General features: G+C 64.4%; 51 protein-coding genes and 1 tRNA gene (2 of these 52 cut by a window edge). 35 read left to right on the top strand and 17 right to left on the bottom strand.

Annotation, left to right across the window (positions count from 1 at the left end):
- From BSY18_RS04260 to BSY18_RS04235, 6 genes are all read left to right on the top strand, one after another.
- Positions 1 to 338 carry the 3' end of a dihydrodipicolinate synthase family protein gene (locus tag BSY18_RS04260; RefSeq protein WP_054133242.1) on the top strand. It extends 583 nt beyond the left edge of the window, so the window shows 338 of its 921 coding nt (coding positions 584–921); its start codon lies beyond the left edge, outside the window; the stop codon is at positions 336 to 338.
- Between the two features lie 5 nt (positions 339 to 343).
- The gene (locus BSY18_RS04255; RefSeq protein ID WP_069049762.1) at positions 344 to 1,519 is read left to right on the top strand and encodes an NAD(P)/FAD-dependent oxidoreductase; all 1,176 of its coding nucleotides are present in this window, start codon (positions 344 to 346) and stop codon (positions 1,517 to 1,519) included.
- On the top strand, positions 1,516 to 1,800 hold the full coding sequence (locus BSY18_RS04250) for a (2Fe-2S)-binding protein (protein ID WP_054133085.1): 285 nt from the start codon (positions 1,516 to 1,518) through the stop codon (positions 1,798 to 1,800). Before BSY18_RS04255 ends, BSY18_RS04250 begins: the two co-directional genes overlap by 4 nt.
- Positions 1,793 to 3,154: an FAD/NAD(P)-dependent oxidoreductase gene (locus BSY18_RS04245; RefSeq protein WP_069049761.1), complete on the top strand. Its 1,362-nt coding sequence runs from the start codon at positions 1,793 to 1,795 to the stop codon at positions 3,152 to 3,154. The genes BSY18_RS04250 and BSY18_RS04245 overlap by 8 nt, the downstream gene beginning before the upstream one ends.
- Before the next feature lie 109 nt (positions 3,155 to 3,263).
- Entirely contained in the window at positions 3,264 to 3,752 is a 489-nt protein-coding gene (locus BSY18_RS04240; protein WP_069049760.1) for a VOC family protein, read from the top strand.
- 23 nt (positions 3,753 to 3,775) lie between these two features.
- A complete protein-coding gene (locus tag BSY18_RS04235) occupies positions 3,776 to 4,180 on the top strand; it encodes a RidA family protein (protein WP_069049759.1) in 405 nt (134 codons plus the stop codon).
- A 15-nt stretch (positions 4,181 to 4,195) separates the two neighbouring features.
- On the opposite strand, the gene BSY18_RS04230 is transcribed toward BSY18_RS04235, so the two are convergent.
- Together BSY18_RS04230 and BSY18_RS04225 are read right to left on the bottom strand one after the other, a co-directional pair.
- Positions 4,196 to 5,851 carry a DUF885 family protein gene (locus BSY18_RS04230; RefSeq protein ID WP_069049758.1) on the bottom strand — a complete coding sequence of 552 codons (1,656 nt, stop codon included), beginning with the start codon at positions 5,849 to 5,851 and terminating at the stop codon, positions 4,196 to 4,198.
- 38 nt (positions 5,852 to 5,889) lie between these two features.
- Positions 5,890 to 7,059, bottom strand: coding sequence for a pyridoxal phosphate-dependent aminotransferase (locus BSY18_RS04225; RefSeq protein ID WP_069051684.1), 1,170 nt, complete (start codon positions 7,057 to 7,059; stop codon positions 5,890 to 5,892).
- 140 nt (positions 7,060 to 7,199) lie between these two features.
- Between BSY18_RS04225 and BSY18_RS04220 the strand changes: the two genes are divergently transcribed.
- Genes BSY18_RS04220 through BSY18_RS04185 form a run of 8 tightly spaced genes read left to right on the top strand, consistent with a single transcriptional unit; the run spans position 7,200 to position 14,734 of the window.
- A complete protein-coding gene (locus BSY18_RS04220) occupies positions 7,200 to 9,500 on the top strand; it encodes a bifunctional salicylyl-CoA 5-hydroxylase/oxidoreductase (protein WP_069049757.1) in 2,301 nt (766 codons plus the stop codon).
- Between the two features lies 1 nt (position 9,501).
- Positions 9,502 to 10,263, top strand: a complete 762-nt coding sequence (locus BSY18_RS04215) for an SDR family NAD(P)-dependent oxidoreductase (RefSeq protein WP_054133092.1) — start codon at positions 9,502 to 9,504, stop codon at positions 10,261 to 10,263.
- Positions 10,260 to 10,757, top strand: coding sequence for a MarR family winged helix-turn-helix transcriptional regulator (locus BSY18_RS04210; protein ID WP_231683600.1), 498 nt, complete (start codon positions 10,260 to 10,262; stop codon positions 10,755 to 10,757). The genes BSY18_RS04215 and BSY18_RS04210 overlap by 4 nt, the downstream gene beginning before the upstream one ends.
- Positions 10,754 to 11,563, top strand: coding sequence for an enoyl-CoA hydratase family protein (locus BSY18_RS04205; protein WP_054133093.1), 810 nt, complete (start codon positions 10,754 to 10,756; stop codon positions 11,561 to 11,563). The genes BSY18_RS04210 and BSY18_RS04205 overlap by 4 nt, the downstream gene beginning before the upstream one ends.
- Entirely contained in the window at positions 11,563 to 12,729 is a 1,167-nt protein-coding gene (locus tag BSY18_RS04200; protein WP_069049756.1) for an acyl-CoA dehydrogenase family protein, read from the top strand. Before BSY18_RS04205 ends, BSY18_RS04200 begins: the two co-directional genes overlap by 1 nt.
- Positions 12,729 to 13,133, top strand: coding sequence for an acyl-CoA thioesterase (locus BSY18_RS04195; RefSeq protein WP_069049755.1), 405 nt, complete (start codon positions 12,729 to 12,731; stop codon positions 13,131 to 13,133). Before BSY18_RS04200 ends, BSY18_RS04195 begins: the two co-directional genes overlap by 1 nt.
- Complete coding sequence (locus tag BSY18_RS04190) at positions 13,130 to 13,540, top strand: RidA family protein (RefSeq protein WP_069049754.1); 411 nt, start codon at positions 13,130 to 13,132, stop codon at positions 13,538 to 13,540. The genes BSY18_RS04195 and BSY18_RS04190 overlap by 4 nt, the downstream gene beginning before the upstream one ends.
- A gap of 18 nt (positions 13,541 to 13,558) precedes the next feature.
- Positions 13,559 to 14,734 carry an acyl-CoA dehydrogenase gene (locus tag BSY18_RS04185; RefSeq protein ID WP_054133097.1) on the top strand — a complete coding sequence of 392 codons (1,176 nt, stop codon included), beginning with the start codon at positions 13,559 to 13,561 and terminating at the stop codon, positions 14,732 to 14,734.
- An 18-nt stretch (positions 14,735 to 14,752) separates the two neighbouring features.
- Here the strand turns inward: BSY18_RS04185 and BSY18_RS04180 are convergent, their stop codons facing one another.
- Positions 14,753 to 16,075, bottom strand: a complete 1,323-nt coding sequence (locus BSY18_RS04180) for a M24 family metallopeptidase (RefSeq protein WP_216094714.1) — start codon at positions 16,073 to 16,075, stop codon at positions 14,753 to 14,755.
- Between the two features lie 379 nt (positions 16,076 to 16,454).
- Between BSY18_RS04180 and BSY18_RS04175 the strand changes: the two genes are divergently transcribed.
- Positions 16,455 to 16,976 (top strand): MarR family winged helix-turn-helix transcriptional regulator, encoded by a 522-nt coding sequence (locus tag BSY18_RS04175; protein ID WP_069049753.1) that lies wholly within the window; start codon positions 16,455 to 16,457, stop codon positions 16,974 to 16,976.
- 9 nt (positions 16,977 to 16,985) lie between these two features.
- On the opposite strand, the gene BSY18_RS04170 is transcribed toward BSY18_RS04175, so the two are convergent.
- On the bottom strand, positions 16,986 to 18,389 hold the full coding sequence (locus tag BSY18_RS04170; protein WP_171900170.1) for an amidohydrolase family protein: 1,404 nt from the start codon (positions 18,387 to 18,389) through the stop codon (positions 16,986 to 16,988).
- A gap of 104 nt (positions 18,390 to 18,493) precedes the next feature.
- On the opposite strand from BSY18_RS04170, the gene BSY18_RS04165 reads away from it, so the two are divergent.
- The 4 genes from BSY18_RS04165 to BSY18_RS04150 all read left to right on the top strand — a co-directional run bounded on the left by BSY18_RS04165 (position 18,494) and on the right by BSY18_RS04150 (position 24,748).
- Positions 18,494 to 20,332 (top strand): tetratricopeptide repeat protein, encoded by a 1,839-nt coding sequence (locus BSY18_RS04165; RefSeq protein WP_069049751.1) that lies wholly within the window; start codon positions 18,494 to 18,496, stop codon positions 20,330 to 20,332.
- Positions 20,333 to 20,405: 73 nt separating this feature from the next.
- A complete protein-coding gene (locus BSY18_RS04160; RefSeq protein WP_069049750.1) occupies positions 20,406 to 21,185 on the top strand; it encodes a cyclase family protein in 780 nt (259 codons plus the stop codon).
- Between the two features lie 6 nt (positions 21,186 to 21,191).
- The gene (locus BSY18_RS04155; RefSeq protein WP_069049749.1) at positions 21,192 to 23,315 is read left to right on the top strand and encodes an indolepyruvate ferredoxin oxidoreductase subunit alpha; all 2,124 of its coding nucleotides are present in this window, start codon (positions 21,192 to 21,194) and stop codon (positions 23,313 to 23,315) included.
- The gene (locus BSY18_RS04150; RefSeq protein WP_069049748.1) at positions 23,315 to 24,748 is read left to right on the top strand and encodes an indolepyruvate oxidoreductase subunit beta family protein; all 1,434 of its coding nucleotides are present in this window, start codon (positions 23,315 to 23,317) and stop codon (positions 24,746 to 24,748) included. Before BSY18_RS04155 ends, BSY18_RS04150 begins: the two co-directional genes overlap by 1 nt.
- Before the next feature lie 3 nt (positions 24,749 to 24,751).
- Here the strand turns inward: BSY18_RS04150 and BSY18_RS04145 are convergent, their stop codons facing one another.
- Entirely contained in the window at positions 24,752 to 26,500 is a 1,749-nt protein-coding gene (locus tag BSY18_RS04145) for a DUF885 domain-containing protein (RefSeq protein WP_069049747.1), read from the bottom strand.
- Positions 26,501 to 26,589: 89 nt separating this feature from the next.
- Here BSY18_RS04145 and BSY18_RS04140 point away from each other — a divergent pair, with 89 nt between their 5' ends.
- The gene (locus BSY18_RS04140; RefSeq protein WP_054133105.1) at positions 26,590 to 27,069 is read left to right on the top strand and encodes a MarR family winged helix-turn-helix transcriptional regulator; all 480 of its coding nucleotides are present in this window, start codon (positions 26,590 to 26,592) and stop codon (positions 27,067 to 27,069) included.
- 11 nt (positions 27,070 to 27,080) lie between these two features.
- Here the strand turns inward: BSY18_RS04140 and BSY18_RS04135 are convergent, their stop codons facing one another.
- The 6 genes from BSY18_RS04135 to BSY18_RS04110 all read right to left on the bottom strand — a co-directional run bounded on the left by BSY18_RS04135 (position 27,081) and on the right by BSY18_RS04110 (position 36,685).
- Positions 27,081 to 28,382, bottom strand: a complete 1,302-nt coding sequence (locus tag BSY18_RS04135; RefSeq protein ID WP_069049746.1) for an NAD(P)/FAD-dependent oxidoreductase — start codon at positions 28,380 to 28,382, stop codon at positions 27,081 to 27,083.
- Between the two features lie 143 nt (positions 28,383 to 28,525).
- Complete coding sequence (locus BSY18_RS04130) at positions 28,526 to 29,425, bottom strand: bile acid:sodium symporter family protein (protein WP_069049745.1); 900 nt, start codon at positions 29,423 to 29,425, stop codon at positions 28,526 to 28,528.
- A 12-nt stretch (positions 29,426 to 29,437) separates the two neighbouring features.
- A complete protein-coding gene (locus tag BSY18_RS04125) occupies positions 29,438 to 29,917 on the bottom strand; it encodes a DUF3830 family protein (RefSeq protein WP_054133108.1) in 480 nt (159 codons plus the stop codon).
- An 8-nt stretch (positions 29,918 to 29,925) separates the two neighbouring features.
- Positions 29,926 to 31,575 carry a DUF885 family protein gene (locus tag BSY18_RS20920; protein WP_069049744.1) on the bottom strand — a complete coding sequence of 550 codons (1,650 nt, stop codon included), beginning with the start codon at positions 31,573 to 31,575 and terminating at the stop codon, positions 29,926 to 29,928.
- A 25-nt stretch (positions 31,576 to 31,600) separates the two neighbouring features.
- Positions 31,601 to 33,835, bottom strand: a complete 2,235-nt coding sequence (locus BSY18_RS04115) for a S9 family peptidase (protein WP_171900169.1) — start codon at positions 33,833 to 33,835, stop codon at positions 31,601 to 31,603.
- An 84-nt stretch (positions 33,836 to 33,919) separates the two neighbouring features.
- A complete protein-coding gene (locus tag BSY18_RS04110; protein ID WP_171900168.1) occupies positions 33,920 to 36,685 on the bottom strand; it encodes a TonB-dependent receptor plug domain-containing protein in 2,766 nt (921 codons plus the stop codon).
- 548 nt (positions 36,686 to 37,233) lie between these two features.
- On the opposite strand from BSY18_RS04110, the gene BSY18_RS04105 reads away from it, so the two are divergent.
- From BSY18_RS04105 to BSY18_RS04090, 4 genes are all read left to right on the top strand, one after another.
- Positions 37,234 to 38,967 carry a DUF885 family protein gene (locus BSY18_RS04105; protein ID WP_171900167.1) on the top strand — a complete coding sequence of 578 codons (1,734 nt, stop codon included), beginning with the start codon at positions 37,234 to 37,236 and terminating at the stop codon, positions 38,965 to 38,967.
- Between the two features lie 95 nt (positions 38,968 to 39,062).
- On the top strand, positions 39,063 to 39,599 hold the full coding sequence (locus tag BSY18_RS04100; RefSeq protein WP_171900166.1) for a 2Fe-2S iron-sulfur cluster-binding protein: 537 nt from the start codon (positions 39,063 to 39,065) through the stop codon (positions 39,597 to 39,599).
- Complete coding sequence (locus BSY18_RS04095; protein WP_069049739.1) at positions 39,596 to 40,567, top strand: FAD binding domain-containing protein; 972 nt, start codon at positions 39,596 to 39,598, stop codon at positions 40,565 to 40,567. Before BSY18_RS04100 ends, BSY18_RS04095 begins: the two co-directional genes overlap by 4 nt.
- A gap of 4 nt (positions 40,568 to 40,571) precedes the next feature.
- Positions 40,572 to 42,806 carry a xanthine dehydrogenase family protein molybdopterin-binding subunit gene (locus BSY18_RS04090; RefSeq protein ID WP_069049738.1) on the top strand — a complete coding sequence of 745 codons (2,235 nt, stop codon included), beginning with the start codon at positions 40,572 to 40,574 and terminating at the stop codon, positions 42,804 to 42,806.
- A gap of 55 nt (positions 42,807 to 42,861) precedes the next feature.
- On the opposite strand, the gene BSY18_RS04085 is transcribed toward BSY18_RS04090, so the two are convergent.
- The 3 genes from BSY18_RS04085 to BSY18_RS04075 form a co-directional block, all read right to left on the bottom strand.
- Entirely contained in the window at positions 42,862 to 43,497 is a 636-nt protein-coding gene (locus tag BSY18_RS04085; protein ID WP_083231297.1) for a hemerythrin domain-containing protein, read from the bottom strand.
- 164 nt (positions 43,498 to 43,661) lie between these two features.
- Positions 43,662 to 43,877, bottom strand: a complete 216-nt coding sequence (locus BSY18_RS04080; RefSeq protein ID WP_054133116.1) for a hypothetical protein — start codon at positions 43,875 to 43,877, stop codon at positions 43,662 to 43,664.
- A gap of 140 nt (positions 43,878 to 44,017) precedes the next feature.
- The gene (locus tag BSY18_RS04075) at positions 44,018 to 45,529 is read right to left on the bottom strand and encodes a porin (protein ID WP_069049737.1); all 1,512 of its coding nucleotides are present in this window, start codon (positions 45,527 to 45,529) and stop codon (positions 44,018 to 44,020) included.
- Between the two features lie 332 nt (positions 45,530 to 45,861).
- On the opposite strand from BSY18_RS04075, the gene BSY18_RS04070 reads away from it, so the two are divergent.
- The 4 genes from BSY18_RS04070 (at position 45,862) to BSY18_RS04055 (ending at position 50,711) form a co-directional block, all read left to right on the top strand.
- A complete protein-coding gene (locus tag BSY18_RS04070; protein WP_069049736.1) occupies positions 45,862 to 46,209 on the top strand; it encodes a hypothetical protein in 348 nt (115 codons plus the stop codon).
- 314 nt (positions 46,210 to 46,523) lie between these two features.
- Positions 46,524 to 48,710, top strand: coding sequence for an AAA family ATPase (locus BSY18_RS04065; protein ID WP_171900165.1), 2,187 nt, complete (start codon positions 46,524 to 46,526; stop codon positions 48,708 to 48,710).
- Entirely contained in the window at positions 48,707 to 49,105 is a 399-nt protein-coding gene (locus BSY18_RS21645; RefSeq protein ID WP_083231296.1) for an HNH endonuclease signature motif containing protein, read from the top strand. The genes BSY18_RS04065 and BSY18_RS21645 overlap by 4 nt, the downstream gene beginning before the upstream one ends.
- Positions 49,098 to 50,711 carry a terminase large subunit gene (locus BSY18_RS04055; protein ID WP_069049733.1) on the top strand — a complete coding sequence of 538 codons (1,614 nt, stop codon included), beginning with the start codon at positions 49,098 to 49,100 and terminating at the stop codon, positions 50,709 to 50,711. The genes BSY18_RS21645 and BSY18_RS04055 overlap by 8 nt, the downstream gene beginning before the upstream one ends.
- Before the next feature lie 7 nt (positions 50,712 to 50,718).
- Here BSY18_RS04055 and BSY18_RS20915 read toward each other — a convergent pair whose 3' ends face one another.
- Complete coding sequence (locus BSY18_RS20915) at positions 50,719 to 51,099, bottom strand: hypothetical protein (protein WP_150126199.1); 381 nt, start codon at positions 51,097 to 51,099, stop codon at positions 50,719 to 50,721.
- A 77-nt stretch (positions 51,100 to 51,176) separates the two neighbouring features.
- Between BSY18_RS20915 and BSY18_RS04050 the strand changes: the two genes are divergently transcribed.
- From BSY18_RS04050 to BSY18_RS04020, 7 genes are all read left to right on the top strand, one after another.
- Positions 51,177 to 51,806, top strand: coding sequence for a hypothetical protein (locus tag BSY18_RS04050; protein WP_069049732.1), 630 nt, complete (start codon positions 51,177 to 51,179; stop codon positions 51,804 to 51,806).
- Between the two features lie 196 nt (positions 51,807 to 52,002).
- Positions 52,003 to 53,244 carry a phage major capsid protein gene (locus BSY18_RS04045; RefSeq protein WP_069049731.1) on the top strand — a complete coding sequence of 414 codons (1,242 nt, stop codon included), beginning with the start codon at positions 52,003 to 52,005 and terminating at the stop codon, positions 53,242 to 53,244.
- A 3-nt stretch (positions 53,245 to 53,247) separates the two neighbouring features.
- On the top strand, positions 53,248 to 53,793 hold the full coding sequence (locus tag BSY18_RS04040) for an HK97 family phage prohead protease (RefSeq protein WP_069049730.1): 546 nt from the start codon (positions 53,248 to 53,250) through the stop codon (positions 53,791 to 53,793).
- On the top strand, positions 53,784 to 54,932 hold the full coding sequence (locus tag BSY18_RS04035; RefSeq protein ID WP_069049729.1) for a phage portal protein: 1,149 nt from the start codon (positions 53,784 to 53,786) through the stop codon (positions 54,930 to 54,932). The genes BSY18_RS04040 and BSY18_RS04035 overlap by 10 nt, the downstream gene beginning before the upstream one ends.
- Complete coding sequence (locus BSY18_RS04030; RefSeq protein WP_069049728.1) at positions 54,929 to 55,192, top strand: head-tail connector protein; 264 nt, start codon at positions 54,929 to 54,931, stop codon at positions 55,190 to 55,192. Before BSY18_RS04035 ends, BSY18_RS04030 begins: the two co-directional genes overlap by 4 nt.
- The gene (locus BSY18_RS04025; RefSeq protein WP_069049727.1) at positions 55,189 to 55,371 is read left to right on the top strand and encodes a hypothetical protein; all 183 of its coding nucleotides are present in this window, start codon (positions 55,189 to 55,191) and stop codon (positions 55,369 to 55,371) included. The genes BSY18_RS04030 and BSY18_RS04025 overlap by 4 nt, the downstream gene beginning before the upstream one ends.
- A complete protein-coding gene (locus BSY18_RS04020; RefSeq protein WP_069049726.1) occupies positions 55,368 to 56,444 on the top strand; it encodes a tyrosine-type recombinase/integrase in 1,077 nt (358 codons plus the stop codon). The genes BSY18_RS04025 and BSY18_RS04020 overlap by 4 nt, the downstream gene beginning before the upstream one ends.
- A 24-nt stretch (positions 56,445 to 56,468) precedes the next feature.
- Here BSY18_RS04020 and BSY18_RS04015 read toward each other — a convergent pair.
- Positions 56,469 to 56,545, bottom strand: a tRNA-Arg gene (locus BSY18_RS04015).
- 72 nt (positions 56,546 to 56,617) lie between these two features.
- A protein-coding gene (locus tag BSY18_RS04010; protein ID WP_069049725.1) for a DUF1178 family protein crosses the window boundary here: on the bottom strand, positions 56,618 to 56,793 show its 3' end. It continues 334 nt past the right edge of the window; the window shows 176 of its 510 coding nt (coding positions 335–510); its start codon lies off the right edge, out of view; its stop codon occupies positions 56,618 to 56,620.

Raw genomic sequence — 56,793 nt, 5'->3', positions numbered from 1 at the left:
TGGACGAGCATGGTCTGGCGCTGCTCGAATCGCGCGGCGGCGACGGCACGATGGGCGCCGGCGGCGTGCTGGGGCGGATCCATGCCGATTTCTACAATCATCTGTGGGCAGGCGATATTGCCGCTGCGCGCGAATGCGGCCGCAAGGACCGGCTGATCCTCGATGCGTGGTACACGCCCGAACTGGTCGGGCGGTTCGGGTCCGGGCCTGCCATCCTCAAGGCTGCGCTCAACGTCCAGGGTCTTCCCGGAGGCTATGTCCGCCCGCCGCTGCAGGATGTGTCGGCTCAGGATGTCGAACGAATCCGGGAGACATTGGCCACGCTCGGGCGCATCTAGGATCGATGGAGCGGGCGGACGTAGCAATCATCGGAGGCGGGCTGGTCGGCTGTGCAACGGCCTGGCAGCTCGCGCGCAAGGGCGCCTCGGTGGTGCTGGTCGAGGCCGGTGACATCAATGCGGGCGCATCCGGCCAGAACGCCGGGTCGCTGCATTTCCAGATTGAGCGCCGCTTTCTCGAAAACGGCGACGCCCTTGCCGAACAGGGCGCGCAGATCGTCGCGCTCAGCCGCCACGCGGTCATCGACTGGCGGACGATCGAGCAGGAGCTTGGTGCCGATCTGCATGTCGCGATGCACGGCGGGCTGATGGTCGCCGAAACTGCCGAACAGGTCGCGCTGCTCGAGACCAAGGCCGCGCGCGAAAGCCGTGAGGGTTTGGCGGTGCGCACGCTGGATGGCGACGAGGCGCGCGCGATCGCCCCCTATCTCTCGCCCGGCATTCTGGCGGCGAACTTCTCGGCCGATGAGGGGCATGCCGATCCGCGTGCGATCACGCCCGCGCTCGCCGAAGCGATCAAGCGCGAAGGGGCCACGGTTCGCACAGGTACCCGCGTCCAGACGATCGCGCGCGAGGGCGGAAGGTTCGCCATCCGAGGCGACGGGCTTGCCCTTTCCGCCGACCAGCTGCTGGTGGCGGCAGGCGCGTGGAGCGCGGATATCTGCGCGCTGATCAACATTCACATGCCGATCTATCCGGTGGCGCTGCTGATGAACGCTACCGAGCGCGTTCCACCGATGGTGCCGCATCTGGTGCAGCATGTCGGGCGGCGGCTGTCGCTCAAGCAGACGCACGCGGGCAATCTGCTGATCGGTGGCGGCTGGCCCTCGCGGCTCGCGCAGACCAGCAACGGCGGGTTCGACCTTTCGGCCAAGGCACAGATGATCCCGGAGTCGCTGACCGGCAATCTGCTGGCGGCGCGCGACGTGGTGCCCGGCGTCACCCGGCTCAACCTGATCCGCAGCTGGACCGGGGTCACCGCGATCACATCCGACCAGCTGCCGATCGTCGGCCCGGTGCCGCGCATGCCCGGGTTGTGGGTCGCGGCAGGGGGATCGGCGTTCACGCTCGGTCTCACCTTTGCGCGGCTGATGGCCGATGCGATGATGGGGGGAGACGCAGACGAGCTGTCGCTGCTTTCTCCGGCAAGGTTCGAGCATTTGAACGGATTCATGGGATGAGCGCCGAACGGATCACGCAGGATGTCGAGCGCGGCGAGCCGATCGCGATCCTGGTCGACGGCCAGCCGGTCGCGTGCTTTGCCGGCGAGACGGTGGCGACCGCAATGCTCGCGGGCGGGCTCGATGCCTTCCGCACCGACCAGCGTGGCCGCCCGCGCGGGCTGCTGTGCAACATGGGCAGCTGCTACGAATGCCTGGTGACCGATCTCGCCACCGGTCGCCGGGTGCGCGCCTGCCTTGCGCCTGCAGCAGACGGCATGGAGGTCTCCACCCGTGGCTGACCGGATCGAATGCGATGTCGCGATAATCGGCGGAGGACCTGCGGGCCAGGCCGCTGCGCTGGCGCTCGCCGGACGCGGCCTTTCGCTTGTCGTTATCGACGAACAACCCCGGCCGGGCGGGCAGATCCTGCGCCAGCCCCCTGCCCGCTTTGCAGTGCGCGGCTGGCTTCAAGAACGCAGCTACCGGCCGCTCAAGCAGCTGCTCGAACGGTTCCAGGCGCTGGATGGCGTCCAGTGGCTGGGCGGGCATTCGGTGATAGGGCTGCAGAGCGGATCGATCATCGCCCTCGGCCCCGATGGCGCCACAACCATCGCCGCACGGCACATCCTGATCGCAGCGGGATGCCACGACCTGGCCGTGCCGCTTCCCGGCTGGACGCTGCCCGGGGTCTATGCGGCGGGCGGCATCCAGGCGTTCATCAAGGGGCAGCAATTGCTGGTGGGCAAGCGCGTCGTGCTCGCCGGAACGCATCCGCTGCAGTTGATCATCGCCGCGCAGATCGTCGCTGCGGGAGGATCGGTCGCAGCTGTGCTGTTCGCACAACCGCGCAGCGCGATGATCGCGGCGCTCGCCCGCCATCCGGCAGCAGCCCTGCGCCGCGCCCCCGATCTGCTGGCGACCGCAGGCGCGGTGAAGACGCTGGCGCGGGCGGGAACGCCGGTCCGCTACGGAACCTCGCTCGAGGCGCTGACCGGCACCGATCGCGTCTCGGGGGCGCAGACCAGCGGCGGGGCGATCGAATGCGACGCGGTCGGGCTGTGCTATGGCTTCGTGCCGCAATCTGCGTTGCCGCGCATGGCGGGCGCGCAGATGGCAGCAGCGGGTCCAGCGGGAGGCTGGGCCTGCATCCACGACGATTTCATGCGCACAACGGTGCCGGGCCATTTTGCGGCGGGCGAGACCGCCGGCGTTGCAGGCGCCGCAGCCGCAGCCGCCGGAGGTGCGCTGGCCGGGATCGGCATCGCGCTCGATCTGGGGCTGATCTCGCGTGACGCTGCCGAAACCGCTGCACGCCAGCCGCGACGTGAACTCGCCCAGCACCGAGCCTTCGCGGCACTGCTCGATGATGTTGCCGATCCCACCGCATATCTTCCCGCATCGTCGGCCGACACGATCATCTGCCGCTGCGAGGATGTCGATCAGGCTTCAATCGCTGCCCAGATGGCTCACTGCCAATCCGCCAACGCGATCAAGCTTGCCACCCGCTGCGGCATGGGCGCGTGCCAGGGGCGCAATTGCGAGCCCAGCCTGCTCAGGATGATCGCCGCTGCCGGGGGACCCGCGCAGGCGGGCTTTACCGCACGTTTTCCAGCGCGCCCGGTGGCGATCGGCGACCTGTTGCCGCCGCAATGACCAGTACTTGCGATCATTGCGTTGCCGGCAACGACTTTTCCGTATTCATTGCGTTGCAGGCGCGCACCCTGCCCCGCAATATGGGCCTTCGCAACATGGGGACACGCGCATGACACCAGCACCCGAAAAGCCTGTATTCCTCTCGGTTGACCACATCTCGTGGACCGTCCCGGATCTGGAGGCGGCGCTGGCCTTCTATCGCGACGTCATCGGCGCGGAGGAGCTGTTCCGGATGGGCCCGCTTGATGCCGCCGATATGCCGGTCGATGACCAGGGCATCGACTGGATGGCGAGCCATGTCGGGGTGCCCGGCGCGCGGATGACGCTGGTGATGATGAAGCTCACCGACAACATGAACTTCCAGCTGGTCCAATATGACAAGCCCGACGATCGCCGCACCGACCTGCCGCGCAACTGCGATCGCGGCGGGCATCATCTCGGGCTCAAGGTCGATGATGTCGACAAGGCGCTCGCCTATCTGACCGCTTATGGCTGCACCCCGCTGGAGATCATCCACATCGATGCCGGGCCGCTGGCGGGCAAGAAGAATGTCTATGTGCTCGATCCGTTCGGGCACCAGCTCGAGATCGTCGACTGACACCCGCACCTAAGGAACAGCGCATGACCAACACCAAGATCAACCCCGCCGGAATGTACGACGCTGTCGGCTATGGCTTTTCGCACGCGTCGATCCATTCAGGAGGCCGCACGGTGCACCTTGCCGGACAGGTCGCCTGGGACAAGGACTGCAACGTGGTCGGCGGCGATGATCTTGCCGCGCAGACGCGTCAGGCGCTCGCAAACCTCAAGCAGGTGCTTGCCGAGGTCGACGCGACGCCAGCGCATATCGTCCGCCTGCGCACCTACATTGTCGGGCATAGCCCCGACAAGCTGGGCCCGGTTCTGGGCGAAGTGGGCGCATTCTATGACGGCGCCACCCCCGCGCCCAACACCGTCATCGGGGTTCAGGCCCTCGCCCTGCCGGACTTTCTGATCGAGATCGAGGCGACTGCGGTCATCGACTGACCGCAGTGCCAGGAGTCAGCGCAGACCCTTGATCTCGTCGTCGCGCCCGGTCATTTCCCAGCGGATCAGCGAGATCGGGATCGATCCTGCCGCGCGGAAGCGGTCGTGGAACGACTTGATGTCGAACGCCTCGCCTTCCTGCATCGCGACATCGGCGAGCAGCTTTTCGAGCTCGACCTTGCCCATATAGTAGCCAATGCCATAGCCCGGCTGGCGCAGGTACAATTCGATATCGAACTGCGCCACGGCATCGCCGGGCTTCATCCATTTGGGCGTGCGCGCGATCAGCGATTCATTGGCCTGCTGCCAGGTCCATTCATTGGCCTGCATCCGGATTTCGGGAATGATCCGCGCCGCACGCTTGGCGCCCAGGATATAATCGATTTCGCGCGTCTTGGGCCTGTCCTCGAGCATCCCGGCCTGCAGGATCATCTCTTCCATGTAGAACGCCCAGCCTTCATTGCGCAGGCCGTTGACGAAGAACAGCCGCGGCTTTCCACGCACCGGGCGCGTATCGCGCGCGGCCTGGAGCGAATCGAACATGTGCCCGGGAAGGTTGTGCGCGCGCAGCGGCAGCCCGTCGCGGAACTCGGCCTGGAAGAAGAAATGCAGGTTGAGCGGCGGGTCGAACAGCCCCGGCTTGGATGGATCCCGATCGAACGGGAACTGATAGGGCCCCTCTTCGGGATCATGCTCGACATAATCGGGGATGGTGACCCAGTCGCCGTCGCGCAGCAGCTTGAGCAGATGCTCGTCCTCGGCCTTGCGCTTGGCATCGAACGCAGCGCGCGTGGTGACAGGATCGGGCATCGGAATCGCCCGGTTGCGGTGCTCCTCGATCTTGAGGAAGGTGAGCTGCCGCTGATATTCGCGCTCGCCGATGGTCTCGACCTGCTCGGGCGTGTACGGCAGCAGCAGCACGTTCTTGAGATACCAGGCATAGTTGTCCTTGCCCACGCCACCATGCGCGGGAAGCCCGGCCTCGATCGATTCGAGCCACGCCTTGAAGTCTGCGGCGGCGGCCTGGGCGCGTTTTGCGGGCTCGACCAGTTCGGGCTGCAGCTTGGCAGCAGACGCCGCCAGCTCGCCGAAGACGTTCATCTCGACCCGCTTCTGCACGATCGCCAACCGCGCGAGATCGCCGCGCGCGTCGGTAAGACTGGCGCGTGCCTGGCGCAGCGCGCCGGGCACCGCATCGAGCTTGGCCGCCAGCGCCTTGGCCTTGTCGGCAGCGAGCGGAAGCTGGGGAATACCGAAAGCACCGTGCATCTTGGGACCGAAGCCCAGATTGGTGACGCTGTAGAAGCCAGGGTCGCGCTTCCACGGCTGCATCACGCGGTGCTGGAATTCCAGGCCCCGCATCTCGGCGAGAACCACCATGTAATCGACGCGTTCGCTGACCGGCCAGCGGCTGTCGTCGATCGCCTTCAACCGCGCCTGAAAGCTGCGCAGCCCTTCATATTGCCGCGCCATTGCAGCGGGCGAGTAATCGGGCAGGCCATCGACCATCTCGGGCGCGACAAATGCGCGGAACTCGTCATAAAGCGCCACCAGATCGGCATGGCTCGCGGACGCCGGCGCAGCTTGCGCTGCCGCAGGGAGCGCCCCTGCCGCCGCGACCATCGGGAGAGCCAGCAAGGCCGCCATCACACGCATCTTGAGTTTCATCATCTTTCTCCCTGTCGTGACGGCCTGATCGATCTTATCCGTTATAGCGCGTTGAAGAAACGGCTGAGCCGCTCCATCGCCTCGGTCACCCGCGCTTCGGATTCCGATCCGAAGCACACCCGCAAATGGCCCTCCCCGGCAGGACCGTAAAAGCTCCCCGCCTCGACGACGACATGCGCCTCTTTCAGGATCGCCATGGCAATGTCCTGCGAGCTGCGCCCGGTGCCGCTGATGTCGGGAAAGGCATAGATCGTGGCTTCGGGCGCGGCGCAGGTGACACCCGGCATCTGGTTGAGCGCCTGGACGACGATGTCGCGCTTGCGCCGATCGGCCTCGACCATCGCCAGCATCGCATCCTGCGGCCCTTCGACCGCGGCGCGTGCGCCTTCCTGCACGAACACGTTTACGTGGGTCACGTCGGTCATCGCAATGGTGAGGATCGCGGGCATGAGCTTTGCATCGGCGGTGACATAGCCGACGCGCCAGCCATCCATCGAATAGGCCTTGGTGAAAGCAAAGCAGGTGATCGTCCGCTCGCGCATGCCCGGCAGGCTGGCGATGCTGATGTGCTGCGCCTGATCGTAGGTGATGTATTCATAGACCTCGTCCGACAGCACCAGCAGGTCGCGCTCGGTCGCCAGATCGGCCACGTTCTGCAGCTCGTCGCGGGTATAGACCCTGCCCGTGGGATTGGCGGGGTTGATCAGCACAATCATCCGCGTGCGATCGGTGATCTTCTCGGCGATCTTTTCCTTCGAGATGGCAAAGTTGTTCGCCTTGTCGAGCCCGGCGATCACCACCTTGCCGCCGGCCAGCTCGGTCTTGCCGATGTGCTGCGGATAATACGGATCGAGCAGGATCACCTCGTCGCCCGGATCGATCGCCGCCATGAACGCTGCGAACGAGGCGTGGGTGAGGCCATTGGTGACCAGCACCTCGTCAACGCCATAATCCAGCTTGTTGAAATCGCGCAGTTTCTTGACCAGCGCCTGGCGGAACGACAGCGTCCCGCGGAAATCGCCATAATGCACGATGCCCGCATCGAGCGCGGCCTTGGTCGCCTGCTTGATGTGATCGGGGGTATCGGCGTGCGGCCGTCCGAACTCCAGATGGATCAGGTCCACCCCCTGCGCATCGAGCTTCGAGGCCTCGTCGTACATGCCGAAGCTCTTCTTGGATCCCGACGTCAGGCGTTGTGCTGGCCACTTCATAATCTGTTCTCCGGTGATTCCCATACACGTGAATAATTGTGTGATATACGATATTTCAAGCTTAAAATTTTAGGCTTGAAGCAATTTGCTGCCCGACATAGGATCATGCCCATCGAGTCTGGACTGGAAAGGGTAGCGCGATGAAGATCGGATGCGTCGGCGGAGGGCCTGCTGGGCTGTATTTCGCGATATCGATGAAACTGCACAATCCCGATCATGTCATCGATGTGTACGAGCGCAACCGTCCGCATGACACCTTTGGCTGGGGCGTCGTCTTTTCCGACCAGACGGTCGACAATTTGATGGCAAACGACCCGGTCAGCGGCGCGACCATCCGCGACGAGTTCACCCATTGGGACGACATCGACGTCCACATCCATGGCGAGTGTATCCGCTCCAGCGGCCATGGCTTTATCGGCATCGGCCGCAAACGCCTGCTCGCGATCCTCCAGCAGCGCGCGCGCGATCTGGGCATCGGCCTGCACTTCGAGCACGAGGCGAGCACCGACCCTGCAGACTGGGCCGAGTTCGACCTCGTCATTGCCGCCGACGGGGCCAACAGCCGCATCCGCACCGCGCATGTCGAGCACTTCGACGTCGACATCCAGGTCAAGAAGAACAAGTTCTTCTGGTTCGGCACCGCCAAGCAGTTCGACGCCTTCACCTTCGCTTTCGAGAAGACCGAGGCGGGCTGGGTCTGGGCGCATGCCTATCGCTTCGACGACCAGCTTTCGACCTTTATCGTCGAGATGGCGCCCGAGACCTGGACCGGTCTTGGCCTCGACACGATGGATCAGCCCGAGGCGATCGCGCTGTGCGAAAAGCTGTTCACCAAGCACCTGGACGGCAACGCGCTGATGTCCAACGCCACCCATCTGCCCGGACCGCAGGCGTGGCTCAACTTCCGCCGGATCATCACCGGCCAGTGGTCGTACGACAAGTTCGTGCTGCTGGGCGATGCGGCGCACACCGCGCATTTCTCGATCGGATCGGGCACCAAGCTGGCGCTCGAGGACGCGATCAAGCTTGCCGAAGTGCTCAACCGCCCCGGACTGTCGCGCGCCGATGCGCTGGCGGAGTATCAGGCCGAACGCAGCATCGAGGTGCTCAAGCTGCAGAACAGTGCGCGCAACTCGACCGAATGGTTCGAGACGCTCGACCGCTATCTGCCGTTCGCGCCGATCCAGTTCACCTATTCGCTGCTCACCCGCTCGCAGCGGGTCAGCCACGAAAATCTGCGGCTGCGCGATCAGGCTTGGCTGGAGGGCGTCGAGCGCTGGTTCCAGGCGCAGGCGCCGGGCGGCCGCGACACCGGCGCGCCGCCGATGTTCGCGCCGTTCCGCTTGCGCGAACTCGAGCTTGCCAACCGCATCGTGGTCTCGCCCATGGCGATGTACAGCGCCACCGACGGCACGCCGGGCGACTTCCATTTCGTGCATTATGGCACCCGTGCGCAGGGCGGCGCGGGGCTGGTCTATACCGAGATGACCTGCGTCTCGCCTGAGGGCCGCATCACGCCGGGCTGCCCCGGAATGTACACACCCGAGCATGTCGCCGGTTGGAAGCGGATCACCGACTTCGTCCACCACAACAGCAAGGCCAAGATGTGCCTGCAACTGGGCCATTCGGGCGCCAAGGGATCGACCAAGCTCGGCTGGGAGGGAATGGACGAGCCGCTCGACAGCGGCAACTGGCCGCTGATCGCCGCATCCGACGTTCCCTGGAGCGATGCCAACCAGACCCCTCGCCCGATGACGCGTGCCGACATGGACATGGTGCACGACCAGTTCGTCGCCGCCACCCGGATGGCGATCGACGCCGGGTTCGACATGGTCGAAATGCACGCCGCGCACGGCTATCTGCTCTCCAGCTTCATCACCCCGATGCAGAATCATCGCACCGACGACTATGGCGGCAGCCTCGAGAACCGGCTGCGCTTCCCGCTCGAGGTCTTCACCGCGATGCGCGCGGCATGGCCCTCGCACAAACCGATGTCGGTTCGCATCTCGGCAACCGACTGGATGGGCGACCAGGGCGTCACCCCCGAGGAAGCGGTGCGCATCGCGCAGGCGTTCCACGAGGCAGGCGCGGACCTGATCGACGTGTCGGCAGGCCAGACCTGGGCCGACTGCCAGCCGGTCTATGGCCGCATGTTCCAGACCCCGTTTGCCGACCAGGTGCGCAACGAGGCGCGCGTCTCGACCATGGCGGTGGGTAATATCTACGAGACCGACCACGTTAATTCGATCCTCGCGGCGGGCCGTGCAGACCTTGTCGCCTTGGGCCGTCCGCACATGATCGATCCGATGTGGACCTTGCGCGCGGCGGCGCAGCATGGCTATCGCGGTGTCGCCGTTCCGCCAGCTTATCTGAGCGGCATGGGGCAGCTCGCACGCAACATGCAGCGCGCGGCGGAGCAGGAAGCGGCACTGAGAGGCTGATATGCGGCTGGAGGGACTTCACGCGGTCGTCACCGGGGGCGGCTCGGGCATCGGCGCCGCCATCGCGCAGGCGCTGGCGCGCGAAGGTGCGCAGCTGACGCTGATCGGGCGGCGGCGCGAGGCGCTGGACGCCATTGCCGCCACCCTGCCCGGCGCCTGTATCGCGCAGGCCGACGTCACCGACCGGGCTGCGGTCGATGCGGCCTTCGCATCCGCCCGCGCCGCGCATGGCCCTATCGCCATCCTCGTCAACAACGCCGGCATCGCGCCCAGCGCACCTTTCGCCAAGGTCACGGCTGAAGCCTGGCGCCAGACGATGGCGGTCAATCTCGACGCCTTGTTCCACTGCTGTCAGGCGGCGCTCCCCGACCTGCTCGCAGCTCCATCGGGCCGGATTGTCACCGTCGCATCGACCGCCGGGGTCAAGGGCTATGGCTACACCGCGCCCTATGTCGCCTCCAAGCATGGCGCGATCGGCCTGATGCGCGCGCTTGCCACCGAATTTGCGCACACCGGCCTCACCGCCAACGCGGTGTGCCCGGGCTTTACCGATACCGACATCGTCGGCGATGCCATCGCCAACATCCAGGCCAAAACCGGCCGCACCGCGGATGAGGCGCGCGCACAGCTCACCCGGTTCAATCCGCAGGGCCGGTTGATCGACCCGGCCGAGGTCGCAGAGGCGGCATTGTGGCTGTGCCTGCCCGCCAGCCGATCGGTCACGGGCCAGGCAATCATGGTCGCCGGTGGAGAAGTGATGTGACAGGCGCGAGCGCAATCCGCGAAAAGCATGACGGCGAGATGGTCGATCGCAGCAATGTCCGGCTGTGGCTGCGGCTGCTGACCTGCACCACAGTGATCGAAAAGCGGCTCAAGCGACGCTTTGCCGACCAGTACGGCATCACCCTGCCCCGTTTTGACGTGATGGCGGCGCTCGATCGCAACCCCGCCGGGATGACGATGGGACAGCTGTCGCAGGAGCTTCTGGTCTCGAACGGCAATGTCACCGGCGTCGTCCAGACGCTGGCGCGCGACAACTACATCAGCATCGCCCCCTCGCCCACCGATGGCCGCGCCTCGATCGTGCGGCTGACCCAGCTGGGCCGCGAATGCTTTTCAGGGATCGCCGAGGCGCATCACGAATGGATCGACATGATGCTTGAGGGGCTGACCCGCGACCAGCGCGCCGCGCTGTACGATCTGCTCGGCGCACTCAAGATCTCGCTGGCCGACGACAAAGGAAAGGAACAGCCATGAACCCCGAGAGCTTTTCGCCTGAGCATTTCAGCTGGCATTTCGCCGATGGCGTCGGGACGGTCACGCTGAACCGCCCCGACCGCAAGAATCCGCTGACCTTTGAAAGCTACGCCGAGCTGCGCGATACCTTCCGCGCGCTGGTCTATGCCACCGACGTCAAGGCGATCATCGTCACCGGCGCGGGCGGCAATTTCTCCTCGGGCGGCGATGTCCATGAGATCATCGGCCCGCTGACCAAGATGGCAATGCCCGAGCTGCTCGCGTTTACCCGGATGACCGGCGATCTGGTCAAGGCGATGCGCGCCTGCCCGCAGCCGATCGTCGCCGCGATCGACGGCATCTGCGTCGGTGCAGGCGCGATCATGGCGATGGCATCGGATCTGCGGCTGGCGACCCCTGCCACCAAGACCGCTTTCCTGTTCACCCGCGTCGGGCTGGCCGGATGCGACATGGGTGCATGCGCGATCCTGCCGCGGATCATCGGCCAGGGCCGCGCATCCGACCTGCTCTACACCGGGCGGATGATGAGCGCCGAGGAAGGCGAACGCTGGGGTTTTCACAACCGCCTGGTTGCAGCCGAAGACCTGATCGGCGAGGCGACCAAGCTGGCGCGCTCGATCGCCGCCGGCCCGACGTTCGCGCACGGCATCACCAAGACCCAGCTTGGCATCGAGTGGGCGGTGTCGGTCGAAACCGCAATCGAGATGGAAGCGCAAGCCCAGGCGATCTGCATGGCGACCAACGATTTCCGCCGCGCCTTCGAGGCCTTTGCCGACAAGCGCACTCCAGAGTTCAAAGGTGATTGATGGCAGACCGCAGCTTTCTTGACTGGCCGTTCCTTGATGACAGCCATCGCAGCCTGGGCATGGAGCTCGATGCCTGGTGTGCGGCGAACCTTTCCGACGACCACCCGCACGATATCGACGCGGCGTGCCGCGATCTGGTTGCGGCGCTGGGTGCGGCAGGCTGGCTGCGCTATTGCGTCCCGGCTGCTTATGGCGGGGTGCACGAGCAGCTCGACATCCGCTCGCTGGCGCTGATCCGCGAGACGCTGGCGCGCTATTCGGGTCTGGCCGATTTCGCCTTCGCGATGCAGGGCCTGGGTTCGGGGACGATCAGCCTGCTCGGCACCGAAGACCAGAAGCGGCGCTATCTTCCCGAGGTCGCCTCGGGCCGCAAGATCGCAGCCTTTGCACTGACCGAGCCCGAATCCGGATCGGACGTCGCCTCGATGGCAACGACCGCGCGGCGTACCGCCAGCGGCTATGTGATCGACGGTGCCAAGACGTATATCTCCAACGGCGGCATCGCGGACTATTACGTGCTGTTCGCTCGCACCGGCGAGGCACCGGGTGCCAAGGGCGTATCGGCGTTCATCGTCGATGCGGATACCGCAGGGCTTGCGGTGACCGAAAGGATCGAGGTCATCGCCCCGCACCCGCTCGCAACGCTGACCTTCACCGACATGGAGCTGCCCGAAACCGCGCTGCTGGGCGAATCGGGCCGGGGCTTTGCCGCTGCGATGGCGACGCTCGATATCTTCCGCACGACCGTGGGCGCAGCGGCGCTGGGCTTTGCCCGCCGCGCGCTCGACGAGGCGACCGCCCGGGTCAAGGTGCGCAAGCTCGGCGCAGGCACTCTCGCCGACAATGCGATTACTCAGTCCAAGCTCGCCGAGATGGTACTTGATGTCGATACATCGGCGCTATTGATCTATCGCGCAGGCTGGCTGCGCGACGTGATGGGGCAGCGCAACACGCGTGAGGCGGCGCTCGCCAAGCTGCACGCCACCGACAGCGCGCAGCAGGTGATCGACAAGGCGGTGCAGATGTTCGGCGGCATGGGCGTCACTGTCGGCGCGCCGGTCGAGTCGCTGTACCGAGAGGTTCGCGCGCTCAGGATCTATGAAGGCGCCTCCGAAGTGCAGAAGGTCGTCATCGCCCGCCAGCATCTCGCGCAAAGCGCGAACTGATGTTCCGCACCACCCTGCCATTGCGCTTTGCGCACTGCGACCCTGCGGGCATTGCCTATTATCCGCGCTATTTCGAGCTGTGCGATGCCGCAATCGAGGACTGGACCGCAGCGGTTCTGGGCATCACCCGGCGCGAGATGCACGTCGACTGCGGGCTCGGCCTGCCGACAGTCACGCTGACGGCAGACTTCGCGGTCCCCAGCCGCCTGGGCGACATGCTCGATTTCACCGTCACCGTCACCCGTGTGGGACGCAGTTCGGTCGACCTCAATGTCGATATCGATTGCGCAGGCGAGCGCCGCTTTTCGGTGCGCTACACCCAGGTGCTGACCGACCTGGCCGAGGGCACATCGCGCCCGTGGCCGCCTGAATTGCACGAACGCTTGATCGAGGAAAGCGCATGACCGCTCATCAGACCCTGTTGCCCCCCGGCTGGCCCAGGCCGCGCGGCTATGCGAACGGCGTGGCCGCCACCGGGCGGCTGGTGTTCACCGCCGGCGTGGTCGCCTTCGATGCCGACGAGCGCATCGTCGGGGACGATCTGGCCAGCCAGTTCCGTCAGGTGCTGGTCAACACCCTTGCGGTTCTCGCCGAGGCAGGGGCCGGTCCCGAGCACATCGTGCGGATGACCTGGTATGTCACCAGCCGCGACGAGTATATCGCCAGCCTTCCCGCCATCGGCGCGGCCTATCGCGAGCTGATCGGCAGGAACTTCCCGGCGATGGCGGTGGTTCAGGTTGCCGGCCTGGTCGAGGCTGACGCCAGGGTCGAGATTGAAACCACCGCGGTCGTTCCCCCCGCCAGCGCGTAATCCTAAGGACAGTGTATCATGCAGAGTTTTGATTGGGCCGACCCGTTCCTGCTCGACGCGCAGCTCGACGAGGACGAGCGGATGATCCGCGATTCGGCGCAGGCCTATGCCCAGGACCGCCTCGCGCCGCGCGCGATCGATGCCTTTGCCCAGGAAACCACGGACCCTGAAATCTTCCGCGAAATGGGCGCGCTCGGCCTGCTCGGCCCGACCATTCCCGAGGTCTATGGCGGGGTCGGCGCGTCCTATGTCGCTTATGGCCTGGTCGCACGCGAGGTCGAGCGAGTCGATTCGGGCTATCGTTCGATGATGAGCGTTCAGTCGAGCCTGGTGATGTACCCGATCTATGCGTTCGGCTCGGAAGAGCAGAAGATGCGCTATCTCCCCCGGCTGGCGAGCGGCGAATATATCGGCTGCTTCGGCCTGACCGAGCCCGATGCGGGCTCCGACCCCGGCGGAATGCGCACCCGCGCTACCAAGATCGATGGCGGCTATCGCATCAGCGGCGCCAAGACCTGGATTTCCAATGCGCCGCTGGCCGATGTCTTCGTCGTGTGGGCCAAGTCGGACGCGCACAATGGCGCGATCCGCGGTTTCGTGCTCGAAAAGGGGATGGACGGCCTGTCCGCTCCCAAGATCGAGGGCAAGCTCAGCCTGCGCACCTCGATCACCGGGATGATCCTGATGGATGAGGTCGAGGTGCCTGATTCCGCGCTGCTGCCCCATGTCGAGGGTCTCAAGGGACCGTTCTCGTGCCTCAATCGCGCACGCTACGGCATCAGCTGGGGCGCGATCGGCGCGGCAGAATTCTGCTTCCACACCGCGCGGCAATATGGTCTCGACCGGCACCAGTTCGGGCGCCCGCTGGCGGCCACCCAGCTGTTCCAGAACAAGCTCGCCAACATGGAAACCGATATCGCGCTCGCGCTGCAGGCATCCTTGCGCGTGGGCCGGTTGATGGATTCAGACCAGTTTGCGCCCGAGATGATCTCGATCGTCAAGCGCAACAATGTCGACAAGGCGCTGGGAATCGCGCGGATGGCGCGCGACATGCTGGGCGGCAACGGCATCAGCGGCGAATATCAGGTGATGCGCCACGCGATGAATCTGGAGACGGTGAACACCTATGAGGGCACTTACGACGTCCACGCGCTGATCCTCGGCCGCGCGATCACGGGCATTCCTGCCTTCTGATCGCGCGGGCCGTCGCGGCTATTTGACCAGCAGGATACGGCTGTTGGCGGGATAGGCCCATTCCAGCCCGCGTTCGGTCACCACGCCATTATCCTCGAGCGGGATCTTGATCTTTCGCGTCCCCCATTCGGGCACCGGGGTGTAGAGGAACAGCTCGATCGACAGGAAATTGCTGGGCTGAAGAGTATAGGTCATGCGCAGCGGGTTGAAGTCCGCCATCGATGGCCCCGAACCATGCCCGAGATCGCCGACCGAATGGCTGCCGATGACGACATCGGACACCTTGGGATCGGCAACAGGGTCATCATAGCGGCCGAGTGCCAGCCCCGGCGTCTGCGCAACCCGGCTGTTCACCGCGGCGAGCGCATCGCCCGCGGTGATCCCCGGCTTGATCACATCGAGGATCATCCGCCGGATCTCGAGCGCCTTGTCAAACGCGCGCTGCACTCCGGGTGGCGGCGCGTTCTCGCCCGCCTTCAGCACATAGGCCATGCGCTTCATGTCGGTATAGGCGGTAAGGAAGTTCACCCCCCAATCCATCGTGATGAGGTCGCCACGCTGGATCACATGATCGCCCGACACCGGGCCGCGCGGACCGGGGCCCAGAATGTAGATACTGGGAATACCGAAGCTGTTGCCCAGCCCTTCGTTGTGCAGCTGCTCCATCATCCACCAGGCGACATCGCCGGTGGTCGTCTTGCCCGGGGTGATGACCTCGCTCGACAGCGCGCGCTCGGCAATCGTGCGCGAATATTCGCCCGCGCGGGCAAAAGCCGCGATCTCGGTGGCGCTGTGGCGCGAGCGGAAATCGGAGACGAGCTTTTCGGCGGACACCAGTCGCGCCGACAGATCGGGGCCCAGCGTCTCGCGTAGCCTTTCGTGCAGCGAATGACTCAGGCCATCGGCGGTGCCGATCTCGCTGGCGATGTTGATGCCGATGCGCCTGGGGTTTCGCTGCGCAACATAGGCCTTGAGTTCGGCAGGCGATTTCCTGACATCGTACAGCGGGCACTGATCGAAAGCGGCGCCGCCAACCCCCATCGCCGCGCGTTCGATGCGCCCCCCGCCGGGGTCGGTGAAGACATAATAGCCTATATCGCCGACATAGCCGCCGCCCAGAAGCGCGGCGTTGGGGTCGTCATGCCCCTCGCGCGAGGCGACGATCCACATGTCGATACCGTTCTCGCGCATCGCTTGCGGCAGGATCAGGTCGAGCTTGTCCTTGCGAATCTGGCACATCTGCTCCCAGCGCTGCCGCGCTTCCTGCGCGATGGCGGTGGTGGTGCTTGCCAGAACCAAAGATGCCGCCGCCAGCATCCGCAACCCGATACGATCCTTCATCCTGAACCACTCCTTGTTCACGCATCGCCCTGCCCTGCAGGTTGCGCAGCAGACAATCGCGCAATACATCCAACTTCACACGATTTTTGTCAATTTGATTGCGTGGAGCATGACTACGGCGGGCCGATAAGACCGGCGCGTTCCCCGCCGTCACGGCATTGTCGTACCGGCTTTCATCTGCTCCAGCCCAACCGAACCGCTTGACTGGCTGGCCCGGGACGGTAGCGGGCTCGCACACAATCAATCGCCGCATCTGTCCATTTTCAATCGTTCGAAAGCGATAACTCAGTGCAAATACATATGTATTCGGCTAATTCGGCTGACATGAACGGTGCACAGCGATGGAACCGCTTGATCAGTTGGGGCTTTTGAGAAACACATGAACGCAAGGTCGAAGACAGCATCGACACAGAAGGAAGGGGAGAACGTGGAAGATCGCGGTGACTATGACCCGAGCAGTCCGACATTCCGCCTGGAAAACTCGCCATTTTACCTGATGGCGCATGCCGATTTCAAATATCACGAAGACATGGACAAGGTGCTGCACAAGCACGGTGTTTCCAAACCGATCTATCGTGTGATGACGGTGCTGCGCGAACATCAGCCGGCGAGTATTGGAACGATTGCCGAGGCGGCGCTGACCAAGCGCTCCACGATCAGCCGGATCATCGACCGGATGATCGAGCAGGGGCTGGTCTCGACCGAATCCAATCCGGAAGACAACCGCATCACAGAGGTAACGCTGACCCCTTCGGGACAGCAGACGCTGCGCAAGCTGACGCCGATCGTCGGACGCCAGTTCTCGCGCGCGATGGTCGGAATCAGCAACCGCGATATCTCGCACCTGCTGCGCACGCTGAAGAAGATCAGCGACAATCTCAGCAAGCTGCCGATCGAATAGCCTCAGCGCTCAGCGCGGCGGCTGTTCGACCACCAGCCTGCCGTCCGCGAGCACATAACGCACATCGCGCAGATTGCCGAGCGAGGCCAGCGGGTTGGCGCCGAGCACCAGGATGTCGGCGATCTTCCCGGGCTCGATCGTCCCGAGCTTGTCGCCCATCCGCATGATCTGCGCGCCGACCCGGGTAGCCGACGCCAGCACATCGGCGTTGCTCATCCCGGCCTGGCTCAGATAATCGAGCTCGCGAAAATAGGCATCGGGATAGCGGGTGTCATTCTCGAACGGGATGTCGGTGCCCACGCCGATCGGCACTCCGGCGCGGTAGGCCTGCGCCACCTTGCCCAGATGCTCCTGCTGGTCGATCACGAAGCGGCGCGAATGCGTGTGATAGAACCCGCCGGTGGGTATGCCTGCGGTCGGATAGCCGCCGGTCAGCAGGTTGTCGAAGGCACCGATCGTCGGCACGAACGCGGTGCCGTGCTTCTTCATCAGCGCAACCGCCTGATCGCTCATCGCCAGCGGATGTTCGAGCGTGTCGACCCCGGCCTCGATCGCCCAGTCGGTATACTGGCCATAGCTGTCGATTGCCACGGGGACACCCAGCGAATGGGCCTCCTCGATCGCGGCCACGATCTCCTCCCGGTCGGCAGGCGCGCCCAGCTTGACCCAATCGGCCAGCCCGCGAACCTGGCGGCGGACTGCGGTGCGCCACTCCCAGGGGCCGTTGAACCCCTTGCTCGGACCACCCATTGCGGGCTTCTGCCGTCCCGTCGCGGTCGAGGTCACTTCGTCGCCATGCCCTCCGGTGGTGGCGATGATGCTGCCGCTCCACAGCACCCGCGGCCCGCGGATGATGCCGCGATCGACTGCCTCCTTGATGCGCAGCGCGACATCGTCGACCGTCCCGACATCGCGCGCGGCGGTGATCCCGGCTCCGATCAGCTGCTCGGCCAGCGCCACGCCGCGAATCGCCGCGCCCGCAGGGCTGTCCGAATATTTGCCGAAATCGTGGCAGCGCTGCTGGGTGAAGTGGATGTGCAGGTCGATCAGGCCGGGCATGATGAAAAGCCCGGTCGCATCGATGATCCGCGCGGCCCCCACAGGCACCGAGACCGATCCGGCCGGGCCGGCAGCGATGATCCGATCGCCTTGCGTCACCACCACCGCGTTGGGGACTGGCGCACCGCCACGCCCGTCGATCAGCGTGCCGCCGGTCATCACGACGATCGGCTCGTTGCTGCGATCCACCGGCGGGATCGGCAGGCGCCGCGCGTCATCGGTGGTCTCGGGGATCGGCGCAGGCGCGGCAAGGCCGGGCGAAGGCACCACCGCCACCGACAGCATCAGGCCGAGCGCGACGCTCCGTGCCCTGCGCACGAGCCGCACCGGACGACGACGGGAAATTCTGGCCATGGCAACCTCCGAGGGAAATGTGAAAATACACATGAATTAAAGCGCGATTGGCTTGACGATACAAGCTGGATTTGCTTCCTTGCGTCATTAAGGCCGTCAGGCAGATGCTGGCGGTAGCGGGAGCCGAGGTGGAACTGGCACGACCACAGCCAAGTCTGGAAGCGGCGCTGAACCAGGCGATGGGACTGGCGCGGTCGGGGCAGCTCGATCAGGCGGAAGCTGTTCTTGACCGTATCCTCACCGCGGCGCCAGGCCAGCCGGACGCGCTTCAGCTCAAGGGTATGGTCGCGCGCCAGCGCGGCGACCAGCAGGCCGCAGCCGATTGTTTTCGTCGCTCGCTTGCGGTCCAGCCAAATCAGCCGCACGTGCTCAACAATCTGGGAAACAGCCTGACCGCGCTGGGTGAGCACCCGGAAGCGGTGCGCGCCTATCAGCAGGCGATCTCGCTCAAGCCCGATTACGCCGACGCCCGGATCAACTTGGCACTGGCGCAGATTGCATCGGATGACCCGCATCAGGCGGTCACGACCCTCGAACCACTGGTGCGCGCGCAACCGGTGAACGCCCGCGCATGGGCGGTGCTGGGTCAGGCCTACAGCGCGCTTGATGATTACACTCACGCGATCAAGGCCTATCGCACCGCCTTGCAGCAGCACCCTGACCATGCGCCATGGCTGCACAATCTGGCAGTGGCTCTGCGGCTGGCGGGGCGCGCGCAAGAGGCGCTGCCGCTGCTGCAGACCTGCGCAGACAGGTCCCCGGGCGAAGCACGGATCCACTACAATCTGGGGCATTGCCTGCAGGATCTGGGGCGGATTGAAGAGGCAGCCGCCGCCTATCGCCGCGCGCTTGCCCTCACGCCCACCGACGCAGCGGTCCATGATTCGCTCAGCCGCCTGCTGTGGCAGCAGGGCGATACGCTCGGCCACCTCTGCAGCTATCGCAAGGCGCTGGCGGCTGCTCCGGATGACCCCGCGCTGCTCGCCGGCCTTGCCAACCGGCTGACCTTGTCGGGTCGCCACGACGAGGCCGCTGCCTTGCTCGCGGGGCCTGCGGCGCGCGGCATCGGCGGGGCGGACCTGCATTATCGGCATGGCCAGGCGTGCTGGTCTGCAGGGAATGCCGACCAGGCGTTTGCGGCCTTCGACGCGGCGTTGGCGATCGATCCCGGCCATGCGCCCAGCCTGCGCGAATCCGCGCGATGCCTGATCATCGCCGACCGGCTGGCACCCGCGGCCGACCGGCTGGCGCAGCGCCTCGATGATGATCCGTTCGACCAGCAGGCGCTTGCGCTGCAGGGGCTTTCCTGGCGGCTGACTGGTGACCCAAGGGCCGCATGGCTGATCGATCCCGCGCTGATCGGCGCGATACGGCTCATCCCCCCATCGGGCGATGGCGCCGCATTCAACCGCGATCTCGACCGGGCGCTGGACGCGCTGCACACCAGCCGCCAGCATCCGCTCGAACAGACCCTGCGCGGCGGCACCCAGACCACCGACGATCTGTTCAGCCGCGATCTACCCGAACTGCTGGCGGTACGCGCGATGATCGAGGCCGCGATCGCTCGCCATGTCGCCGCGCTGCCCGACGACCCTTCGCACCCGTTCCTGGCGCGCAAGTCTGAAGCATTCAGGTTTTCCGGGTCATGGTCGGTCCGGCTGGCAAGCGGCGGCCATCACACCAACCATATCCACCCGGAAGGCTGGATCAGCGCGGTCTATTATGTCGCGGTGCCCGATGCTGTCGGCGATGGGCAAAGCGGCTGTCTGAAGTTCGGCGAGACCGGGCTGCAGCTGGGCGCGCGCGAGCAGATGCTGCACAGCATCCGCCCCGAGCCGGGCCTGCTGGTGCTGTTTCCATCCTATCTCTACCACGGAACCGTTCCGTTTGCCGATACCGCTCACCGCACCACCATCGCCTTCGATGTCGTTCCGGTGCGCTGAAGCACGCTACGAATAATACTTGCGTATGCAAGTTTATAAGTTACCATCCAAATCCGGGAACAAGGGGATCAGCATGTCACACGCCATTCTTGAGCAGCTCGCAACCGCCGTCGCTTCGGGCACCATCCGCACCGTCGACCTCACCCAGACGCTGTCACCCGATACTCCCACTTTGGTGCTTCCCCCCGAGTTCGGCCAGTGCGCCGCGTTCAGCCAGGAAGAGATCTCGCGCTATGACGAGCGCGGCGTCGCCTGGTACTGGAACAACTTCACCGTCAGCGAGCACACCGGCACGCACTTCGATGCGCCGGTGCACTGGATCACTGGCAGGGACCGCGCCAACAACTCGGTCGATACCGTGCCGCCCGCCGATTTCATCGCGCCTGCCGTGGTGATCGACATATCGCAGCAGTGCGCCGCCGACCCTGATTACCTGCTCACCGTCGCCGATATCGCGGCGTGGGAAGCCGAGCATGGCCGCATTCCTCCGCGCAGCTGGATCATGCTGCGCACCGACTGGTCCAAGCGCGATGTCGATGCCTATACCAACCGCAGCGAAGATGGCGCGCACACGCCGGGGCCGTCGGCAGAAGCGGTGAAATTCCTGGTCGATGAGCGCGATGCGCATGGCCTAGGGGTCGAAACCATCGGTACCGATGCCGGCCAGGCGCATCTGCTAGAACCCGCCTACCCCGCGCACACCTTGTTCCATGCCGCAGGACGCTATGGCCTGCAGTGCCTCGAGAACCTCGACCAGCTGCCGCCGACCGGCGCGGTGATCTTCTCCGCACCGCTCAAGATAAAGGGCGGCTCGGGCAGTCCGCTGCGCGTCCTCGCGCTCGTCGGCGAGTGACGCTGCATGGCCGAACGCTCCTTCAAGGCTGAAGTCGAACGACTCAAGGTCGGCGATGGCGAAGTCTTCGAAGGCGAAGGCATCCTGGCGGTCACCAAGGCGCTGCTGCAATCGGGCGTCGCCTATGTCGGCGGCTATCAGGGCTCGCCGATCAGCCATCTGATGGATGTGTTCGCCGATGCGAGCGAGCTGATGGCGGGGCTCGGCGTGCATTTCGAAAGCTCGGCAAGCGAGGCGACAGCGGCCGCGATGCTGGCGGCTTCGGTCAACTATCCGTTGCGCGGCGCGGTCGCATGGAAATCGGTTGTAGGCACCAATGTCGCCTCCGATGCTCTGTCGAACGTTGCCTCGGGCGGGGTCACCGGCGGCGCGCTGATCATCGTGGGCGAGGATTATGGCGAGGGCTCCTCGATCATGCAGGAGCGCACGCATGCCTTCGCGATGAAGTCGCAAATGTGGCTGATCGATCCGCGACCCAGCCTACCGGTGCTGGTCGACATGGTCGAACAGGGATTTGCGCTGTCCGAAGCCTCGAACACGCCCGTCATGCTCGAGCTGAGGGTGCGCGCGTGCCACATGACCGGCAGCTTTGTCGCGCGCGACAACCGACGTCCGCCGCTTACGGTGGCGCAAGCAGCGCAGTCGCCCAACCGCGACACCAGCCGGATCGTGCTGCCCCCCGCCAATTTTCTGCACGAGGTCGAGAAGATCGAAAAGCGTTGGCCGGCAGGGATAAAGTATGTCCAGGATCACCGGCTTAACGAGCATTTCGGGACCGAGCAGGACGATATCGGCATCATCGTGCAGGGCGGGCTGTTCAACTCGCTCAACCGCGCGCTCGAGCTGATCGGGCTGTCGGATGCCTATGGCAACGCCAAGTTGCCGGTATATGTGCTGAACGTCACCTATCCGCTGATCCCCGACGAGGTGCAAGCGTTCTGCGCCGGCAAGCGCGCGGTGCTGATCGTCGAGGAAGGCCAGCCCGAATTCATTGAGCATGAGCTCAACACGCTTGTCCGCCGCGCGAACCTCGACACGCGGATCGCGGGCAAAGACATGCTGCCGCGCTCGGGCGAGTACACCGCCGATGTGATCAGACAGGGCGTCGCGAAGTTCCTGCGCGCGCATGCGCCGGAGCGGGCGCCGGTGGAGGTTGCCGCCGAGGCCCCCGCCCTGCCCCCGACCGCGGTTCCGCAACGCCCCGCAGGCTTTTGCACCGGCTGTCCCGAACGCCCGATCTTCTCCGCGATGAAGCTGGTGCAGAAGGATATCGGCGAACTGCACGTCTCGGCCGATATCGGCTGCCACCTGTTCTCGATCCTTCCGCCGTTTCACATCGGCAACACGACGATGGGCTATGGCCTTGGCACCGCAGGCGCTTCGGCGTTCAAGCCCGAGGGCAAGCGCGCGGTAGCGATCATGGGCGATGGCGGATTCTGGCACAATGGCCTGACGTCAGGCATCGGCAATGCGGTGTTCAACCAGGACGACAACCTGACGATCATCGTCGACAACGGTTACTCCGCTGCGACCGGCGGGCAGGACATCCTCTCGTCCAAGGCCAAGACCCCGCAGCGCAGCACCAACAACCCGATCGAGAAGGCGGTGCGGGGCGTCGGCATCACCTGGGCGAAGACCCGGACGCGGACCTATGACGTCGCCGGCATGCGCGATGCGATCCGCGATGCGCTGACGTCGCCCGAAAAAGGCCCCAAGGTGCTGGTCGCGCAGTCCGAATGCCAGCTCAACCGCCAGCGCCGGATCAAGCCGCAGATCGCCAAAGCGATCAAGTCGGGCCAGCGCGTGGTGCGCGAACGCTTCGGCGTCGATCCCGACACCTGCACCGGCGATCACAGCTGCATCCGCCTGTCGGGCTGCCCCTCGCTCACCATCCGCGCCAACCCCGATCCGCTGCGCCAGGACCCTGTCGCGCATGTCGAGAACAGTTGCGTCGGCTGCGGGGTCTGCGGCGAGGTCAGCCATGCCGCGGTGCTCTGCCCGTCCTTCTACAAGGCCGAGGTGATCTCCAACCCCAACCGTGCCGATCGGATCCGCCAGCGCCTGCGTGGCTGGGTGATCGGTGCGCTGCAGCGCCGCTCGGCGCGCCAGATCGCTGCAAGGGCCTTTTGATGAGCACCTCCGGACGCATCTCGATCGCCATTCTCGGCCTTGGCGGCCAGGGCGGCGGCGTGCTCGCCGACTGGATCGTCCAGCTCGGCGCCAACAAGGGATATGTGACGCAGGGCACCTCGGTCCCCGGCGTCGCGCAGCGCACGGGTGCCACGGTCTATTATGTCGAGATGATCCCCAGAGGCGGCCCGGCAACACCGCTGCTGGCGCTGATGCCGGTGCCGGGCGATGTCGACATCGTGGTCGCGTCCGAGCTGATGGAGGCCGGGCGCGCGATCCTGCGCGGGTTCGTCACCGATTCCACCGTGCTGATCGGATCGACCCACCGCGTCTACGCGATCGACGAGAAGTCCGCGATGGGCGATGGCCGGGCAAGTGGCGAGAAGATCATCCAGGCGGCGCAAACACGCGCGGGGCGCTATATCGGCTTCGACATGGACGACGCTGCCGAGCGCGCGGGCAGCGTGATCAGTTCGGTGATGTTCGGCGCCTTGTGCGCCAGCGGCGCCCTGCCCTTTGCTCGCGACGCATTCGAAGCCGCGATCGTCTCGGGCGGCAAGGCGGTGGATGCCAATCTGCGCGGTTTTGCTGCAGGCTTTGCTGCAGCATTGAGCAACCCCGAAGCCGAGATCGAGGCGCAGCATATCCCCGCTGCGTCGAGCGCTGCGGGCCGCGAACTGCAGTCCCGCATCCATGCTCGGCTGCCGCATGAAGCGCATTATTTCGCAATTGAGGGTGTTCGCCGTCTGATGGACTATCAGGATACGGCGTATGCTGACCTCTATCTCACCAGGCTGGAAAGCCTGGCCGGCAACGCGGATCTGATCGCTGAGGCAGCCCGCCATCTTGCCCTGTGGATGTTGTACGAGGATACGATCCGCGTTGCCGACCTCAAGATACGCGATACCCGTTTCGAGCGGGTGCGCGCGGACGTGAAGGCCGCGGACGATCAGATCGTCCAGCTGACCGAATACATGCACCCGCGCCTCGAAGAGGTCTGCGAGACGCTGCCCGCCGGGCTTGGCCGCCGCATCCTGGCGCGCCCCAGGCTGTCAGCGCTGCTCGGGCGGTTCTTCACCAAGGGGCGGCATGTCGAGACGACCAGCCTGCGCTGGTTCCTGACTTTGTCCATCCTTGCTTCCGGACGGCGCTGGCGGCGCAGCACGCTGCGCTACCAGACCGAACAGGCGCGTATCGACGCGTGGCTCGACCTCGTCCGGAGGGCCGAACCCGATGCCGCGCTCGAGCTGGTCAAATGCCAGCGGCTGATCAAGGGCTATGGCGACACCTTCGAGCGCGGGCTGCACAATTTCACCCAGATCGTCGAACGCCATCGCGCAGGCGGCCTCACCGCGTCCGGGATCGCCCGGCTGCGCGAGGCGGCACTGGCCGATGAAAAGGGCGATGTGCTGCAGGCCGCGCTCGCCGGCTGACGATCAGCGCGGCGATTGCTGCTGCGCGATCCAGCCGTCGACCTTCTGCTCGAGCAAAGTCATCGGCAGCTGCCCCTGCGCCAGGATCAGATCGTGAAAGGCGCGGATATCGAACCGATCGCCCAGCGCCTGCTCGGCGCGGCGGCGCAGTTCGATGATCTTGAGTTCACCCACCTTGTACGCCACTGCCCCTGCTGGCGCGCCGATATAGCGCGCAAGCTCGGTGTCGATGTTGATGTCGGCAAGCGCGGTGTTTTCCTCGAAGCACTTGCGCGCGCGGGCAAAGTCCCAGCCCATCACATGGATGCCGGTATCCACCACCATCCGGCAGGCGCGCCACATCTCGGTCGAAAGGCTCCCGAAGCGCTCGTACGCATCGCGATACACCCCCATTTCGTGCCCCAGCCGCTCGGCATACAGCGCCCAGCCCTCGCGAAAGGCCAGCAGGTCGCGCGCTCGGCGGAACGAAGGAAGGTCCGGGTTCTCGCTGTTGAGCGCACCGTGCGTATGATGCCCCGGGGCGGCTTCGTGCAGGCTGAGCGCGGGCACTTCGTAAAGCGGACGCTGGTCGAGATGCGAGGTGTTGACGACGAAGGTCCCGGCAAAGCCCTTGGCGAAGTCCCCGCCCCCGCCGCCGCGCGCGGTGGTATAACCCTCCTCCAGATCGCGCGGGACCGGGACGATGGTGAAGGGCTGGCGCGGCAGCACCGAGAAATAGCGCGGCAGCACGCCGTCGATCCGCTTGGAGGCCGCAGCGTATTTCTCGATCAGCCCCTCGCGGCTGGTGGCATAGAATTGCGGATCGGTGCGCAGGAAGTGCAGCCACTCGGCAAAGCTGCCCGCAAAGCCGGTCGATGCGATCACCGTGTCCATCTCGCCGCGGATGCGTTGCACTTCAGACAGGCCAAGCGCGTGGATCTGCTCGGCGGAAAGATCGGTGGTGGTGTAATAGCGCAGAAGAAAGTTGTAATAGGCCCTGCCCCCGGGCACCGCAGCAACGCCCAGATCGGCGCGCGCCTTCGAGCGATAGGTGCGGTCGATATAATCGAGCATCGCGCGCTGGGCGGGGCGGATCTCGCGCTCGATCACACTGTACGCCTGTGCCATTGCATCGGGGTACGCCTTGAGCGGCACGAGCATCGGGTCTTCGGCCACCGGCACCGCAATCTGGTTCCGCAGCACCGCTGCCGCGACGTCGACCACCACCGCAGGATGCGTCCAGCCGGTCGCGACGCCGCGCTCGAGATTGGCGCGCTGCTGGTCGAAATAGCCGGAAATTCCCCGCATCCGCTCCACCCAGGCCAGCGCCTCGGCCTCGGTGCGCAGATCGAGCGAACGCGCCAGCGAATAGGGCGTGTTGTAGAAGCCCTCGTGCGCGACAAAGGCAAAGCGCCGCTCATCGAAATCGATACCCTCGATCCGCCAGCCGATCAGCTCGCGCAGATAATCGCGGTTGAGCCGGTCTTCGCCGTTCAGTGCCGTCTGATCGAGCGCATCGAGCGCAGCGGCGATCTGCACAAGGCCTGCGCGGCGCGATGCCATCTCGGCCGGGGTCTCATCGGGCCAGCCGCTGCGCGAGCGCGACGGATCGGACCGGCCCGCCTCCATCGGATACTCGGCCGAGAAACGCTCATAGTCGGCGACGAGATCGGGAAAGGTCGGCGGCGTGGCGGCTGCGAGCAGCAATGCTGCGCCGGCCAGTGCCAGTGATCGCACCGGGCGGCCGAGATAGCCTGCAAATTGTCCTGTCATCACGCGACGCCTTTCGTTGAAGATACGGCCGGGGCGATGCTCACCCGCTGGCGGATTGAACTGCCGCGATTTTCGGCTAAACCGCGCTGATGGACGCCTTCATGTCGGGAAACCCCGGCGATTCCGCATTCCGGGTGAAAAGATACCCGTTCTATCTGCTCAACCGACTGGTGAGCCGGTACAACAGCATCATCGACCAGCGGCTGCGCGCGATCGGCCTCGATATTCCGAGCTGGCGCGTGCTGATGATTCTGGGCGAACGCTCGCCGCGCGGCGCACGCGAGATTGCCGAAGCTGCAGTGATCAACCTCTCGACTATGACCCGCATCATCCAGCGCATGTCCGCCGCCGGGCTTGTGACAACCGCGGCCAGCCAGGACGATGCCCGCGTCACGCTGGTGGCGCTGGCGCCATTGGGCGAAAGCCAGCTCGCTCAGGCGCGCCAGGCGACCGCGCCGGTCTATGCCCATCTGATCGAAGGGCTCGACCCGCAGGACTTCGAAAAGCTGATCGTGCTGCTGGACAGTCTTCACGACAACCTCGAACCGCTTGCGCCCAAGGCCGGGTAGGACCGCACCGCTCAATTGGTCAGATACGCCAGCGACATCAGGAACCGCGGCAGCAGCGAGGCCCCGGCGTGGAACCGCACGGGCACGGGCGCGCGTGGCTGCACCGACAGCGCGTCGCGGTCCCCCGTCGCCAGCATCGTCGCCAATTCCGACCCGATCACGGTGTTGGTCGCAATCCCTCGTCCGTTGCAGGCCTGGATGGCGATGGCGTTGTCACCCAGATCGTAGATTTCGGGCAGGAACGAGGTGTTCACCCAGGCAAGGCCATGCCAGAGGAAATCGATCTGCGGCTCGGGCATCACCTTGAAATGCTGCTTCAGCCGCCGCCGCGCCTCGCGGTAACAGGCCCGATCGCCATTGACCATGAACGACATCGGAAAAGCCGAGATCAGATGGCCCAGGCCATCGAGCCGCGCGGTGAACAGATAGGGTAACTTGTCCGTGAACGCCCCGCCCCGGGGCAGGATCGCCTGACGCTGGGCGGGATCGAGCGGCATCGACGCGAACTGGAAGACGTTCAGCGGCAGCGAGGTGCGCTGCATCGCCGGATGAAGCGCAGCGTTGCCGCCATTGGCAGCGAGCACCAGCCGCTGCGCCCGCACGGTCCCGATCGGGGTGCGGCACAGCCAGTAGCCGTCCTTGCGTTCGAGCCGCGTGACCGGGCTGTTGCCGAACAGCCGCGCACCGCTGCGCTGAGCCGCCCGCGCAAGGCCGCGTACGAACGCCAGAGGGTTAAGCCCGCCGCCCTCTTCGAAGCGCAGCGCTCCACAATAACGATCGGCGCCGAACAGGGCACGCGCCTGCACGCCCTCGACAAAGCTGACCTTATGTCCGCGCGCCTGCCACTGCCGCGAGTAGTCGCGCTGCTGAGCGGCCAGCGCATCGGTGTGCGAGGGCGTGTAAAAGCCATCCTGCCGCGCATCGCACTCTATTTCGTGGCGGCGGATGAGGTCGAACACGTGCTGGCCCGATCCGCCGATCATCCGCGTCAGCCGCTCGCCTGCTGCTTCCCCCAGCACCGCCTGGATGCTGTCGGGGGTATGGCGGATGTAATCGGGCGCAACGATGCCGCCGCTCTGGCCGGTTGCGCCGTCGCCGAACTGTCCTGCCTCGACCAGCGCGACATCGACGCGCTTTTCCGCAAGGTGCAGCGCGGTGGTGACACCGGCAATGCCGCCGCCGATCACCAGCACGTCGACTTCATGCGCGCCCGAAAGACTCTCGACCTTGGGTGCCGGCCCTGCATTGACCGCCCACACAGGACTGGTCAGGCCGGGCTGACGATCGCGGCGCGATATCGCTTGGTGCTGCATTACCGGTGCGCCAGCAATTCGGCAGGGGTGGCGGTGGACGCGCGAAGGAGAGGGATTCCTCCCGCAATATCCACCGAAGAAGACAAGGTCATGTTGGCGACTATCCTGTTCGCCCGAACGCGGGCGGTGAAAACTTGATGGGATCAGATGGTGGCAGGCTCGCCCTGCGCTTGTCGTCCCGTCCGCCGCGCAACCGCGACGAAGAGCATGACGACGCACAAGGCGACAGGTGTGTTCATGATCATCGGCAGCGACATCTCGTTGTTGCCGACAATCGAGACGGCGATGAAGATCGCTGTCCCCTCCTGCCGCATCAGATGTTCGATGCCGATCGCCACATTCTCGCGACGAGTGAAGCCCGCGAAGCGCACGATGGTCATCACCACCGCCACCATCACCACGTTGAGCGCGACGGTAATCCAGAACAGCGCGCCCAGATTCTGCCGCAGCACCGGTACCTGATCGTACAGGATCACGCCGAACGAACTGAACAGCACGATGGTGGCGATGTTCTTGAGATAGCGTTTGAACCAGATCGCAAAGTCGGGCTTCAAAGCGCGCACTGCAAAGCCGATGGCTGCCGGCAGCACGGTGATCGAGAAGATGTCCCAGAAGAACGAGGCCAGCGGCACGTTGACGTCCGCCTCAAGCCCCATGAAGTGCAGCAGCGCGAAGTGCGCGTAGAACGGCACGACGAAGATGTAGATCATGCTGAGGATCAGCGTCATCGACATCGACAGTGCAAGGTCACCCTTGGCCATGTCGGTGAACAGGTTGGAGAGCATTCCGCCCGGTGTGGTCGCCAACAGCACGAAGCCCACCGCCAGCGCCGCGGTAGGCGCTACGGTCAGCGCCAGCGTGATGCCGATCGCGGGCGGCACGATCAGCATCGAGCACACCCCGAAAATCAGCGCGCGCCGGTTGCGGAATACCTGGCGGAAATCGTCCGCGGTCAGCGACAGCCCCATCGAGGCCATGATCGCGATCAGCGATCCCGGCAGCAGCCAGTTGCCCAGCAACCCCATCAGATCAGCATAGGTCATGCGGTCAGGTCCTCAGGCGGTTTCGAGCGACAGCGTGCAGGCGCCGTTGCGCCGGATGGTGCGGCAATCGGCCTGCGCCTTGGCCAGATCCTCATCCAGGATGCGTGCGCAGACATTGGCCTGGATCCAGCCGAACGGCATCAGCAGGCGCCCTCCGCTGCCATAGAACAGGCCAATGTCGTAGAAGTCACCGGGCGGCAGCCCCTTTGTGCTGCCCGCTGCCAGATAGGCGAGCACGATGTCGCCGCTGTCCGGATAGGATGTCGCATTCTCGGCAGGGATCGCCGGCTGAGCCATGCCTTCAGGCAGCGTGCTGGCAGGCATCGGTACCGAAATCTCGGGCCCCGTCCAGATCGCGTGGATCGCGTCGAAACCTGCCTTGCGTTCGGCAAGGTCCCACAGAAATGCTGCGGAGACGGGCGCAGCATCGTCGAGCAGACGACAGCGTGCGGAGAGCCCGGATTGCGGCTCGACCAGTTTGATGATGCGCATTTCGTCCCCTATTGTCCTGCCACCGTTGCCAGATATTCTTCCTTCTGGAGCGCGATGGGAACGTTGCCATTGAGCCAGAGATAGTCGTGGAAGCGGCGCAGATCGAAAGCCTTGCCTTCGCGCACGCGCGCTTCGGCAAGAAACTCCGCGGTCTGGATCTTGCCGATCTGATAGCTGATCGCCTGTCCCGGCGAGGCGGCGAAGAACACCGCCTCTTCGTGCGCGGTCTCGCGGTCCATCGGCACCATCGCCTGAAGATAGTCGGCCGCCTGATCGATGGTGAAGGCGCCCGTCGCAAGCTTGACGTCGACCTCGACCCGCAGCGCGCGCAGCCGGGCGAAGTTGTAGATCACCTCGCGCGACTTGGGCGCATCGGCCCACAGCCCGGCCTGCAGCATCATCTCTTCGGCATAGAAGCCCGTGCCTTCATTGGCGCCGCTGTCGTAATAATGGCGGCGCAGCGGATTGGGGTGCTTCCAGCTCAAAGTCAGCTGGAAGAAGTGCCCAGGAACGCCTTCATGCACGATGATCGGCCGCGGATCGCGCGTGATCGAAAGGTTGAAATAGCCGAGGTTCGGCGAAGGCTCGGGCAGATACACCGTGGCGTTCTGCCCGACGCGGGTCCGGTCGGTGAGATCGAAGGTGCGGCCCAGCCAGCCGATCGGCGCGAGATAGGCGGGGAACGGCAGCGCGTTGTAATGCCCCGCCCACTCCGGCACCGTCAGCAAATTCTTGTCGCGCAGGAACGTGCGCACATCGCGCTCGTCCGATGCCAGCCGCGATGTCACGGCATCTATCGAAGCCCCGATCGGCAGATCGGCAACGCCCGTATTGCGGTTGCGCTCGAGCTCTTCGAACAGCACCGAGCGCGTCCATTCCTGCCGCCCCATCAGCGCAAGCTGATCGGCGGTGTACGGGTAGAGCGCAACCTGGCTGAGGAAATACTGATAGCTCTCGGCGCCGACCGCGGTCTCAGCCGGCAACGCGCCGCGGCGGCTTTCGAGATAGCGGCCGAACGCGGCAAACGCCTTGACCGACCGTTCGACTGCAGCGTTTAGCCGCTTGCGCTGCGCTGCATCGGCATGCGGTTCGAGCCCGCGCTCCATCTGGCGCAGGCTGTCGGGCACGATGGCGATCTGGCCGAGCGCGGCATCGACAAAGGGTCCGCGCATGTCATCGAGATTGGCCTGGCCTGCCGCGAGCACGGCTGGAGCATTGTTCAGCAGACGGATGACCTGCTCGACCCGCGCGCTCTCGACTGGCGGTGGCGGCAGCAGCACCTCGAACACCGGGGTCAGCGCCTGTGCGACATAGAAATGCGGCTGGCGGCGCCATGCCGCGACGTGATCGAGCTCCCAATTCACCCGGGCAAGCGCCGATCCCATCAGGCGATAATCGACCCTTTCGCTGACCGTCTGCGGCGTGCCGGCCAGGCTCTTCCACCTCGCCTCGAACGCGGCGAGCGTCTTGCGCTGTTCGGCCACCGCAGCAGCCGACCAGTCGGGTGTCCACTTGGCTGGCCGGACGATACGCGGGATGTCGTCGCTGGTCGCGGGCTGGGTGGCCGCGCGCCATGTCCAGAAATCGGCCCCCAGCTGCTGCACCTCGGCCTGGGCATGGGCACACGGCGCCGCTGCCAGCGTTGCTGCGCCCACCATTGCGAGAATGGCCCTCCTCAACATCCTATTTCCTGTTCTTGACGTTGCGGTCAAAGAACTCGGCCATCTTCTTGAAGGCAAAGCGCGCCTGACGCAGATTGTCGCTGGCCCAGGCATGGTTGCCGCCCGGAAGGGTCACCAGTTCGAACATCTGCTCGCGGTCGATCATCCCCTCGGCAAGTGCAATCGTATCCGAATAGAGCACCACCGGATCGCGCGTGCCATGGATGATCATCAGCGGATCCTCGATTCCCTTGGCCTGGTACAAGGCGGACTGCGCCTCGTACCGCGCGGGCATGTCGGGGCCTTCGTGCGGGCCCATGATCCACATCTGCGCAGGGTAAGCATGCCACACATTGGTCGCAGGCGCACCAGCGATGCCCGCGGCATAGACGCCGGGCTTCTTGGACAGCGACATGATCGTCATCAGCCCGCCATAGCTCGAACCCCACAGCCCGACGCGCCTGGGATCGGCATAGCCCTTCTCGACCAGAAAGCGCACGCCGCTCTCCAGATCGTTGATGTCGGTCTCACCATAGCTGTGAAGCTGGGTCTGGTTGTGATCGCGGCCCTGTCCCCAGGACCCGCGCACGTTGACGTTGAGGACGATATAGCCCTGCGCGACGAAATACTGGTCCAGCCCCCAGGTCGGATGCGCACGCCTGCCGCCCCACTGGTTGCGCACCGCGTCAGAATAGACCGAGCCGACGATCACCGGATATTTCCTGGCCGGGTCGTAATTGGCCGGAAGGCTCAGCCGCGCGACGAGGTTCATTCCATCGACATGGCTGGGGAATTCGACATAGCCGATATTGGCCCAGGTCTGCTTGTAGAAGCCCGGTTGCGGCGACTTGGTGACCTGCGCAACCTTGGCGGGCTTTGCCGTGTCGATCAGATACAGCTCGGCCGGTGTCGCGTCGTTGCTGTACCAGTCGGCGATATGGCGGAAATCGGGCGAATAGACCGGCTCGTGCGTTCCCGCCGCCTGTCCGCTGACCTGCTGCACCGCGCCGCCTGCCACTGGCACGCGATAGATCTGGCGGTCTGAGAGATAGGATTTGTTGGCGATGAAATAGATCTGGCCGCGCGCCTGATCGACGTCGAACTCGGCGATTTCCCATTCGCCGCTGGTGATCTGGCGGGGCTTCTCGCCCGCTGCGCGCTGGTGATAGAGGTGCAGCCAGCCATCCCGATCGGTGAGGATGATCAGGCCGTCATCGCCCGGCGCCCACGCCACCTGCCAGTCGGGGCGCAGATGCTTGGGCTCGCGCAGCTGGTAGAACGTCTCGCGCGCACCCGAGGCGACGTCATAGACGTAGATCGTGTGCTCCTTGGCCTGCATGTCCGATCCGCTGACGAACATCCGCTTGCCGTCGCTGGACAGGCCGAAGCCCCAGATATGGTGCTTGGGGTCGGGCCGCTCGAACATCTGCGTCTTGCCCGATGCCAGGTCGACGAGGCCGACGCTGGCCTTGCTGGTTTCCTCGCCAGGAAAGGCGCGGATCACGCGGTTGTTCTGCAATCCGCCCTTGGCGTAATAATAGATATCGCGCTCGGGCATCGCGCTGTCGTCGGACTGCTGAAAGGCGATCGCCTTGCCGTCCGCCGACCAGTGATAGTCGTCGATATAGATCTTGGGATCGTCGTTGCCGGCGACGCGCGTTGCAGCCTTGTCGGCGGTGGCCGCGACATCACGCACCCACAGCACGCCGCCCAGTGTCACGCGGTTGCGGCTGTCGGCGGTGTTGCCCGCGATGAACGCCAGGCGGCGGCCATCGGGAGAGACGATCAGCTTGCGGATCGCCTGCTTGTGGGTTTCAACCTTGGTGATCGCGCCATCGGCGGAAACGATATGCAGCGCCCCACCCATGGTGAAAGCAACGCGGCCATTGCCCAGCGCAACCGCCTGCGCGATGCCCTTCTGTTCGGCCTCGGGCTTGCTGTCACGGCCCAGAAACGTCAGCCGGACCTTCTTTCCGGTCCTGGGCGAATAGGACCAGACATCGCGGAAGCTCGCACCTTCGTCATTCCACAGAAACAGCACCGTGCTGCCGTCGCGCGACCAGCTATAGCCTTCGGGCGAGGTGCCGATCAGGCTCTTGGGCTGGTAGAGATCGTCGATCGACAGCGATGTTCCGGCGACATCCGCGCCGCCATGGATGGGAGCGTGCGGCCAGGGCCGGTCCTGTGCCATCACCAGCGACGACACGCACAGTGCGGCCACGGCAGTGGCCAACCGAAACACACCTGATCCTGTCATGAAACCAACCCCAGCCTGGCTTGTCATTCTCTGCGACCCGCTGGCCGCGGCAGCACGATGCCGCCGCGACTAGCGCGTTACCACTTAAAAGTTGGCCCTGAAGCCCATCGTGAAGCGGCGTCCGATCGCATCGAAGGTTTCCCGCTCGAACAGATAGAACGGGGGATCGCGATCCAGCAGATTGTCGACAGCTCCGAAGAAGCTGAAGCCTTCAGTCACGTCGAGATTGAAGCTGAGATCGACATAATGCACGTCGCCGGTTTCCGGACGCGCCAGCCGCGGCAGAGCCACGCCCGAGGCGATGGCACCTGCAATGCGGCCATCGGTGGTCGACTGCAGGAAGCGATGCCGCAGCGAGATCTGCAGATTGTCCAGCGCCCAGGTCAGACGCTGGGTGAAGCGCCAGGTCGGGTTGGCGGTGGTGCAGTTGCCGCCGCCGATATAGCCAGCGCAGTTGACGGGGTTAACCGCCGGGCTGCCCTGGGTAATCGCATCGATGAGATAGCTGCCTGCGAGGAAATAGTTCAGGCTGCTGTTCTCGGTGAGATTGTAGCGATAATCGAGACGGAAATCGACACCTGAGGTTTCCAGCTTGGCGATGTTGGCATTAAGCAGCGGCACATCGATCAGCTGGCCGTCGGGCGTGCGGTTGCGCAGCGGCTGGCAGAAGATGTTGGTCAGCGAAAGGTTGGCGTTGCACGCGGTGATCACCGCCTGCAGGCCGCCGCCGAACGAGCCGATCGCCTGATCGATCTTGATGTTGTAATAGTCGATCGTCAGCTGAAGGTTGGGGATGAACGAGGGGCGGATGACCGCACCGACCGACCAGGTGTCCGACGTTTCTTCCTGCAGATTGGGATTGCCGCCGGTGACAGCACGGATCTGCTGGTTTTCCTGCTGGAACACGTTGATCACGCTTGCCGGGACACCCAGAGCGCTGACGCAGAAGTCACGCTCTGCCGTGGTACGGCCCGCATCGGCGTTGCAGAAGTCGAGAGCCTGCGGCGCGGTGTTGGTGGCACCCGAGAACAGCTCGACCACGTTCGGCGCACGCACCGCACGCTGGTACAGGCCGCGGAACTTCAGCCCCTCGAACGGCGAGTATTCACCGCCGATCTTGTAGGAATAGACCTTGCCTGCGGTCGAGTAATCCGAGTAGCGCGCGCCGCCTTCGAAGGCGAGCAGCTCGAAGCCCGGAGTGTCGGCGAGGATCGGCACATAGATTTCGCCGTAGACCTCGGCGACATCGAACGAACCACCGGTCGGGCTGAGGCCGGCCGAGCGCGACAGCGCCTTGCCCTGCACGTACAGCTGATCGGGATCGAACTGCGAGCTTTCCTTGCGATATTCGGCGCCGACCGAGATGCCGACATCCCCTGCGGGCAGCGAGAACAGGCTGCCGGTGATGCTGCCGCCGATCTGCTTCTGCTTGACCGTGGTGATGTTGGTGAGGTCGGTCGAGATATAGTCGATCATCTGCTGCGTCAGCGAGCCGAAGCCGAACGGATTGATCGTGACGCAGCGCGGATCGGCCACCGCGCAATCGAACGGATTGGCGGGGTTGGTGAGGAAGGAGTTGGCGAAGTTGTCGATCAGCACGCCGCCGCCCTGGACGTCGGTGATCTTGTTCTCACCCTGGTTGTAGAACACTTCCCACTTCAGCTGGTCGGTGAGGTTGCCCTTGAGACCCAGCACGAAGCGATAGAAATCGCGTGTCTGGTCGCTGGTGCGGTTGCCGGCATCGAGCAGACGACGGTTGATGTTGACCGGCACCAGATTGTTGCCGTCGCCATCGAGGTTAACCCGCAGGAACTCGCGCAGCGAGGGATCGAGATAGGGATTGCGCAGATCGAGCTGGAAGCCGGGGATGAAGCCCGAGCTGCTCATCGGCACCGCGCCCAGAGTCGAGTTGATCTTGCTCTGGACGTAGGAGCCTTCCCAGAACGCGGTGACCGCGTCGGTCACATCGTAATGGCCAAGCACCGACGCCTGCCAGCGCTGCATCGGCATCTGCAGGTTGGTGAACGGGCGATCGTTGAAACCGTCCGACCCGCGATAGGCGCGCCAGCCTTCAGGCGCGAAGAAGATGCCTGCAGTACCGATCGCGGTACCGGCGCGGTCGCGCAGCCCGACGAGCTGCGGCGAGAAGATCGTGCCCTGCGGGGTCACGCCGTTGCCGGCCGGAACCAGCGTGGGCTGACCGTTGACGATGGCGTCGGCAAGAAACACAGTGGCATGGTCACGCTTGGCGCCAGTGACCTGAGCGCGATCGAAATAGCTGCCATGAAAAACGATGTTGCCGCGACCGTCCGCGAAGTTTCCGCCGGCGGTGAACTCGAGGTTGTAGCGCGCCGCATCGCCTTCATCGGAAATGCCGTAGAAGCCGCCGACTTCAAAGCCTTCGAAATCGTCCTTCATCACGAAGTTGACGACACCGGCCATGGCGTCCGAACCGTACACCGCAGATGCGCCGCCGGTCACGACTTCGATCCGCGACACCAGCGACGGCGGGATCATGTTGAGGTCGACCACGCCGTCCTGCGAGGCGCCGACGACGCGGCGGCCGTTCTGCAGCACCAGCGTGCGCACGGCGCCCAGACCGCGAAGGTTGACCGTGGCTGACAGGTTGCCCGAGTTGGACTGCGCACCCGCACCGGCGACCGCCTGTGGCAGGGCGTTGAGCAGCTGCTCGGATTCGACCGTGACGGAGAGCTTGATTTCCTCTTCGCCGATGACATTCACCGGGCTGTTCGATTCGACATCGGGACGCGGGATACGCGAGCCTGTCACCACGATCGAGCCACCGGCCTCGTCATCTGCCTGGTCCTGCGCGAACGCAGTTCCCGTCACAACCATCGAAAGAAGAAGCGCAGATCCGCACTTCAACGCTGCACGCTGCATTCCAACCCGCCTCATAACCATCTTTGTCACTCCCTGAAATTAACGCCCACCTGCGAAGGTCGGGTAGCCGACATTGATTGCCGATCATTCCCGTGAACAGTTGCGTGATTTTGAGCATATTGTCCGGGCGCCGTCAATCATATGTCTCAAAAAATAATCGAAAACGTCACACCTGCCCTCGCAAACCCTTGCGCTCCGAGCACGCACGAGCCCGTCAATCAGCTCGGAGGTCAATCTATATCATTGGTTATCATGAGTTTTTTGGAGTTCGCGACCCATACTGGCACCGTGCAGGCTGGCACTTGACCGTCTTAAGCGACTGCGAGACAAAAGAGGCCAGCGCGGCTGGCAAACCGGACGACTGCACTCTTGACCCGGCGCCCGTCGAGGAACAGTATACTCAAAATCATGCTTTTTTTGTTTCAAATTCAGATGTGTGAATGAGTCGCAGGCGGTCGAAAGCAGGGCTGCCGCATATCGTCAAGGAGAAGAGCATTATGCGTATGGCATCCCTCGCAACGATTGCGGTCCTGCTCGCCGCCCAGCCCGGCATCGTCCGGGCCGCAGACGCTTCCGCCGCCCCCCAAGCCGCCGCCGCTTCCGTCGCCACGCCTGCCATCGCCCCGCCCGCCGGTCCGCCCCAGGGTGCGGCCGGCTATGATGCCTTCGTGACTCTGTTCGATCAGTTCAACAGCTGGAAGACGCCCAAGGCAGTCGATGGCATTGTCGATTACAGCCCGGCCACGGTCGCCAAGCGCCGCGCGGAGCTGGCAAGCTTCCAGGCCAGGCTGCCCGATTTTGCGGTCGCAAAGTGGGACCGCCACCAGCAGGTCGATTATCTTGCGGTGCGCGCGCAAATGGATCTGCAGGATTTCACGCTCAACATTACCAAGCCCTGGGCGCGCGATCCGGGGATGTACATCGACGATCTGCAGCGGCTGGCCTATGTCGATCTGCCGCTTGATACCACGGCGCGCGCGCCGTTCCAGGCGCGGCTGAAGAGCATCCCCGCCTATCTCGCGCAGGCACGGATCAACCTGGATTCGGTCGCGGCGGACTATGCCGACCTTGCCATCCACAGCCTGTCCAATGGCGATGGCGTGGGGCATGGCATGCCCTATCGTTCGGTCGAGCCTGCGGGGCTTATCGGCTGGTTCGCAGATCTGCGCGCGCGTGCAGCAACGCAGCAGCCCGACCTGCTCCCCGACATCGATGCCGCGCAGGCTGCGATCGCGGGGTTCCGCGACTGGCTGGTGACCTCGCGCCCAGGGATGACCACCGCTGCCGGGGTGGGCAAGCCCGCCTATGACTGGTTCCTGCACCACGTCCGCCTGATGCCTTACACTTCGGACGAGATCGTCACGCTGGCCGAACGCGAGCTCGAGCGCCACTGGGCGAACTATGCGACCGAACGGCACCGCAACCGCAACCTGCCCGAGCTCGAACTGCCCAAGTCTGCCGAAGAATATGAAGCACAGCTTGCCGGCACCGACGCCAAGATCCGCAAATGGCTGAAGGATGAGGAAATCATCACGATCCCCGATTACATCCCGGCGAGCTATCAGGAGGTCGGCTTCAACGCCCCATGGGTGGTGCGCCCCAACGGCCCGATGTTCTGGGAGCAGGTCCAGTTTCGTGATGTCTCACCCGATCATCTGCACGCGACGTTCCCCGGCCACCGCTTCGACGGCATGACCGGCAAGCGCGTCACGCACCCGATCCGCCGCCACATCAACGACAGTGGCCGCACAGAAGGATGGGGCTTCTATCTCGAGGAAAGCGCGGTGCAACTGGGGCTGTTCGATGACCGCCCGCGCACCCGCGAGCTCATCTACATCTTCGGCCTGTTCCGCGCCGCACGCACCATCGGCGACGTCAAGATGCAGCGCAACGAGATGACGGTGGGCCAGGCGATGGAATTCTGGAAGGAATGGACGCCCTATCTCGACGACAACGTCGCGCGGGTCGATGCGGGCATCTATATCCGCCGTCCTCCCGGTTATGGCATGACCTATACCATCGGCTCGATACAGCTGCAGAAGATGCTGGTCGATCGCCGCCGCCAGCTGGGCGAGAAGTTCTCGATCAAGGACTTCCACGACTATCTGATGAACACGGGCCGCCTGCCCGTCTCGCTGCTGCATTACGACCTGACCGGAAATGACGAGGAGGTCCGCAGGCTGTGGACTCATGTGCCGCTGGCCAAGGCGATGCAAACAACAGGCGGATAGGCGTTTCGGGATGATTTTGCGGCATCGGGGGAACCTTGTCCGGGGGCGTTGGTAAAGCAAGGATACCAGCCCCAACATGAGGATCGATCACGGACATGGCCCCCCCTATGTCGACCGCCAGCGTCAATGGCACCGACCACCCGCTGCCGGGTGATCCCCGCCGCACCCTACTCGACTGGCTGCGCGAAGACCTGGGCCTGACCGGCACAAAGAAGGGCTGCGACCATGGCCAGTGCGGCGCGTGCACGGTGATCGTCGACGGGCGCCGGATCAATTCCTGCCTCTCGCTTGCACAGCTCCACGAAGGCGACACCATCGAGACGATCGAGTCGATCGGCAGCGCCGATGCGCTTTCCACGCTGCAAAAGGCGTTCGTGACGCACGACGGGTTTCAGTGCGGCTATTGCACTCCCGGGCAGATCTGCTCCGCCAAGGCGCTGATGCAGGAACTGGCCGATGGCTGGGCGAGCGCGGTGACCGACGATGTCGCCACAGTCCCGGACATCAGCCGCGAAGAACTGCGCGAGCGCATGAGCGGCAATCTGTGCCGCTGCGGTGCCTATTCCAACATCATCGCCGCGCTTGAAGAGGTCATCGCCGATCAATCCGAGACCCCGGCAGGTGTAGCATGAGGAGCTTTACGCTGGACCATGCGGGCAGCCCCGCAGAGGCACGCGAAGTGCTGGGCGAAGGCGCCACTGCGATCGCGGGCGGCACCAACCTGATCGATCTGATGAAGCTGCAGATCCAGACGCCCGAGCGGCTGGTCTCGATCCGCCGCACAGGAATGGATGCCATCTCCAGCGATGGCGGCGGCATCAGCATCGGTGCGCTTGTCACCAATGCCGATTGCGCCGCCGACAGCCGGGTCCGCAAGGACTGGCCGCTGCTTGCCAAGGCGATCCTTGCGGGCGCGAGCCCGCAACTGCGCAACCGCGCGACCACCGGCGGCAATCTGTGCCAGCGCACCCGCTGCGGCTATTTCTACGACACCAGTCAGGCGTGCAACAAGCGCGAGCCGGGCTCTGGCTGCGCCGCGCGCGAGGGCTTCAACCGCATCCATGCGGTGCTGGGCACCAGCGACGCGTGCATCGCCACCTATCCCGGCGATATGGCCGTTGCTATGTTGGCACTGGACGCGGTTGTGCTCACCGAAGGCCCCGATGGCGCCCGTGAAATCCCAATCGCGGACTTCCACCGCATGCCGGGCGAGGATCCCTCGCGCGACAATGTGCTCCAGCACAGCGAACTGATCACCGCGGTGCGCCTGCCCGCCCCCACCGGCGGGGTGCAGCTTTATCGCAAGGTGCGCGACCGCGCCTCTTACGCCTTTGCTCTGGTATCGGTCGCTGCCGATGTGACGATGGAAGACGGCCGCATTGCACGCTGCGCACTCGCTTTCGGCAGCCTGGGTACGGTCCCGTGGCGCGATCCTGCGGTCGAGCAGATGCTGGTGGGGCAAACCCCATCGCCTGGGCTGTTCGATGAGGCTGCCAAGCTCCTGCTGAAGGATGCGCGCGGTTTTGGCGGCAACGATTTCAAAATTCCCCTCGCCGCGCGCGCGCTTGCCGCAACCCTTCACGAAGCAACAGGGGGCTGATCCGATGCGCCTTTTCAAGACCGACATGTACAACACCCCCGACACACGCAACCTGCTCGACCACACCCGTCAGGGGGTGATCGGCAAGCCGCTCGATCGCCCCGAAGGTCCGCTCAAGGTCAGCGGCAGCGCGACCTATTCGGCCGAGTGGAAATTCGACAACTGCGCCGAAGGCGTACTGGTGCTTTCGACGATTGCGCAGGGGACCGTCGAGACCATCCACAAGCAGCCCGTACTCGATATGCCCGGCGTGCTCGCGGTGCTGGCCGATGAAGCGATGACTCGCCGCTCGACCCAGGGCACTGCAGGCGAAGCGCCGGTGCAGGACGTGCATACGGTAGAATATTTCGCGCAGCCGATTGCGCTGGTGGTCGCGGAAAACTTCGAACAGGCGCGCGATGCCGCGCTGGCGCTCAAGGTCGATTATGCGATCAGCGACGAGCCGATCGCCCTTGATCCCGAAAGCCCCGATGCGGAGGTGGAAGACCCCGCGAACAGCGAGCCGGTCAAGGGTGGCGATCTCGATCAGGCGATGCGCGATGCGGCCTTTGCGGTCGATGTCGAATATGACACGCCCGGCCACGCCAGCGCCGCGATGGAGCCGCATGCCACCATCGCGCAATGGGACGGCGACCATCTGGTGCTGCACGGCAGCTATCAGATGCTGTCGTACAACGTCAAAGAGATCGCCGATTGCCTGTCGATGTCGCCCAAGAAGGTGCGGATCATCGCCCCTTATGTAGGCGGTGGCTTCGGATCGAAGCTGGGGATCACGCACGAAGCTGTCGCAGCGGCGATCGCTGCCAAGGAACTGCAACGCCCCGTTCGAGTGGTTATGACCCGCCAGCATGTCTTCCAGACGGTGATGCGGCGTTCGGAAACCAGGCAGCGCGTACGTCTGGCAGCAGATGCCAGCGGCAAGCTGATCGGCCTTGGCCATGAGGCGCTGGTCTCCAACCTGCCCGACGAGGATTTTGCTGAGCCGGTCACCCAGGCGACCGAATTTCTCTACAGCGGCGAAAACCGCCTGCTCGAGGTGAAGGTAGCTCGGATCAGCCGGATGACGGCGGGTTCGGTCCGCGCGCCGGGCGAGGCCGTGGGCATGCAGGTGCTCGAGGCGGCGATGGACGAACTGGCCGAAGCGGCCGGGATCGATCCTGTCGAGCTGCGTAAGCGCAACATGCCCGACAAGGTGCCGGTCGAGGGCACGCCCTATTCCTCGCGCATGCTGGCCGAGGCGCTCGATCAGGGCGCATCCGCGTTCGGCTGGGATCAGCGTTACGCCACGCCCTGCCAACGGCGCGAAGGCGAATGGTGGATCGGCATGGGTATGGCCAGCGCTGCACGCGTCAACATGCTCGTCGATGCCGAGGCACGCGTGACGCTGAAAGCAGATGGCACCGCTTTGGTGGAAACCGACCAGACCGATATCGGTACCGGATCCTACGCCATTCTTGGCCAGATCGCAGGCGAGATGCTTGGGCTGCCGATTGATCGGGTGAAGGTCATGCTGGGGGACACCAGCCTGCCTGCAGGCGCGGGATCAGGCGGCAGCTTCGGCGCGATCTCCACCGGTTCTGCCGTGATGCGCGCGTGCGAGGATATCCGCAAGCGGATCGCCAAGGCGCTGGGCTGCGACGCCGAAGATCTCGACATCAAGGATGGCGTGGCGAGCGCAGGCGATGACTCCCGCGCGCTGACCGATCTGCTCGATGGCAAGGAATTCGCGGCAACCGGTTCGATCAAGCCGGGCAAGACCGCCAAGGACTATTCGCAGGCAAGCTATGGCGCGTTTTTCGCCGAGGTCGCGGTCAACGCCTTTACCGGTGAGACGCGGGTGCGGCGGATGACCGGGGCATTCGGCTTTGGCCGGGTGCTCAACGCCAAGACCGCACGCTCGCAATGCCTGGGCGGAATGGTCTGGGGCATCGGCAGTGCGCTGACCGAGGAACTCGCCTTCGATCTGCGCGATGGTCATCTGGTCAATCACGACCTTGCCGAATACCACGTCCCCGCGCATGCGGATGTCCCGGCAATCGAGGTGATCCTGCTGGAAGAACGCGATGCTGCGGCAAGCCCGCTCCAGGCGAAGGGTGTGGGGGAGCTTGGCATTTGCGGCGCGGCGGGGTCAATCGCCAACGCGATCTACAATGCCTGCGGCGTGCGCCTGCGCAGTTTCCCGATGACGCTCGACAAGGTCATCGAACAACTGCCCGATCCCTTCGCCAAGGTGGCTTGAGACCGATACACAGCCGGTGCGTCCGAAACGGGCACACCGGCTTTGGCCGCGCCGATCAGGCGATGTCCTCGACCTTGAGTTTGGGCTTCAGCTCGGCCGCTTCCTTCTCCGCCTTTTTACGGCGATTGAAGACGGTGCGCATGTACTTGCGATCTGCTTCGGTCAGGATCGCCTCGCTGGCGACGAACTGCTCCTGCTCTTCCTCGGCGATATGGTGCAGATATTCGTGCTTGAGCGCAGCAAAGCGCTCCATCCACTTCTTGCTGCCCATGTCGCGCGCGGTTAGGTCATCGAGCATCTTGTCGATATCCTTGTGCTCGGCCACCGCGTGGCGGGCAAATTCAGTAGTTTCGGGATTGCGCAGCACGGTGGACCACAAGGCCTGCTCTTCGGCCGCAGCGTGGGATTTCAGCTCGAGCACCAGCTCCTCGCACAGCCGCGCGCGATCATCCCCCTTGCGATCGGTCGCCTCGATCATCGCCAGCAACGCCCGGTGACGGTCATGATCCTCGATCAGCCGCCCGAACACATCGGGCAGGCCGCGCAGATCGGTCTCGGGGGTCTGGCCGATGCGAGCGGGAACATCGGGCGCGATCGCCTTGGCCTTGTCGATCGCCTTGGTCTTGGCCTTGGCATCGCTCGATGATCTGACCGTTGAACTCTTGGGAGACTTGGCTTTCTTGCCGGCCATGACATGGCTCCTTAGATGGGGTGACGAACGTCGAAAGCCTGCCGCAACTGAATGCACGAAAACCCCAAGGCCGTTTGACGGGCCATGGGGCTTGTGTCGCGAAATACCATGCGGGCAGGCAACACGGCCAGTTTAAGCCTCGCTGCCCTGCCCGCAAGCTGTGTTTACCAGCTGGGCTGGCCCTTGCGCGCCTGGCGCTTCTTGAGATAGCGCGATGCGAGCCAGCCGCCGGTCGCTGCCACTACCATCCCGCCCGGACCAAGCCGCCGCGCAACGGTGGCTGCGGCCAGACCGACAAGCGCGCCCTGTCCTTCGCTGATGCCGGGGGTGCGCTCGGCAATCTTCTTGCCAACCACTGCGGAAATAATCTTGCCGAACATATTGGGCCTCATCGTTGTGTGTTGTGGGGTTTCCAACGTGCACCGCGCCAAACCGTTCCCGCTCTGCATCCACCTGCCGGGTGTCACACCTCGGCTGGCAGCCAAACGCGCTGGACGGACCCCAGGGCCCCGTCCAACGGTCAATAGTTCCACTGCGCCTGGACGCGGAGCAGTTCGCCCTCAGCCTGGCCGAAGCGGCGCTCATCGGCTTCCCGGCGCGACGCCCATCCATAGGTTACCGTGAGTTCCAGCGCCGGTGTGGGCAGGAATTCGAGCCCCAGCTCGAGCTCCTCGGTTTCCAGCCGCGGCGCGTTGATCGCGCCCTTGAAACCGCCGCGATAATATTGCCAGCGCGCAAACGGATAGAACGGGCCGAGCGGCGAGCGGCGTACGCGGCCCATCGCCTGGACATAGCCGCCGCGCAGCGAACGGGTTTCGATCTGCTGCGTGGCGGGATCGAACTGCGGCCCCCTGCCCCAGTTCCACTCCGCCTGCAGGCCGAAGGGCTGCGGGTACAGGATCGCATGCACGCCGATGCGGTTGTCGGCATAACTCACCGGGCTGAGCCCGCCTGTGCGCTGCTCGATCTCAATGCGGTTGCGCATCATCGATCCGCCCAGTTCGAGCACCTGTCCATCGAGCCCCAACCCGTCGAGCTCGAACGGCCATGTGGCGAGCGCCACGATCATGACATTGTCGTTGGTCTCGGTGCGGTTGAGCCCCTGGCCGTTGAAGGCGCCGAGGCCAAACGCGCCGTAATTGCCGAACAGCTTCTGCCCGTCCTCGGTCAGCCTGTCCCAGATGCGCTGGACATGCGGCGGCGTATAATAAGCGACAACGCCAAGGTCGCGCTCGCCGGGTGCCGCGCTGTTGATAGCATCGGTGCGGTCGAGCGCCAGCCGGTTGGATGAGGACTGCATGTTCTCCCAGCCATAGGGAATCTTCGACTGGCCCAGCCGGATTCGAAAGCTCTTGTCACCGGTGGGAAAGACATCGGCATAGGCATCGCGCAGCTGCGCAAAGCCGTCGCGCCGTTCGCCCACCGACTGGTTGGATACGGCGGTCGCGAAGTCGGGCTGCAGATAGAGCGACAGATAGTCGTTCACATCGCCCTGCAGGATCAGGCGAACCCGGCGTAGGCTGAAATTGCCCTCGTCGCGGATCCCGCTATCGCCGATCGACCGCAACCGCGACAGCCCGGCAGGCGCGACATCATCGCCGGAGACGATCTCGTTGATCCGCATCTGGGTATAGCCGCGCAGCATCAGCTTTTCGTACCAGCGCTTGCCAGCGCGCGAGGTCGATGCGGTCTGCACCGGCGGGCTTTGAGGTGTGCCTGCTGCCGGGGGCGCTGCCGCCGCCGTTATGGCTTGCAAGGATGGCGCCGGGTTTGCGGGCGAAGCCTGCTGCGCCAGCACCACAGGGTTCTGTGGCTGCGACGGGGCTGCAGATGCCGCCGTCTGCTGCGCCGCCTGCAATTGCGCGACCATTGCTTTCAATTCGTCAATCTGGCGCTGGAGATCGGCGATCACACCGGCCTGATCCGCCGCCGCTGGAACAGGCGCGCCTTGTGCCAGAGCGGGCGCAGCCATGGTGGCGAGCATGGTTGCAGCCAGCAATTTGGTGGATATGCCACCTGGAACAAACGACATGAAAATGTGCCTTCGAAGGTTACCAGCCAGGCAAGCTCGGCCAGGACCGCTGCCTTTGTGTCAGTTCTGTGTCACTTATGTGACGGCTTGCGCCCCCTCTATCAGGATGCACGGGAACAACAAGCGCATTGAAGGCATGCTTGCGGCAAGACGCAGGCAGGTGCTGCAGCCGTCGCGGCTGCGCGCCCGCTCGGCTGTCACGGGCAAGGCGCTATGCGGCGTGACCCTGCTGCCCGTGCGCTTCCATCGCGCGCGATCGGCGCCAGACAAGGACCAGCCCCGACCCGGCGGCCACGATCACCGGCGCGATCTTCATCAGCGTCGAGGCCGGGGTGCTGCTCGCCGCTGCCTATATGCTGACGCGGCGGCTGTGGCTGGGCATCGGCTTTCATATCTCGTGGAACTACACCCAGTCTGCCGTCTTCTCCGGAGTGGTCTCGGGCAGCGTCGCCGATCCGGGGTTGTTCAAGACGGTGATGACCGGTCCGGATCTGCTCACCGGTGGAAGTTTTGGCCTGGAAGCCTCGCTGATCGCATGCCTGTTGTGCACCACCGCCGGAACCATTCTGGTGATGAGGGCGGTGCGCCGCGGGCAGGTTATGCAGCCCTTCTGGAGCCGTACCCAGCCGGAAATCGCGACCTCTGCCGAGCGGTCGTTGATCGAGCAGCCACCCGCCTGACGGCACTTCCCCCGAACAAAGCGGCTCGGACGGAGACTCAAGGTTCACTGCTGCTGATGCAAAATGGTGCGCCCGACAGGGGCAAAACAAACCAATGGAATCAATGGGACGCGAAGGCTAACCGGCAAATTATCGCTACGCATGACTGCGGGCGACAAGCCATCAATGGCTAACCTTCGGGACGGGCCACCGGGGCAAAGAAAAACCCCCGCAATGGCTGGCACCACGGCGGGGGTTGGAACCAAAAGCTTCGGAGCAACTGGCGATCGCCACCTTACCGGAAAGGGAGGTGCAGCGCAATGACCGATGCAATCATGCACCCCGCCGACCGCGCGCCCAGCCAGTGGGAAGCCCTGAACGAAATGGGCTTTAGCGTGTTCCCGCTGCTGCACCATAGCAAGCGCCCCGCCACGCAATGGCAGGTCTATCAGACCCGACAGCCATACATGACCGAGGTAGCGGAATGGTCCCGCGCGCGACCCGCCTTTAACATCGGCCTTGCAACCGGCGCGGTGTCTGGCGTCGTCGTGCTCGACCTGGACGACGATGCGGCAATCCTTGCGGCATATGAACGCGGCGTCCCCGAAACCATGACCGTGCGCACCCCGCGCGGCCTGCACCTGTATTTCCGGCATCCCGGCGGGCATGTCCGCAACCGTGCTGGCTTGCTGCCTAGCGTCGATCTGCGCGGCGATGGCGGCTATGTGGTCGGCCCAAGCTCTTACTTCGCCCCGACGCCTGAAGAGGCTGCGCAGGGCAAGGTAGCGGGCAGCTATGAATGGGTGAGCTACGGGCCGGTGGCACCGATGCCCGATTGGTTGGCGGCTATGCTGATCGACACCAAGCCCCCGACGCCACCCGCCCCTAAGCCGTCGAATGTCGTCCCGCTGCACAGACCGGGCGGCTATGGCAATGCAGCGATGCTAGGCGAGCTGCAGCGCCTGAGGGAAGCGGCACCCGGCACCCGGAACCACACCCTTAACCGCTGCGCGTTCGCCCTGGCGCAGCTTGCGGCGGCGGGGGAGATCGAGGGGGACGACGCAATCGACCAGTTGCGCGCAACCGCTGCGGCTATCGGGCTGGAAGATGGCGAGATCGAGGCCACCTTGGCTAGTGGCTGGGGCGGTGGCATGGCGTCCCCGCGACAGCGACCGGACCCGGCGGCGCGCTTCGGTGCCGCACCACCCCCGCCACCTGTTGCACCTGAAGCGCCTGCCCCCGCTGGCCTGCCGCTGATCGACACCCGCAACTGGCAAGTCACGATGACCCCAGAGCGCGAATGGGCGGTGGAGGGCTGGCTCCCGCATCGACAGGCAACCTACCTGACCGGCGCAGGGAGCGCGGGCAAGTCGCTGCTGACACAGCAGCTTTGCACCTGCATTGCGCTAGGCCTGCCATTTATGGGCGTCCCGACCCGGCAGGCCGTCGCGGTCTATGTGACGTGCGAGGATGACGCGGACGAGCTGCACCGACGCCAGAAGGCAATCTGCGCGGCGTTAGGCGTGCCGATAGCGGACATTGAAGGCAAGCTGCGGCTTGTGTCGCTGGTGGGCGGCATTGGCAACGAGCTGGCGACGTTCACGCCAGAGGGCCGCATGTCGGTTTCAGACACCTACCGCGCGCTTCAGCGCACCGCTGCCGATACCGGGGCGGGCTTTCTTGCGCTCGACAATGTGGCGCACCTGTTCACCGGCAACGAGAATATCCGCAATCAGGTGGCGGCGTTCTGCGGCCTGATGAACCAGCTTGCGACCGAGATTGACGGCGCGGTGCTGTTCCTTGGCCACCCGAACAAGGCGGGCGATTCCTTCAGTGGCTCGACCGCTTGGGAAAATCAGGTCCGCAGCCGTCTAACCCTCACCGTGCCGACCAGTGAGGATGGCGTGATCCTTGACCCCGATGTGCGCGAGCTGAAGCGCGGCAAGGCCAACTATGCCCGCAATGGTGAGACAATCGGCTTCCGCTGGGTAGCGGGCGCGTTCGTGCGCCATGAAGACCTGGCAAGCCACCAACTGGCAGACGTGCAGGAAGCGCGGGACGAGGCTGTCTTTATGGCGTGCCTTGAGCGCGCGACCAGTGACACACGCGCCGTATCGCATAACCCCGGCACCAACTTTGCCCCCGCCGTGTTCGCCAAGATGCCGGAAGCGCAGGGCGTCACCCGGCGCAGGCTTGAGGCGGCGCTAGAGCGTCTGTTGCAGAAGGGCGCTATCATGCTCGACCAGCCACTATGGCGAGCGCCAAACCGCACGATGAAGCAAGGTATCAAGGCGGCTGCACCCCCTAATAATGGGGGGGAGAATATACCGGGAGTCTGCACCGACCCCCCTGCACCGACCCCCCGCACCGACCCGCACCGACCCCCCAGCCAAGTCATTGATTTTCCTTGCACCGACCCGCACGCTTCTACCCCCCTATATACTACGTATATAAGCGGGGCGGGCCTTGATGGCCCCCGCCCCCCTGGCCTGCCAATCGATGGCGCGGGCGGTGCAGCATGAGCGGCTGGCCATACAACACCGCGCGCTGGCGACGGCTGCGGTTAGCGCACCTGGACCTTGAACCAACGTGCAGGGGATGCGCAGCCATGGGGAGGCTGACGGCGGCTAACACCGTCGATCATGTCCAAGCCATTAGCGATGGCGGCGCACCCTTCCCCGGCCATGATGGGCTGGCCAGCTACTGCACCGCTTGCCACAGCCGAAAGACTGCGCGCGGTGCTGAGGCTGGGGCGGTGCGCACGCGCAAGACGATGCGCGGCTGCAGCGTCGATGGCGTCCCGTTCGATCCAGCGCACGATTGGTTCATCGCCGGAACATCGCTCAGGGCTGACGAGCGGAAACCGACCGGGGACCAGAATTTTGATTTAGTTTCTGAGGATACCAAATATGGGTAAGCGCGGGCCCGGCGCAGGCCGGATGAAAGAGGCGGCTTCGCACGCATCGGCGCAGCTAGTCCATGCTTGGCAGGCTGAAGGACTGACCCGCGCAGAGCGCGTGATTCTGTTCATCGAGTCCCTGCCAGTCACCAAGGGCTTTGGCGCTGGCGAGCCGGTGAAGCTGTTGCCGTTCCAGCTCGATTGGCTGCAGGCGGTCTATGGGACCGATGACGAGGGCAAGCGGCGCGTGCGCACCGCCCTGCTGTCCATGGCGCGCGGCAACGGCAAGACGGTGCTGGCGGCATGGCTGGCCCTTGCGCACCTTGTCGGGCCTGAAGCAATCCAGCGTGGCGAGGTTTACAGCGCAGCGGCAACTAAGGATCAATCGGCCCTGATCTTTGCCGAGATGGAGGCGACGATTCTTGCCACCCCTTGGATGGCAGCGCGGCTGAACGTGCAGCGGTTTCAAAAGCGCATCGAGGATGACGTGACCGGCTCGACGTATCGGGCGCTGGCGAGCGACGGGGCGGCGGTCCATGGCCTGGCGTCGTCGTTTATCGTTTGCGACGAGCTGGCACAATGGAAGCGGCGCGAGCTGTTCGACGTGCTGCGCACGTCCATGGGCAAGCGAGCCGAGCCGCTGCTGGTGGCTATCGGCACGCAAAGCCCATCACCCGTCAACCTGATGTCGGAGCTGGTCGATTACAGCGAGCGCATCGCTTCGGGCGAAATTAGCGACCTGTCATTCCATGGGGCGGTGTATGCCGTCGCGGAGGATGCCGACCCGTTCGACCCGGCAAGCTGGCAGGCCGCTAACCCGGCGCTAGGCGTGTTCGTTTCGCGGGAGCAGATAGCCGACGAGGCCGAGCGGGCGCAGCGAATGCCAACGTTCGAACCAGCCTTTTTGAACCTGCATTGCAACCAGCGCGTTGAAGCCGAGCCGCGCGCGATCAACCCCGCTGAATGGAACGCCTGCGGCGAAGCGGCGGACCTTGAGGCGCTGCGCGGGCGGCGCTGTTATGCGGGCCTTGACCTGGCCAGCGTGCGCGATCTGGCGGCGCTGGTTCTGTATTTCCCAGATGATGGCGGCGCGGTACTGCCGTTCTTTTGGTGTCCGAAAGACGCAATCGAGCGGAAAGAGGAAATCGACCATGTGCCGTATCGGGCATGGGCAAAGGCTGGGCATATCGAGCCCACCCCCGGCGGCGCAATCGACAAGCGTTATATCGCGCGTCGGCTGGCAACGATCATGGCAGACTTTGACGTGCGTGGCGTGGCGTTCGACCGCTGGTCTATGGATGACCTAAAAGTGATCCTGGCCAACGAGGGCATAGAGCTGCCGCTGGTCGAATGGGGGCAAGGCTTCGCCAGCATGGGACCGGCGGTGGATGCGTTTGAACGCGCCATGCTGGCTGGCGAGCTGCGGCACGGTATGCACCCGGTGCTGCGCTGGAATGCCAGTAACCTGTTGCTTGACACCGACCCGGCAGGCGCACGCAAACCAAACAAGGCGCGATCGATCGACCGCATCGACGGCATGGCCGCGCTGATTATGGCCTGCGGCTTGGCCAGCCGGGACAAGGGGCCGCAGGTGTATCAGGGCAGCGGGGCGATGTGGTTATGAGATCATTTTATAGCCGCGAATTGGCTTCGGCCATCATATCATCAATATTCGCGAGTACAGTCGCAATTAATGGATTGTCACCTTTACCCTTTCTAGCAACAAACGGCTTACAAATCGCATCATGCAGCATGTTAAGCTGCTTTTTATCGATCGTTTTATTTTCACAGAGGACAATACAGAGAGCCAGGATCGCATTATTATTTGAGGTTACACTTGCCAAAATGAAATCTTCTTCGTGAGAAATTCCATATTCAATTGGATTGTATTCTTCGGTCATAACAATTCTCGCTAAGGGGAAAACGGGGAATGGGTAGCGCACGCTATCTGGCGGCACCAAGGCGCGCAACCACAACACCCGCCAGTTTGGTTCATTAATGGAAGATGACATTAACAGAATTTTTTGCAGATGAACCTTGACCGTGCAAGATATCTGCATTATGTGCAGATGAAGGATGGGGTTAGAATATGGCTTTGCTCAGCGATCTGGTTAGGAAATGCGCCGAACTGGGCATTGACAGCGAAAAGTCGCTGGCGGTGTTTGCGCGCCGCTTGCGCGAAGCTGGACGGCTTAGCCAAGCCGGACGTGGTCGCGGTGCCGCCCATATGAATTATGTGGACGCGGCACGCTTCCTTATCGCCTGCGCAGCCACCGACCACCCGGAACGCGCAGCGGAATGCGAACTCGCATTCAGCAACACAGTTTTTTCCAGCGGCTTCACTACGCAGGATGACCCGCTGCCATTGAGCGCAGAAGCCGCGCCGTCTCTCGACATCGCTTTGGCCAAAATGCTTGAGGCTTCAGCTACGGGCGTATTTCACGCTGAAGGGGCGATGCTCCACCCGATAATGCGCCTCACCGTGCAGCGGGGCGGTGTGCAGGCCAAGCTCAAAACGCCAAGCGGTGAGTATATCTACTGCCACCCCGCGCTGGAAGCCGTGGTCCGCCAGCCAGATGCGCAAGCGCAAAAGCCTTGGCTCGAAAAGCTGGAAGCCGAGACCCGAATTTTCCGCACCGGCAAGAACCTTGTGGCTGAATTTGATTCCGCGACCCTTCGGAAAGTTGCGGAGCTGATCGCCGGAAAGACCGGCAAGTGATTAACAGTTTCACCCCGCAGTCAGTCGGTGGCGCGGTGCCGCCGGGGTTCAAGAAGCGAATTGCCGGGGGTGAGCGCGTTCCCGGCGTAGTAGGCGGCAATTCGCACACCGCAAGTTTCCCAGCCAACGGCGCGAGCCAGTCGGCAATCACCGTGCCGGGAGCTTCGGCTCCCGGCCAGAATGAGAAGGCATGAGAATGAAAACCACCGATCTTATCGAGCAGCGCAGCGCCATCCTGGAGCGCATGAACGCTGCCCACACCGCCGACGATGGCGAGGCGTTCAACGCGGCTGAAGCCGAGCTGCGCGCCCTGGATGGCAAGCTGGAACGCCAGCGCAAGATTGATGCGGCAGACCGCACCGAGATTGGCCGCACCGTTCACGGCGACTCCAAGCTCGACAGCGAAATCCGCAGCCGCTTCAGCGTCACCCGCGCTGTTGCCGGTGCCGCAGGCCTTGCGGTTGATTGGGGTTTCGAGCGCGAAATCCAGACCGAGCTTGCCAAGCGCGCGGGCCGGTCGGCTGAAGGCCTGTTCATCCCGACCGAAGTATTCGAAAAGCGCGTGCTGACGACCAGCGCGGGCGGCGAGCTGGTTTCGACCGACCACCGGCCCGATCAGTATATCAGCGCCCTGACCGCTGCCAGCGTCGTTCGCGGCCTTGGTGCGCGCGTTCTGTCCGGCCTGGTCGGCAATGTCTCGATCCCCCGCGAAACCGACTCCCCTGCCATTGGCTGGGTTGCCGAGAACGCGGCCTTGAGCGCAGATGATGCGGACTTCGATTCCGTGACCCTCTCGCCCAAGCACGCGGGTGCACTGTCCGAATGGTCGCGCAACATGCTGATGCAGGCCAGCCCGGACGTGGAAGCCCTGCTGCGGCAGATGCTGGCACGCAACCTGGCGCTGGCTATCGACCGCGCCGCTATCCTTGGCGGTGGCTCCAATCAGCCGGTGGGCGTGCTGGCGACCAGCGGAATCCAGACGCAGGCCTATGCGGACTCGCTGTTCGACACTACGGCGGAAATGGTCGCAAAGGCGGACATTGCGAACGTCGAAGCGCGCCGCGCGTTCCTTACCACCAACACGATCAAGAAGATTGCCAGCAAGGCGCTGGACTTCGAAAATCGCCCGGTTGGCATGGGGCCGATCTTCCACAATGAAGCCGTCACCTTCAGCAATCAGGTGCCAGTCAATCTTGGCGCGGGCACCAACGAGCATGGCCTGATCTATGCCGATTGGACCGAGCTGCTGATGGGCATTTGGTCCGAGGTCGATATTCTGGTGAACCCGTTTGAGGCCACCGCATATTCGAAGGGCAATGTCATGATCCGCGCCATGGCGACGGTTGACGTTGCCCTGCGGCACAAGGCGGCTTTCGTTTCCGCAACCGGCCTGATCCCGGCCAGCATCGCGGCCCTGCCCGCTGCACCGGAGGCATAAGCCATGACCAGCGCAACCCCGACCATCGAACGACGCGCCTTTGCAGAGCTTCGCACGGCGGGGCGGCGGCTGGAAGGCTATGCCGCGACCTTCGGAAGCGCGGCGCAGCTTGGCAGCTTTTCCGAGACAATCGCCCCCGGCGCGTTTCGTAGCGCGCTGGCGGGCGATGTCCTGGCCTTGCTCGATCATGACCCCGCCAAGGTGCTAGGCCGCACGCGGTCCGGCACCCTGCGGCTGTCTGAAGACTCGCGCGGGCTGGCCTTCAGTCTCGATCTGCCAGACACGCAAGCGGGCCGCGACATACTGGCCCTGGCTGATCGCGGCGACCTTGGCGGCATGTCGTTTGGCTTCCTGGTGCCGGAGGGCGGCGAAAGCTGGTCCGGCTCGACCCGCACGCTGCGCGCGGTGGACCTGCGCGAAATCAGCGTGGTGAGCGCTTGGCCTGCCTATCCTGACACCGAGATTGCCTTGCGCTCGATCATGCGCGGCAACGAAGCGGCGCGCCGCCGTCGCATCCTAGTAATGGCGGAGAACGCATCATGGGCATGATCGACCGGCTTGCATCGCTGGCCGGCTTTGAGCGCCGCGCATCTGACGCAGACTCAAGCTGGGCGGCACTCGCCCCCGGCGTGGGATATTATGCGGGCGTATCGGCCCGCTATGCTGAGAACCTTTCCGCCGTGCTGGCGTGCGTCAATGTGATTGCCGACAGCTTGGCGAGCATCCCGGCGCTGGTCTATCGGCGCGACGGGGACAACCGCATCGAAGCGACCAGCCACCCGCTGCGCCGCTTGACCGTCGCGGGCGTTTCGGAAACGATGACCTGGCCCGAATTTATCAGCCACCTGGTTTCAAGCGCCCTGTTGACTGGCAACGGGCTGGCAGAGATCGAGCGCGGCGCGGGCGGTGAGCTGGCGGGCCTGCAATATATCCCATGGTCGCGTGTGACGGTGGAAGAGCTGCCCAATGGGCGGCTGCGCTACACGGTGGCAGACCCGCGCGGCAACGTGCGCCGCTTGCTGCAGGGCGAAGTGATCCACCTGCGCGACCGCACCGACGATGGTCTTATCGGGCGTTCGCGCCTTAGCCGCGCCGCCGATGCCGTGAACGCGGTTGACCTTGCCAATCAGCACGCGCGCAGCTTCCTTAGCAACGGCGCGTCACCTAGCGGCGTGGTCGAGGTGCCGGGCACCATGAAGCCAGAGCAGCGCACTTCCCTGCGCGAATCCTTCCAAGCGCGGCACGGCGGCGCGGGCAAGGCTGGCAGCACGCTGGTGCTCGATGGCGGCATGACGTGGAAGGCCAGCCAGATTAGCCCGGAAGATGCCGAGCTGCTGGAAACCCGGCGCTGGGGGACTGAGGAAATTTGCAGACTGTTTCAGGTGCCGCCCCCGCTGGTGCAGGACTACAGCCACAATACGTTCACCAATTCGGAGACGGCGGGCCGCTGGTTCGCCATGTTCACCCTTGCCCCTTGGGCGCGCCGCATCGAGGCCGAGTTTGCGCGCAGCGTGTTCCCGACCGGCGGACCGTTCGAAATGGAGCTGGACCTTTCCGGCTTCCTGCGCGGCGATCCGCAAACCCGGTGGCAGGCACACCAAATCGCACTGGCAAACAACGTCCTTGACCCGGACGAGGTGCGGCAGCTCGAAGGCTGGAATCCCCGCAACGTGGAGGCCGCAGAATGATTTTGACCCTGGCTGAAGCCAAGGCGCATTTGCGCGTGGACAATGACGACGAGGACTCGCTGATCGAGCTGATGCTGGAATCAGCAACCGATAGCGTGACGGACATTGCCACGGCATGGGACGGCGAAGGCGATGCACCGGCACGCCTGAAGCTGGCGGTGCTGACCCGCGTTGCGGTCATGTTCGACAACCGGCACAGCGCCGAGGCTGGCCATGGTGAGGATCGTTTGATCCTGCCATTGCGGGAGCTGGACGTGTGACGACGCGCCGCGCAACCTTCAAGCAAGCAGACTGCACCCGCGCCCTGCGCGCGGCGGTCGCTGCTGGCTTGCCGGTGAGCGGCTTCAAAATCGATGCCTATGGCGAAATTCATGTATTCTGCGCGGATGGCCAGCCGCAAACTGGCGACAACTCTTTCGATAGGATCATGCGGAAATGAAGCGCCGATGGCTCCCCAAGTGGGTTTCGGAATTCAAGGACCGGCACGGCAAGTCGCGGTTTCGCTTCCGGCGCAAAGGCTTCCGCCAGCACTGTTTCGTCAACGTCCCCGGCACCCCGGAATTCATGATCGAGTATCGCGCTTGTCTGGACGGCATAGCGGCTGAGCCGGTGCGCGCGGGGGCCGACCGCTACCCGCCTGGCTCTTTCGATGACCTGATAAGCCGCTTCTATGTGTCGCCAGACTTCCTGGCACTGCGCGACCGCACCAAGCTGGTTTACCGCAACGACCTGGAGCGGTGGCGGTCCAAATATGGCAAGGCGCTGGTGCGTGACCTGAGGCCGTCGCACGTCGAGCAGATGCTTGCCGAGCGGCTGCCGCACAAGACTTCAGCGAACAATCTGCGCAAGCGGCTGAGCCAGCTTATTACCTATGCCGTTCGTCTAGAGCTGGCGGCAAGCAATCCCGTCACCGCGACCAAGCCGTTTGAGATCGAAGGCGATGGCCACCACAGTTGGACTGAGGAAGAGATCGCGCAGTATGAGGCGCGCCATGCCGTAGGCACCAAGGCGCGGCTTATGTTCGACCTGTTGCTATGGACTGGCCAGCGGCGCGGCGACGTGCGCACGCTGGGGCCGGTGCATGTGAAGGGCAACCGGCTGGAATTTTATCAGGAGAAGCGGAAGGGCAAGAAATTCCTTTCGATCCCGATCATGATCCCGCTGGCTGAATCGATCCTGGCGACCGAGACCGGGCCTTTCTGTTTTCTAGTGACAGGCAAAGGCACGCCATTTGGCCGCGACAGCATCGGCAACTATTTTGCGCGCTGGTGCAAAGAGGCGGGGCTGTCCAACTGTTCCGCCCATGGCTTGCGAAAGGCGGCGGCGCGGCGTCTGGCTGAAGCTGGTTGCTCCAATCAGGAAATCAAATCCTGGACCGGCCACGACACGGATTCCGAGGTTGCGCGCTACACGAAAGCAGCCAGCGACAAGGTGCTTTCGGATGCCGCAGCCGCGCGTTTGATGGCTAACCTAGCTAAAAAGTTAGCCAATTCTTCTAAGATTGCTGTTTAATAACAAGGGGATAGCGTATGCCTATGGTGCGCCCGACAGGATTCGAACCTGTGGCCCCCAGATTAGGAATCTGATGCTCTATCCTGCTGAGCTACGGGCGCGCCGATGGGGTGTTTAGCCAGCGATGCAGGTCAGCGCAATTGCGTTTGCTGATCGGCGTGCACCCGGCGGCCTCAATTCTGCGCCTCGGGCGGGACAACCGGGAACGGCAGCGGAGCGACCGCGACGCCTTCCTCGATCAATGCGGCCGCCTCTTCGGGCGCGGCCTGGCCGTGGATCGGGGCGTGGTCCTCCTCGCCATAATGCATCGCGCGCGCGCGATCGGCAAAATCGCCGCCGACCCAGGTCG

This window comes from Blastomonas sp. RAC04 (assembly GCF_001713435.1).
GTDB lineage: Bacteria > Pseudomonadota > Alphaproteobacteria > Sphingomonadales > Sphingomonadaceae > Blastomonas > Blastomonas fulva.
The sequence above is the reverse complement of the archived record's forward strand: the minus strand, read 5'-3'. Positions and strand labels throughout refer to the sequence as shown.

What these genes read in the sequence shown, in the direction of transcription:
- BSY18_RS04085 (WP_083231297.1), bottom strand. Translation starts at nt 43,497, where the DNA reads ATGGCCGGCAAGAAAGCCAAGTCTCCCAAGAGTTCAACGGTCAGATCA.
- BSY18_RS04230 (WP_069049758.1), bottom strand. Translation starts at nt 5,851, where the DNA reads ATGATGAAACTCAAGATGCGTGTGATGGCGGCCTTGCTGGCTCTCCCG.
- BSY18_RS04155 (WP_069049749.1), top strand. Translation starts at nt 21,192, where the DNA reads ATGGCCGAACGCTCCTTCAAGGCTGAAGTCGAACGACTCAAGGTCGGC.
- BSY18_RS04030 (WP_069049728.1), top strand. Translation starts at nt 54,929, where the DNA reads ATGATTTTGACCCTGGCTGAAGCCAAGGCGCATTTGCGCGTGGACAAT.
- BSY18_RS04185 (WP_054133097.1), top strand. Translation starts at nt 13,559, where the DNA reads ATGCAGAGTTTTGATTGGGCCGACCCGTTCCTGCTCGACGCGCAGCTC.
- BSY18_RS04045 (WP_069049731.1), top strand. Translation starts at nt 52,003, where the DNA reads ATGAAAACCACCGATCTTATCGAGCAGCGCAGCGCCATCCTGGAGCGC.
- BSY18_RS04200 (WP_069049756.1), top strand. Translation starts at nt 11,563, where the DNA reads ATGGCAGACCGCAGCTTTCTTGACTGGCCGTTCCTTGATGACAGCCAT.
- BSY18_RS04065 (WP_171900165.1), top strand. Translation starts at nt 46,524, where the DNA reads ATGCACCCCGCCGACCGCGCGCCCAGCCAGTGGGAAGCCCTGAACGAA.
- BSY18_RS04145 (WP_069049747.1), bottom strand. Translation starts at nt 26,500, where the DNA reads ATGACAGGACAATTTGCAGGCTATCTCGGCCGCCCGGTGCGATCACTG.
- BSY18_RS04130 (WP_069049745.1), bottom strand. Translation starts at nt 29,425, where the DNA reads ATGACCTATGCTGATCTGATGGGGTTGCTGGGCAACTGGCTGCTGCCG.
- BSY18_RS20920 (WP_069049744.1), bottom strand. Translation starts at nt 31,575, where the DNA reads ATGGTGGGCGCAGCAACGCTGGCAGCGGCGCCGTGTGCCCATGCCCAG.
- BSY18_RS04020 (WP_069049726.1), top strand. Translation starts at nt 55,368, where the DNA reads ATGAAGCGCCGATGGCTCCCCAAGTGGGTTTCGGAATTCAAGGACCGG.
- BSY18_RS04135 (WP_069049746.1), bottom strand. Translation starts at nt 28,382, where the DNA reads ATGCAGCACCAAGCGATATCGCGCCGCGATCGTCAGCCCGGCCTGACC.
- BSY18_RS04180 (WP_216094714.1), bottom strand. Translation starts at nt 16,075, where the DNA reads ATGAAGGATCGTATCGGGTTGCGGATGCTGGCGGCGGCATCTTTGGTT.
- BSY18_RS04040 (WP_069049730.1), top strand. Translation starts at nt 53,248, where the DNA reads ATGACCAGCGCAACCCCGACCATCGAACGACGCGCCTTTGCAGAGCTT.
- BSY18_RS04150 (WP_069049748.1), top strand. Translation starts at nt 23,315, where the DNA reads ATGAGCACCTCCGGACGCATCTCGATCGCCATTCTCGGCCTTGGCGGC.
- BSY18_RS04250 (WP_054133085.1), top strand. Translation starts at nt 1,516, where the DNA reads ATGAGCGCCGAACGGATCACGCAGGATGTCGAGCGCGGCGAGCCGATC.
- BSY18_RS04035 (WP_069049729.1), top strand. Translation starts at nt 53,784, where the DNA reads ATGGGCATGATCGACCGGCTTGCATCGCTGGCCGGCTTTGAGCGCCGC.
- BSY18_RS04190 (WP_069049754.1), top strand. Translation starts at nt 13,130, where the DNA reads ATGACCGCTCATCAGACCCTGTTGCCCCCCGGCTGGCCCAGGCCGCGC.
- BSY18_RS04095 (WP_069049739.1), top strand. Translation starts at nt 39,596, where the DNA reads ATGAGGAGCTTTACGCTGGACCATGCGGGCAGCCCCGCAGAGGCACGC.
- BSY18_RS04100 (WP_171900166.1), top strand. Translation starts at nt 39,063, where the DNA reads ATGGCCCCCCCTATGTCGACCGCCAGCGTCAATGGCACCGACCACCCG.
- BSY18_RS04080 (WP_054133116.1), bottom strand. Translation starts at nt 43,877, where the DNA reads ATGTTCGGCAAGATTATTTCCGCAGTGGTTGGCAAGAAGATTGCCGAG.
- BSY18_RS04235 (WP_069049759.1), top strand. Translation starts at nt 3,776, where the DNA reads ATGACCAACACCAAGATCAACCCCGCCGGAATGTACGACGCTGTCGGC.
- BSY18_RS04115 (WP_171900169.1), bottom strand. Translation starts at nt 33,835, where the DNA reads ATGACAGGATCAGGTGTGTTTCGGTTGGCCACTGCCGTGGCCGCACTG.
- BSY18_RS04105 (WP_171900167.1), top strand. Translation starts at nt 37,234, where the DNA reads ATGCGTATGGCATCCCTCGCAACGATTGCGGTCCTGCTCGCCGCCCAG.
- BSY18_RS04255 (WP_069049762.1), top strand. Translation starts at nt 344, where the DNA reads ATGGAGCGGGCGGACGTAGCAATCATCGGAGGCGGGCTGGTCGGCTGT.
- BSY18_RS04215 (WP_054133092.1), top strand. Translation starts at nt 9,502, where the DNA reads ATGCGGCTGGAGGGACTTCACGCGGTCGTCACCGGGGGCGGCTCGGGC.
- BSY18_RS21645 (WP_083231296.1), top strand. Translation starts at nt 48,707, where the DNA reads ATGAGCGGCTGGCCATACAACACCGCGCGCTGGCGACGGCTGCGGTTA.
- BSY18_RS04205 (WP_054133093.1), top strand. Translation starts at nt 10,754, where the DNA reads ATGAACCCCGAGAGCTTTTCGCCTGAGCATTTCAGCTGGCATTTCGCC.
- BSY18_RS20915 (WP_150126199.1), bottom strand. Translation starts at nt 51,099, where the DNA reads ATGTCATCTTCCATTAATGAACCAAACTGGCGGGTGTTGTGGTTGCGC.
- BSY18_RS04050 (WP_069049732.1), top strand. Translation starts at nt 51,177, where the DNA reads ATGGCTTTGCTCAGCGATCTGGTTAGGAAATGCGCCGAACTGGGCATT.
- BSY18_RS04160 (WP_069049750.1), top strand. Translation starts at nt 20,406, where the DNA reads ATGTCACACGCCATTCTTGAGCAGCTCGCAACCGCCGTCGCTTCGGGC.
- BSY18_RS04170 (WP_171900170.1), bottom strand. Translation starts at nt 18,389, where the DNA reads ATGGCCAGAATTTCCCGTCGTCGTCCGGTGCGGCTCGTGCGCAGGGCA.
- BSY18_RS04220 (WP_069049757.1), top strand. Translation starts at nt 7,200, where the DNA reads ATGAAGATCGGATGCGTCGGCGGAGGGCCTGCTGGGCTGTATTTCGCG.
- BSY18_RS04090 (WP_069049738.1), top strand. Translation starts at nt 40,572, where the DNA reads ATGCGCCTTTTCAAGACCGACATGTACAACACCCCCGACACACGCAAC.
- BSY18_RS04055 (WP_069049733.1), top strand. Translation starts at nt 49,098, where the DNA reads ATGGGTAAGCGCGGGCCCGGCGCAGGCCGGATGAAAGAGGCGGCTTCG.
- BSY18_RS04140 (WP_054133105.1), top strand. Translation starts at nt 26,590, where the DNA reads ATGGACGCCTTCATGTCGGGAAACCCCGGCGATTCCGCATTCCGGGTG.
- BSY18_RS04225 (WP_069051684.1), bottom strand. Translation starts at nt 7,059, where the DNA reads ATGAAGTGGCCAGCACAACGCCTGACGTCGGGATCCAAGAAGAGCTTC.
- BSY18_RS04125 (WP_054133108.1), bottom strand. Translation starts at nt 29,917, where the DNA reads ATGCGCATCATCAAACTGGTCGAGCCGCAATCCGGGCTCTCCGCACGC.
- BSY18_RS04195 (WP_069049755.1), top strand. Translation starts at nt 12,729, where the DNA reads ATGTTCCGCACCACCCTGCCATTGCGCTTTGCGCACTGCGACCCTGCG.
- BSY18_RS04165 (WP_069049751.1), top strand. Translation starts at nt 18,494, where the DNA reads ATGCTGGCGGTAGCGGGAGCCGAGGTGGAACTGGCACGACCACAGCCA.
- BSY18_RS04240 (WP_069049760.1), top strand. Translation starts at nt 3,264, where the DNA reads ATGACACCAGCACCCGAAAAGCCTGTATTCCTCTCGGTTGACCACATC.
- BSY18_RS04175 (WP_069049753.1), top strand. Translation starts at nt 16,455, where the DNA reads ATGAACGCAAGGTCGAAGACAGCATCGACACAGAAGGAAGGGGAGAAC.
- BSY18_RS04075 (WP_069049737.1), bottom strand. Translation starts at nt 45,529, where the DNA reads ATGTCGTTTGTTCCAGGTGGCATATCCACCAAATTGCTGGCTGCAACC.